The following is a 56,822-nucleotide window of genomic DNA, read 5'->3' on the forward strand; positions in this document are numbered from 1 at the left end:
CTCCCCCGTCACCCGCGCCCCCGGCGGCGCCGCCCACCTCCGCGCCCCCGGCACCCGCGCAGCCCGCGGAAGTCAGTCTGCGCAAGGGCGCCCCGGTGAGCTTGGCGAAAGGCCAGAAGGTCACCCTCCGCAAGGAGGGTGGCGTGGCACTCACCGACATCCAGATGGGACTCGGGTGGGATCCGGTGCGCGGCGGATTCGGGCGCGGGGGCTCGATCGACCTCGACGCCTCGGTGCTCATGTTCTCGGGCGGGAAGTGCGTCGAGACCGTCTACTACGGTCACCTCAACAGCAAGAACCGTTCGATCCTGCACTCCGGCGACAACCTCACCGGTGAAGGCGAGGGCGACGACGAGGTCATCCGCGTTGCGCTGCAGTCGGTCCCACCCCAGATCGACGCGTTGATGTTCATCGTCACGTCGTACCGGGGCCACACGTTCGAGAAGATCGAGAACGCCTACTGCCGGCTCGTCGACGAGACGACCTCCGCCGAGCTGGCCCGTTACACCCTCAAGGGCGGGATGCCGTTCACCGCGGTCGCGATGGCGGTCATCTCCCGCGACGGCGGCGAGTGGAAACTGCGTGCGATCGGCGACGGTTTCAACGCGAAGACCCCGAAGAAGGCCGTGCCGCTCGTCGGCCGCTACCTCTGACGCCGACGCCGGACGCCCCCGCGGTCAGATCACGCCGTGCAGGGGCGGCTCCTCGCCGCGCAGAACCCAGCGCCCGATGTGCTGGTACTTCCATCGCACGGGGTCGTGCAGCGTGTGCGTCCGGGCGTCGCGCCAGAAGCGATCCAGCCCCCCACCACCGGCGGCACTGCGGGTCCCGCTCACCTCGAACAGAGCCGACGCCACCGAGGGGGCCACCCGGTCGGCCACCACCTTCGCCGTCGCGACTGCGATCGAGGCCTCCGCGACCAACTCGCGCGAGGACGATTCCGGGGTACCTCCCACTGCCCCGTCGACTCTTCGACCGGCCTCGGCGAGGGTCGCCTCGGCGGTCGCGACCTCGACCTCCAACTCGCCGAAGCGCTGCACCAACAGCGGATCATCCACTGCTCGTTCGACATTCGCCTCGAACCACGGTCGTGACTTCGTACGCACGAACTCCGACGCCGCGCGCAGCGCACCGCGGGCGATACCGACGTCGATCGCCGCATGGAGCAGCTGGGCGAAGGCGCCGTAACCGGTGGGCGCAGATGTTGCCGGTGCGCGCGCCACCAGATCCGCGAGACCCAGGCCGACCCCGCTGAACCGGACGGTCCCCGAGCCGGTCGTGCGCTGTCCCACCGCATCCCAGTCGTCGACGATCTCCACGCCGTCGGCATCGGCCGGGACGAAAGCCACGTACTCCCCGGGTGCGAGGTCGCCGACGGCGACGTCCAGCCGCGCGAGGACGGCGAGGGTGTCCGCGAACAACGAACCGGTGCAATAGAACTTCTCACCGTCGAGGACGAAACGCGTCGATGCTCGATCGGCCACCGGACTCAACCGTGTCGAGATGTCGGCGATGGTCTTGCCGCCCCGCTCGGACTGCGCGTTGGCCACCCGTCCACCCGCGAGGACGTCGGCGAAGATTCGCTCCTGCAACACTTCTCCCGCGGACAGGCGGACGAGATTGAGGTAGACGAAGTGGCTGTGCGGGATCTGCGCGATGCTCGCGTCCGCGGCGGCCAGGATGGACACCACCTCGGCGAGCGCACTGGGACGCAGGTCGAGACCGCCGAACCGAGCCGGGACGGTGAGTGCCAGCAGCCCCGACTGCGACAGACGGTCGATCTCGGCATGGGGCAACCGACGTTCGCGGTCGCGCTCGGCCGCCCCGACCGCGAATTCGGCGGCCAATTCGCGCGCGATCGACAGCGCCTCGGCCTCGGACCCGATCCGCACGGCGGACCGAACCCGCGCCTGGCTCACTGCGGTCACGCCACTCCCGCAGGCGTCGGGGCGGTGTCGCTCTGGGCGCCCTCGATCTCGCGCACCAGAGGCAGCACCTTCTCACCGAAGTACTCGATCTCCTCCTGGAAGTGCAGGAAGCCGCCGAGGATCAGGTCGACGCCCAGACGCTTGTAGGCGACGATGCGTTCGGCCACCTGCTCCGGGGTGCCGATCAGCTGGGTCCGGAAGCCGTCGTTGTACTGGACGAGGTCCTCGAACGACGAGTCGGCCCACATGCCCTTCTTGTCGCCTGTCGAGTTCCCGGCCTGCTGGACGGCGTCCCGGAAGCCCTCCACCGCAGGGCGATTCGCCTTCTCGACGATCTCGCGCAGAGTGTCGCGGGCCTCTTTCTCGGTGTCCCGCGCGATGATGAAGCCGTTGAGCCCGAATTTCACCTCGCGCTCGTGGGCACGTGCGACGGCGCGGAGGTCGTCGAGCTGCTCGGTCACGCCGTCGAAGTCCTTGCCGTTGGAGAAGTACCAGTCCGCGTAGCGTCCGCCGTTGTTGCGGGCGGCCGAGGAGTTCCCGCCCTGGAACAGCTCGGGGTTCGGACGCTCGACGGTGTTGAGCGGCTTGGGCTTCAGCGTGAAGTCGTGGATGCGGTAGAAGTCGCCGCGGTAATCGACCTCGTCCTCGGTCCAGATCTTGCGGATCACCTCGAGGAACTCTCCGCTGCGCCGGTACCGCTCGTCGTGCTCGAGCCACGGCTCGCCGAGGTGGGTGAACTCGTCCTTGAACCAGCCGCTGACGACGTTGATCGCGAAGCGACCCTTGGACAGATGGTCGGCGGTGGCGCCGAGCTTGGCCAGGACGGCCGGATGCCAGAGCCCCGGGTGCACCGCCGCGATCACCTTCAGCCGCTGCGTGGCGAGCAGGAGTGCGAGGCTGAAACTGGTGGATTCGTGCTGGTATTCGGCTCCGTAGCTCGCCTCGTACCGCACCTGCGACAGCGCGTACTCGAAACCGTTGTTCTCGGCGGTCTGCGCGAGTTTGACGTTGTAGTCGTAGTCCCAGCCGGTGCGTTGCTCGATGGTGCTGGTGACCAGGCCACCGCTGACGTTGGGCACCCAGTAGGCGAACTTGATCTGGTCCGCGATGGACTCGGTGGACATGGCTACCTCCGCGAGGTGTCGGTTACATGGCGAGAAGGGACGTGGTGAAGGTGAAAAGTGTTGTCGATCAGGATGATGCGGCCTGCAGACGCGGCAGGAACGCGGTGCGCACGGCCACGGACGGGCCGGCCGACGCCGGGTCGAGCAGTCCGAGCCGGGCGAGAGCGGGCCGGACCCCGTCGCCGAAGTGGTACGCCTCTTCGAGATGCGGATAGCCCGACAGGATGAAGTGGTCGAGTCCGAGCGCGGCGTACTCGGCGATGAGTGCGGCCACTTCGTCGTAGGAGCCGACCAGCGCCGTACCCGCACCACCACGGACGAGTCCGACCCCGGCCCACACGCCGGGGTGGATCTCCAGCGAGTGCGGATCGTTGTGGTCGGCGAAACCGGCTCCACGACCGTGGAGTTCGGACATACGTCGCTGACCCTCGGACTCCGAGCGCGCCAGATTCTGCTGGGCGGTCGCGACCTGCGCCGGATCGAGCGCACCGAGCAGACGGGCCGCCTCGGCCCAGGCCTGCTCCGACGTCTCGCGGGCGATCACGTGAAAACGGATGCCGTGCGAGAGTTCCCGGCCCTGCGCGGCCGCGAGGCCGTTGACCCACGCGATCTTCTCGGCCACCGCGTCCGGACGTTCGCCCCAGGTGAGGTAGGTGTCGGCGTGCTTGGCGGCGACGTCACCGGCGGCCGGCGACGATCCGCCGAAGAAGATCTCCGGCGTCGGATCGGGGCGGCGTCCGAGCTGCGCACCCTCGACGCGCAGGTACTTCCCCACCACGTCGACGGGTTCTTCCTCGGTCCAGAGCCGCCGGATGATCTCCAGGTACTCGTCGCAACGCTCGTACCGCGCGTTCTTCGCCAGGAAGTCGCCGAAGGCGCGCTGTTCACTCGACTCGCCGCCGGTGACGACGTTGACCAGAAGGCGGCCCTGCGAATGCCACTGGAACGTGGCGGCCATCTGGGCGGCCAGCGTCGGCGAGATGAGCCCGGGGCGGAACGCCACCAGGAATTTGAGGCTCTCGGTGGCGTCGATCAGAGCGGCGGTGGTCAGCCAGGCGTCCTCGCACCAGAGACCTGCCGGGGTCAGGACGGCTTCGAAGCCGTTGGCCTCGGCGGCGCCGGCGAGCTGTTTGAGGTACCGCAGATCGGCCGGCCGGTCCCCTGTCATCTGGCTGCCGTGGCCGCCCGCGATCAGATTGCGCGAGTCGCCGTAGGTGGGCAGGAACCAGTGGAAATGCAGAGACACCGCGAGGGCACCTTTCGGTCGGGTCGGCACGTGACGAGCACGACACCGCCTCGACTCCCGCCTCGGGGCGAGTGGGCCGGCGCGGTGCCTCGGCCCAGTGTCCGGCACCATCGCGTCGGCGGACCACAGTTGAAATCGCCCTGAGGGCAAATCGACAACCGCGGGGCCCGGCCGCTAGGCGTCGGCGGGTACGACTGTTTCAGCAGTCGCAGACCACCGAGTCCAGTGGCACGGTGAGCGGGTCTTTGGACCGGATGATCCGGCTGTGATCATTCTCGACGGGGTAGCCCTCGCGCGCCCAGTATTCGTAACCGCCGATCATCTCCTTGACCCGGTAACCCAGCTTGGCGAACTCCAGCGCGGCCCGCGTCGAACCATTGCATCCGGGCCCCCAGCAGTACGTCACAACCGGTGTGCTCGTTGCTATCTCGTCGACGGCGCGTGCGGCGATCTGTGACGTCGGCATGTGCACGGCTCCGACGATGCGCCCCTGCGCCCACGCCGCCTCACCTCGTGAGTCGATCAAGACGAAGTTCACACCGCGTTCCTGATCGGCGTGCACGTCGGACGCATCGGTCTCGAAGCCGAGCTTGCGAGCGAAGTGGGATATCAAGAGGTCTGATGACGGCGAATCTGGCATGCCTCGACGCTATTCACGTCCGTTCGCCAACGGAAGGGCGACCTCCCGGCACCTTGTCGGAGTCGCCGGTACTTTCATGGCATTCTTGCTCGATGGCGAAGAATCTCACTTTCGAGTCCGACAGGGTCGACACGGCAATCCTGACGTCGCTTCAAGCGAACGGACGGCAGAGCATTGCAGAACTGGCCCGGCAGATCACGATGAGTCACAGCGCCACAGCCGAGCGCGTGCGCCGCCTCGAAGAATCCGGGGTGATCAGCGGCTACAGCGCCAGCGTCGACCCCGAGCGGCTCGGGTTCGCGATCCTGGCCTTCCTACGGCTGCGGTATCCCAGCAGCAGGTACGAGCCGTTGCACACCCTGCTCGCAGGCCTACCCGAAGTCATCGAGGCGCATCACGTCACCGGCGACGACTGTTTCATCATGAAGGTCGTCGCCACCGACATGAAGCACCTGGAACGGGTCAGCGGCATGGTCGGAACCCTCGGCAGCGTCACCACCAATGTGGTCTACTCCTCCCCGCTGCCACCTCGCCCGCTACTCCCGCCCAGCGGGTCGGGACTCACCGAGAGCGCCGACAAGCTGTAGGCCGGCAACTACCAGGACGTCCGATCCCCGCCGCTCAATCGGTCGACGGGCGCCATTGACCCATACCGAGGAAGACCATCACGAGTTGTCGCTCGGTGCGCTCGACGATCTCCTGCTCGGCGGAACGTCCGCGATACTCACCGTCGAGCAGATCGGCCACCGCGGTGAGCATGATGATGACGATCAGCTCCGCTGCCAGTTCGAGGTCGTCGGACTGCCACCGTGCCAGGTCCGGGATCCGGGCGAGATCGATCGCGAGTTCCTTGGAGAACAACCGGAGTTCGGTGTCGATCGCGCGACGGATCTCGGCGATGCCGCCCCGCTGCTCGCGCACCAGGAACCGGAATTGCGACTCGTTCTCGCGGACGTGCCGCAGCAGGATGGCCAGCGAGTTCTGTGCGGTGGGCAAGGCGTCACGCGCCGCCAGGTCGCGTCGTCCCTCACGCAGCGCCCGTCGCAGGACGCGCATCGAGTCCTCGACGACGGTGACCCCGAGATCCTCCATCGATGCGAAGTGGCGATAGAAGGCGGTCGGCACGATCCCGGCGCCACGGGCGACCTCACGGAGGCTGATGCTGCCGAAACTGCGCTCGCCGACCAGTGACCGCGTGGTGTCCAGCAACGCCTGTCGCGTCTGGTTCTTGCGGTCCGCACGGGTCTGCGCATCGCGCCGGCTCGGCTCTCGCGTGCGTGTCACGCACCCGAGTCTATGCGTCGGGTCAGCCGACGCGGCGGAGAGGCACAGGCGGTGTCGTGACGGCAGTCACATCAGCGAACACTTGACGATCGACCATCGCGCTGTGTCACACTTGTCGGCGTACACATGTACACCGAAACGGACCGAACGGAGCCCAGCCCATGAGCATCCGCACACCCCAGGACCAGACCCGCGCCGGCACCGGCGCCGAGCCCGGCCGGTGGAGCCGTCTGGTCGGTTCGATCGTGGAGGCAGCGCTGTCGCCGCATCCGGTCGACCGTTACCTCGAGTTGCTCGATCCGATGATCACCTGGCGCGATCTGCGCGGCGAGATCACCCATGTCGAGCGTCCCACGGCGCGCACCGTCCGCCTCACCATTCGTCCGACCCGTCAGTGGCGAGGCCACGAGGCCGGCCAGTTCGTGCAGCTCAAGGTCGTCATCGACGGCGTTCGGCACACCCGCTGCTTCTCGCCGGCCAACGCCGCCGCGGGCCCGCACGGCGAGATCGAGCTGACCATCACCGCACACGACGACGGCTTCGTGTCCACCCACCTTCGTGAGCACGCCCGCGCCGGGGACGTCGTCGGGCTGTCCGCCGCCGACGGCGAGTTCGTGCTTCCCGACACCGACCCGACGTCGGCGGTCTTCGTCAGCGGCGGCAGCGGGATTACACCTGTACTCTCAATGGCGCGAACACTCGTCGCCCGACAGTACGCGGGACCGATCACGTTCGTGCACTATGCGCGCACCCCGGCCGACGTCGCCTACCGCGACGAGTTGCGTCAGCTCGCGGACAGCCATCCCCGGTTCGACCTGCGCCTCTACCACACGCGCGACGACGGACACTTCAGCGCCGACCACCTCGAGGGAATCCCGGGATTGTCCGACGCCGACGTGTTCGTCTGCGGCCCCGCCGCCCTCATGGACGAGGTCGCACGGGTCCATGCCGAACTCGCCATCAGCCAGCCGTTGCACAGCGAGGCCTTCGCGCCGATCATCCCCGCCGTCGACCCCGACTCCGTCGAGGGCGAGGTCACGTTCTCCTCGTCGGGGACGTCGGCGGCCAACGACGGCCGTCCGATCCTGGACCAGGCCGAAACGGCCGGGCTCACGCCCGAATCCGGGTGCCGGATGGGGATCTGCTTCTCCTGCGTCGCGACGAAGAAGTCGGGGTGCACCCGCAACGTCCTGACCGGCGAGATCGACGACGAGTCCGACACCCAGATCCAGCTGTGCATCAGCGCGCCGGTCGGCTCGGTCGACATCGACATCTGATGCCCGCGAGCTGATCCCCCAGATCCACCCTTCCCAGCCACATCTCCTCTCCGAGAAGGAGGCAATGCCATGACCATCGACATCAGCCGTGACGTCGAGACCACCATCGACGACAACCTGCCCGCGCTGCACCGCGTCGGCGCCGACCAGAAGGTCGCGGACGACCCCAACACCGTCGTCATGTCCTACGCGCAGGTCGAGGCGCTCGGGCGGGACCTCGACGCCCTGCGGGCCCGGATCGTCGCCGACCTGGGCCAGAAGGACCGCGACTACCTCTACTCGGTGATCCGCGCCCAGCGCGGTTTCGAGATCGGCGGACGCGCACTCATGTACCTCGGGTTCTTCCCGCCCGCATGGATCGCCGCGGTAGGCGCCCTCTCGGTGTCGAAGATCCTCGACAACATGGAGATCGGCCACAACGTCATGCACGGTCAGTACGACTGGATGCGCGAGGACACCTACAACTCCCGCGAGTTCGAGTGGGACACCGTCTGTCCGGCCGATCAGTGGAAGCACAGCCACAACTACCTGCACCACACCTTCACCAACATCCTGGGTGAGGACCGCGACATCGGTTACGGCATCCTGCGAATGGACCGCGATCAGAAGTGGAACCCCTACTACCTGGGCAACCTCGGCTACGCGACCGCACTCATGCTGCTCTTCGAGTGGGGCGTCATGCTGCACGACCTCGAAGCCGAGAACGTCATCGCCGGCAAGCGCAAGTGGAGTGACATCAAGGGCCTGGTGAAAGGCATGTGGCGCAAGGCCGGTCGTCAGGTCCTCAAGGACTACGTCGTCTTCCCCGCGCTCACGGGCCCGCTCTTCGTTCCGACCCTCATCGGTAACGCGACCGCCAACCTGGTGCGCAACGTGTGGACCTACTCGATCATCTTCTGCGGCCACTTCCCCAGCGGTGCACAGACATTCACGTCCGAGGAATGCCAGAACGAGACGCGGGGCCAGTGGTACCTGCGGCAGATGCTCGGTTCGGCCAACATCACCGGCAGCCCGTTGTTCCATGTGATGAGCGGCAACCTCTCGCACCAGATCGAGCACCACCTCTTCCCCGACATCCCGGCCAGTCGCTACCCCGAGATGTCCGCGGAGGTCCGGGAGATCTGCGAACGCTACGGACTGCCGTACAACACCGGCTCGCTGAGCCACCAGCTCGCGTCGACCTGGAAGAAGATCGCGAAGCTGTCGTTGCCCAACTGGATGACGCGCGACGACAACGATCTGACCGTCATCGTCGAGCGCGAGAAGCCCGCCTCGGTCGCCTGACGCCGGTTTGATCGGTGTGCCCCGGGGGTAGGCTCTGGGCACACCGATCAGGCTCCAGCCGCAACCAACTGCAGGGGGATTCCCGAAGCGATGGTCGACAGCATCGAACGCAACAAGGATCTGTTCCAGGAATTGATCGAGTCCACGGCCACCCATGTCGGCCGGATAGCGACCATCATCACCGGAGCCGTCGCGGGCGTGACCCGCGAGATCGGTGAGATCGTGACCGACGGGTTCGAGATGCGCGAGGCCGCCCGCAAGGCCAAAGCCGACGCCCACCCGCGATACGACGCGAGCGGCATCATCGACGCCGAGTTCGCGGACGCATCGTCCGAGGTGGACACCTCGGCCCCGTACGCCGAATCCGAACAGGCCAGAGAGGCGACCGGAGTGGACATGGACGAACTGCCAGACCGCATCGACGTCGGTGAGCAGACCGGTATCGACCAGGAGGGCGAGGTCTCCCGCGAGGCTGAACTCGCCTCCGACGGCGGCGAGACCGACAAGGACGAACCGGACGTCGACGACCCGCGGGACATCGCCGCGTCCGAGCCGCGAATGGACCCGACCGCAGGGTCCTGACCGGCACCGATCGATTCACCCTGGGCGCAATCGTTGCCCGATGGGGCCGTCGCACGTACCTTGGTCGGCGATTGTCCCCGCTCTCCGGAGGTTGTTGCCCGATGTCGGTGCGCTCTGTCCTCACGTTCCCGAACCCGGTCAACGACTACGCCGCGCGCAGTACCGCCGGGTTGGTCGTCGTCCTCGCGATCATCGCGGTGTCGGTGAACACCCCCGTGCTCTACGGCATCCTCGCCCTGGGGTTTGCGCTGCGTGTGGCATCGGGACCGACCCTGTCGCCTTTCGGGCAACTCTCGGTGCGCTTCCTCGTGCCGAAGATCATCCGCAAGGAGAAGCTGGTCCCCGGGCCGCCCAAGCGGTTCGCCCAGACCATCGGCCTCGTCGTCAGCGGGACCGCCTTCGTGCTCACCCTGCTCGGCTACGGGCTCGCCGCCCAACTCGCCACGGGCGTGCTGATCGCCGCCGCTACGCTCGAGGCCGTCTTCGGCTTCTGCCTGGGCTGCACGATCTTCGGATTCCTGCAGCGCCGCGGTGTCATCCCCGAGTCGGTCTGCGAGGCGTGCAACAACATCTCGCTGCGCGATCCGGCTGCCGTCTGATCCGACGCCGCTCAGCCGTCGGACTTCACCGAACGGTCGGGAACGGTCATGGCCATCATCATGATCTCGGTCTCGCTGTAGTCGCGGCCGGGATGTTCGGCGGCGAGGTGGGCCTGGACCGACGGCACGAAGTCGGCTTCGAGGGCCGTGATGGACTCACCGCAGGGACAACGCAGGTTGTATGCCATGCGACGCATGGTAACTGGATCGAGCACCGCTCAGTCGAGTATTCCCAACGCGATCCCGTCGAGGATGTCGTGTTCGCTCACGACTAGTTCGTCGATACCGGCACTTTCCGACAGCACTCTCGCGAGCTCGAGGGTGATCAGTGATCCGCCGCCGATGACGTCGACGCGCCCGGGGTGCATCGGTCCGAGCGCCGCGCGGTCGGCGCGTGTCATACCGATCAGGTTTCGGCAGACCCGGTCGAGTTCGGGCAGCGAGATCGTCGACAGATGGATCGCGTCCGAGTCGTACTCGGGGAGGCCGGCACCGAGCGCGGCGAGCGTCGTCATCGTGCCGGCGACGCCCACCCAGGTGCGAGCGGACTGAACCGGCACCGCGGCGAACGCCTCAGCGAGACGTTCGCGCGCGAACTCGGTCGCCGCGGCCAGTTCGGCCGGCGTGGGCGGGTCGGACGGCAGAGCACGCTCGGTCAGCCGAACACACCCGATGTCGGCCGAGTACGCCGCGGTCACCCCGTCCGCATCGCCCAGGACGACTTCCGTCGAACCGCCGCCGAGGTCGGTGACCACGAACGGCCCATCCGCCGAATCCAATTCGCCGACTGCCCCGCGGAACGACAGCCGCGCCTCCTCGTCGCCGGTGATGACCTCGGCGATCGCGCCGGCGGACACGCACCCGAGCAGATCGGCGGTCATGGCGAAGAACTCGTCGCGATTCGACGCGTCACGGGTCGCGGAGGTGGCGACCATCCGCACTCTCTCGACGCCGAGCGCTTCCATCGTGTCGACATAGTCGCTGAGGGCGACGCGCGTCCGCCCGATCGATTCCGCGGCGAACATCCCGGTCGCGTCGACGCCGTAACCCAGTCGGACCACACGCATCTCACGATGGAGATCGACGAGTCGCCCGTCCGGGCCCGGCTTCGCCACGAGCAGGCGGATCGAGTTGGTGCCGCAGTCCACGGCTCCGACGACGGTCACTCGTCGGTCCCCGCGTCCGACGCCTCGGGCCAGTCCTCCGGAATCGCGGTGCCGCGCAACCCGTTCGCGGCCGCGAGCGCCACCGCCTCGTCACCGAGCGGATTGAGTCCCGGACCCTTGGCGAGGGAGTGCGCAATCAGGACGTGCAGGCACTTCACCCGGTCCGGCATACCGCCACCGGTGAAATCGGTGCCGAGGGGTTCGATCGCGTCGCGTTCGGCGAGATAGTCCTCGTGCGCACGGCGGTACGCCGCGGCGAGTTCGGCGTCGTCGTGCAGGCGCGCGGTCATGCCCTTCATGACGCCGGCCGACTCCTGGCGGCTCGCCTCGGCGGTCAGCCGCGGATCGGTCAGGTAGTACAACGTCGGGAACGGTGTGCCGTCGGGCAGCCGGGGCGCGGTCTTGACGACCGCGGGCTTCCCGTCAGGTGTGCGGTAGCTGATCTCGAGGACCCCGCGCGGTTCGCGTCCGAGCTGGGCGGCAACCGTGGCGAGATCCTCCGCGGAGACACCGTGGCCGGAGGAGGAGCTCACTGCACGCCGGGAGGGGTCGACAGCGTGTCCCAGAGATTTCCGTACCACGGTGCGCGGGCGCGCTCTTCGGCACGTTCGGCGGCCTCGCGCCGTGCCTCGTCGGCGGGGAACAACATCACGAGCGGGATCTCTCCTGGTTTGACGAACTGCAGACGCGTCCGCGCCTGGGCCTCGATGTAGGCGGGATCGTTCTGCTCGTTGACCTTCTGCTGATAGTCCGCGACCTCGCGTTGCAGCTGCTCGTTCGACGCGGTCAGCTGGCGGAATTCCGAACGCTGACTGAAGTACGTCCGCAGCGGCATCGCGAGGGTCAGTGCCACCACGCACACCACCACGACGGTGATGACGAGCGTCGCAAGGCCGGCCGGGGTCATCTCGACACCACGCAGGCGGGCGCCGATGCCGGCGCGGGCCGGACGTCGGCGGGTTCGAGGCACGCGCTCCGGCGCCACCCGACGAAACCCGGAATCCGAGGTGTCGTCGGCGACCGGTGCGTCGAGATCGGCGGGAAGCTCGTGCCCAGCCGCCTCGACCGCTTCCTCGGGCACCGTCGACGACGCAGGACGAGCGTGCCGCCGCGTGCGACGGGCGCGTTCGCGTGAGCGCGCGTCTACCCGACGATCGCGCCCACGCTGACGCCCGTCACCGCGGTGACGTCGCTGCGAAGCCATGCAGACAGCTAATCACGAACCAAACGAGAAACGCGGGAAGGCGAGGTCGCCCGCGTACCGTGCCGCGTCGCCGAGTCCTTCCTCGATCCGCAGCAGCTGGTTGTACTTGGCGACGCGCTCGGAGCGGGCCGGGGCGCCGGTCTTGATCTGTCCACAGCTGCAGGCGACGGCGAGGTCGGCGATGGTGGTGTCCTCGGTCTCACCGGACCGGTGACTCATCATCGTCTTGTAGCCGTTGTTGTGCGCGAGTGCGACGGCGTCGAGGGTCTCGGTCAGGGTGCCGATCTGGTTCACCTTCACGAGCAGTGCGTTGGCGATGCCCTTGGAGATCCCCTCCTCGAGACGCTCGGGGTTGGTGACGAACAGGTCGTCACCGACGAGCTGCACCCGATCGCCGATCGACTCGGTCAGCTTGGCCCAGCCGTCCCAGTCGTCCTCGGACAGACCGTCCTCGATCGAGACGATCGGGAAGTCGCTGATGAGCTTCTCGTAGAACGACACCATCTCGTCGGCGCCGAGTTCCTTGCCCTCGAGCTTGTAGGCACCGTTCGAGAAGAACTCGGTCGCTGCGGCGTCGAGCGCGATGACGACGTCGCGGCCGAAGTTGTAGCCGGCCTTGCCGACCGCCTCACCGATGACCGCGATGGCCGCCTCGGTGTTGGGCAGGTCGGGGGCGAAGCCACCCTCGTCGCCGAGTGCGGTGCTCATGCCCTGCTTGCTCAGGACGCCCTTGAGGGCGTGGTAGACCTCGGCACCGCACCGCAGCGCCTCCTTGAAGGTCGGCGCGCCGACCGGGGCGATCATGAATTCCTGGAAGTCGATGCCGTTGTCGGCGTGCTCGCCACCGTTGATGATGTTCATCATCGGCACCGGCAGGATGTGGGCGTTGGGTCCGCCGATGTAACGGAACAGCGGCAGCCCGGCCGATTCGGCCGCGCCCTTGGCGACCGCGAGCGAGACACCGAGCAGCGCGTTGGCGCCGATACGGCTCTTGTCGGGGGTGCCGTCGCAGTCGAGCAGTGCCTGGTCGACGAGGCGCTGTTCCTCGGCCTCGATCCCGATCACGGCCGGGGCCAGTTCCCCGAGGACACCCTCGACGGCCTTGGTGACGCCCTTGCCCAGGTACCGGTCGCCACCGTCGCGCAGTTCGACGGCCTCGTGTTCGCCGGTCGACGCCCCGGACGGCACGGCGGCCCGGGTGAAGGTGCCGTCATCCAGGACGACCTCGACCTCGACCGTCGGGTTGCCCCGCGAATCGAGAATCTCACGCGCACCTACCTGCTCGATGATTGCCACGGTTGCACCCCAATCTCGGTGGACGAGTTCGTCGGCGTGATCCCAGGAGATGTGTCCTCCGACGGGGCCGCCTACGCCGACGACGGCCGGTTCTGGTGCCGGCCGATAGGCAAGAGCCTAGTGGCTGCGCCGAAGCCGCACGTGACAAGGTCGACGCAAGCGCTGAAGCCCTTCCCGGCAGGGTTCAGAAGCGGACGTTGATCGAGTAGGCGTTGGCGTGATCGCGCACGTCGAGGACGTAGGCCATCGAGTTGTTGTAGGTCCGGACGGCCTTCTCCCACCCTTCCGGCGTCGTCATGTCGTTGCCGGCGGAGACACACAGATAGCGGGCCGCCGAGAGGGCGGCGTCGTCGATGTTGTCGGGGTCGGGGACGCCGTCACCGTTGGCGTCGACGCCGTAGCGCTTCCACGTCTCCGGGATGAACTGGAACGGCCCCATCGCTCGATCGTGGGTGGCGTCGCCGTCGAGTGCGCCGCCGTCGGTGTCGAGGATCTCCATGTTGCCGCGGGTGCCGTCGAGTTTGACGCCCCGGATGGGCGGGTTGACGTCGCCGTTGTCGGCCACGTCGGAGCCGCGGTAGTGGCCGTGTTTGCTCTCGACGCCGGCGATCCCCGCCAGCGTGGTCCAGTTCAGCCCGCACTCGGGGTGTTGCTGGCGCTGGATCTCGGCGGCGTTGCCGTAGGCCTGGAGCGAGACGACCGGGATACCGGTGGACTCCGCGATGGGCACGGCCCAGTCGTGCATCCTGTCCGCGGTACGCCCGGGTGCGTTGATGTCGATGTAGGGCTGGGGCACGCCTGCCCCCGGCGGGATGCCCTCCGGGATGTCCGGCCTGGTCAGCGACGGCAGGTCGATGCAGCCGGCCAGCAGCACCGACGACGCGACCGCCACGGCCGAGGCCATGAGGCCGTTCCTCCACGGGTTCGGCCGCCTCGACTCCCGACGCACCGCATCCCGGCCCTCCACACGCATTCCTGCCCTACTCCCCTCTCCGGTCCGACGACTTTCGGGCGGACACCGCCCGAGGGGAACCACGATCGCACAGCCGATCGGGTCTCCCGGAAATCGACACACAGTCTGCTGATCCAACTGACCACGGCGGAGTTCGGTTCCCGGGCGCCGGGAGCGCAGCGAGCGGGCCCTGTGTCCCGGGCGCCGGGAGCGCAGCGAGCGGGCCCTGTGTCCCGGGCGCCGGGAGCGCAGCGAGCGGGCCCTGTGTCCCGGGACGTGCAGGACGGGTTGTCGGCCGGATGGAAGTCAGCCGGCCGCGGGACCGACGGTCCGGAACCCGATGTTGCTCGCCGTCGACTCCGGCGTGTTGTGCGATCGCGCGGCGACCCGGTAGCGATGACAGTACGAGTCGTGGCAGAGATGGCTGCCGCCCCTCAGGACGCGAGCGCTTCCCCGGCCCGGCCCCAGCGGGTTGCTGCGGTCGGACACGCGGTAGTACCGGGCGCTGAACGTGTCGGCGCACCACTCCCAGACGTTGCCGGCGCACTGGTACAGGCCGAAGCCGTTGGGCTCGAAGTCCCGCACGGGCACGGTGCCGACCCGGGCGGTCGGCGCATCCGGGAACTCGCCGCGAAAGATGTTGCAGCGGGGCGCTTCTGCGGTGGGTGGTTCATTCCCCCAGGGGTATCGGGCCCCGCGCAACCCACCCCGCGCCGCGTTCTCCCACTGCGCTTCGGTGGGCAGGACACGTCCGGCCCAGGCGCAATAGGCCTGCGCGTCGCGGTGGCTGACGTGGACGACGGGGTGGTCGGCCAGATCGTCGACCCGGCTGCCGGGACCCGCCGGGTGGCGCCACGACGCACCTTCGACCGCGAGCCACCACGGTGTTCCCGGCACGGGTTCGCCCGGCGCGGTGGCGTAAGTGTGGAACACCGCGGAACCGCCGAATCGCTCGGCATCGGTCTGGTGTCCGGTCGCCGCGACGAACGTGGCGAACGCGGCGTTGGTCACCGTCGTCGCGTCGATCGAGTACGCACCGAGCTCGACCTCGTGCACCGGTCGCTCACCGTCGGTGCGGTACCCCTCGTCGAACGCATCCCCCATGGCGAAGCCCCCGGCCGGGATGTCCACCGTCTCGATCGGGTGCACTCCGGGACCGCCACCGGCGTGCTCGGCCGGCGGGAACGGCGCACCCGGGCCGCCGTGCGCGGGTCCCGGGGGATGACAGCAACTCACCCCGCCATGATGCCGCGATCCATCAGCGCACCGAGGATGAGCGACGCCAGCCGGTCGATGTCCGCGCCGGTGGTGTCGAATCGCAGATCGGGGCTCTCCGGACTCTCGTAGGGCGCATCGATGCCGGTCAGCCCGCGGAGTTCGCCGCGTCGCGCGCGTTCGTAGAGGCCCTTGGGGTCACGGCGTTCGCATTCGGTGACCGGCGTGGAGACGTGGACCTCGATGAAGTCGAGGTCGGCGGCGCGGTGCAGTTCACGCGCGATCTCCCGGTCGGAACGCAGCGGCGAGACCATCGACGCGATCGCGATGACCCCGGCGTCGGCGAAGAGTCGGGCCACGTGGCCGACACGGCGGATGTTCTCCGCGCGGTCACCGGCGGAGAAGCCGAGGTCGTCGGAGATCCCGTGCCGGATGTTGTCGCCGTCGAGGAGGTAGGCGACGCGCCCGCGGCTGACGACGGCCCGCTCGAGCGCGACGGCGACGGTGGACTTGCCCGACGCAGGTAGACCGGTGAGCCACACCGTCGCTCCGCGCTGCTGGGTGTGCGCCCACCGTTCCGCACGCGCCAGCGAACTCGGATGCCATTTGATGTCGTTGCGCGTCGCCTTACCCGGGACGACCTCGCGCGGCTCGAGGATCGTCCCCGCGCCGACCGTGTCGTTCGAGGCCTCGTCGATGAGGATGAACGCGCCGGTGTCGCGGTTGCTCGCATAGGGGTCGGCCGGCACCACCGACGACGTCCGCAGCGTGACGGTGCCGATGTCGTTGAGCACGAGCTCACCGGGAGCGACGTGCTCGATGAGGGTGTCCGGGTCGAGGCGCCGCTCGAGGGACTGGACGGTGGCGCGGACCGTCGACGGGCCGTGCTTGAGGGCGACGCGGTCACCGGCCCGCAGCGGCGAGTTCGACAACCAGCACACGTGCGCATCGATCTCGCGGGCCAGGACCGGTACATGCGCTCCGTCCGCACCGCTCACGATGACGTCGCCGCGACCGATGTCGATGTCGTCGGCGACCTGGATTCCCACCGAGAGAGGCGCCACCGCAACGTCTCTCGTGGGATCGAGGGTATCGAGCGCCGTGACGGTCGACCGGCTTCCCGACGGCAGCACGACGATCTCGTCACCGACGCGCAGTGTTCCGGAAGCGAGCCGGCCGGTGTAGGTACGCCGGTTCGACTCGCTGGGACGCGACACCCACTGGATCGGAAGGCGCAGTTCCTCGGTCACCGGCGCGGGCGCGTGGAGCTCGACGTCCTCGAGGTACTCCAACAGCGTTGTCCCGGAGTACCACGGGGTGTTCGACGAGCGGTGCACGACGTTGTCCCCGTGCTTGGCGGCCACCGGGATCGCCGGGATCTCCCCGATCCCGAGTTGCACCGCGAGTTCGGCGAGGTCGGCCCGGATCTCGTCGAAACGGTGCTCGGAGTAATCGACGAGGTCGATCTTGTTGACCGCCGCGATCACGTGCGGCACGCCCACGAGAGTTGCGATCCGGGCGTGGCGTCGGGTCTGCCGCAGCAGGCCGTGCCGGGCGTCGACGAGCAGGATCGCCACGTGCGCGTTCGACGCCCCGGTGAACATGTTGCGGGTGTACCGCTCGTGTCCGGGGGTGTCGGCGAGGACGTAACTCCGTGTGGGCGTGGAGAAGAAGCGATAGGCGACATCGATCGTGATGCCCTGTTCGCGTTCGGCGCGCAAGCCGTCGGAGAGGGCGGCCAGGTCGACATCACCGTCGCCGTCGGTGACCGCGGCGAGATGATCGGTCGGCAGACTGCCGGTGTCGTGCAGAATCCGGCCGATGAGCGTGGACTTGCCGTCGTCGACACTGCCCGCGGTCGCGATCCGCAGGAATTGCCTTGCGGACGTGCTTGTTTCGTCACCGGCGGGGACGACCGGCTGTGGCGAGGTGAGAGTCATCAGAAGTATCCTTCGCGCTTGCGGTCTTCCATGGCGGCGCTCGACGTGCGGTCGTCGGCGCGGCTCTCCCCGCGTTCGGAGACGGTGGATTCGCTGATCTCGGCGATGATCTCGGCGATCGTGGTGGCCCGCGAGCGAACCGCCCCGGTGATGGTCAGGTCACCGACGGTGCGGTAGCGCACCCACTCGGTCCGTACCTCCTCACCGTCGCGGGGCCGTGAGTACTCCGAGACCGAGAGCAGGATGCCGTCCCGGTCGAAGACCTCCCGCTCGGCGGCGAAATAGATGGAGGGCAGCTCGAGGCCCTCGAGCTCGATGTAGCGCCAGATGTCGGTCTCGGTCCAGTTCGAGAGCGGGAACACACGCACCGACTCCCCACGACGGATCCGCCCGTTGTACAGCGACCACGGTTCGGGTCGCTGGGCGCGGGGATCCCATTGCCCGAACTCGTCGCGGAAGCTGAAGATGCGCTCCTTGGCGCGGGCACGCTCCTCGTCGCGGCGGGCGCCGCCGAACGCGGCGTCGAATCCGCCCTCCTCCAGCGCATCGAGCAGGGTGCGGGTCTGCAGGCGGTTCCGCGAACCCGACGGGTCGGTGGACTCGGCGACTCGTCCGGAGTCGATGGACTCCTGGACCGAGGCCACGATGAGTTCGATGCCCTCGGGATTCTCGGCGGTCGGCGCGACCCGTCGGTCACGGAATTCGATCACCTCGTCGAAATTGTGGCCGGTGTCGACGTGCATGATCGGGAAGGGCAGGGGCGCGGGCCGAAATGCCTTCTCGGCCAACCGGAGCAGGACGATGGAGTCCTTGCCGCCGGAGAACAGCAGCACCGGCCGCTCCAGTTCCGCCACCACCTCGCGGATGATGTGCACCGCCTCGGCCTCCAACACCCGGACGGCGGTCACATGGTCGAAGTCGCCCGCGTCCCCGGGCCGGGCCCGGTCGCCGGTCGCCCGGTCGAGCGAGGTCTCGTCTACAGCGGTCACAGTGGGTATCCGTTTCGTTCGGCGTCTTCTCGATAGCGTCGGGCCCACTCCTTGGACCGCGAATTGGACTGTGGCTTCAGCGGTGGCGGCGGCGCCAGCTCCGGGTCCTGCCCGATCTTCTCCAGCACCAGTGCGGTCGCCTTCGTGGGATCGGTGACCAGGTCCCGGAACCCGATCTCGAGCGGTTCGATCCCCTCGGCGGCGAACCAATTGCGCCACTGTCGTTCCTGGTCGCTCAAGATGCCGGCGAGATGGGCGATACCGCCGGCGTGATACACCGCCTCGTCGTGCTCGTCGGTGTCCGAGCCGTCGTGCCGCCACACGCGGGTCTGCACCGCGCGCCACATCGACACCGCTTGCGGCACAACATCTTCTCGATGGACGTGCACGTAGAGCGGATCGGCTCCGTCGAACAGCCAGCGGACGGCGCCGCGCAACGAACCCGACGCGACCCGGCTGCGCGAGATCAGCAGCGGCGTCTGGTTCCACATGAGCTTGCCGCCCCACACCCCGTTCGGCGTGCGACCCGCCGCCCGCACATCCGAGCGCCAGGTGGCCGAATCGCGGGTGTCCACCACCCCGGGATCGAGTGGCTCCAGGAGCTCGAGGATGGTGGGATCGCTGACACCGGCGAACCATTCACGCGGCTGCGGAGCCGCCGAGGAATCCGAGAAGTACTGGAAGAACTCCTCCGGACGACCCGCGACGCCGGTCGCGGCGAGCGACTCCACCAGCAGCGTGCTGCCGCTGCGCTGGCTGGCACACACCAGATAATTTGCCGGTCCCGACGAGGACTTCGCTGACATGAAAGACGAGTCTAGCGAGCGGGAAAAGCACCGCAAGCTGGCCTTTTACGCGCAGCCGGGTCGAAACCATTGACACCGAAACCGCGCTGTGGGTGGCGTGAGATCGCGTGTCCGAGATGACGCTTTCGCGCCGACGCCCCTCAGCGCTCGCCCGACGTGAGGTCCCCGGCCAACTCGCGACGGGCACCCAGCGGACGCCGGGACGGCAATGCCTCCTCCTCGGCCTCGACCTGCGCCGCCTTGGCGTGGAATGCGTCCATGAAGGCCTCCGCCGTCGCCGTGCCGGCCGCTTCATCGGGCAAGTCGTCATGGGTGCGCTCGCGCCAGTCGGCCAACGCCCGCGCGAGCTCGTCCCGGACGTGCGCATACGACGGGTCGTCGGCGAGGTTGTTGCGCTCATGCGGATCGGAACGCAGGTCGTAGAGCTCGACCCGCGACCGATCCTGTTGCACCTCTTGCCGATCCAGCGACCGCGCCGACAAACTGTCGGCGATGTCGAGCGGGAGCAACAACGCCGGCCGCGCCGCGTAGTTCTCGATGTAGCTGAAGTCCTTGGTGCGCACGGCCCGGATCGGATCGAAGGCATCGTGGTAGGTCTTCTCGGTGAACACCTCGGTGCGAACGGCCGTGGATTCGGTTCCCACCAGCGCGGGGGCGTGCGAGTCACCGTCGACCGTGTCCGGGATGTCGACGCCCACCAGGTCGAGCAGCGTCGGCGTGAGATCGACCCCCGAGAACAGATCGTCGTAGACCGTCGGCGTGATCCCCAGCCGCGACGGCGGGCGCATGATCAATGCGATCCCGGTGCCCTCGGCGTACAGCGTCGATTTCGCCCGTGGGAACGCCAGACCGTGATCGGTGACGAACACGATCCAGGTGGAGTCGTCGAGACCGAGTTCGGCGACGGTGTCGAGGAGCCGGCCCACGGCCGAGTCGGCCTTCGTGATCGAGCCGTGCAGACCCGCCAGATCGTCGCGCACGTCGTCGGTGTCCGGAAGGAACCCGGGCACCGCGATCGTGCTGGTGTCCGCCGGCTTGTACTCGTCGGCCGGGTAAGGCCGATGCGTTTCGAAGAAGCCCGCTGTCAGGAAGAACGGCCGATCGTCGTGCGCATGTCGTCGCAACCAGTCCTGGGACCGGTCCACCACGTAGTCACAGCGCGAGTCGGACACATCCACCGAGTCGAATCCGAGCCGGCCGGGGTCCGCGCTCTCGTGCTGCATCCCGAAGAGTGCCGAGCGGTAGCCCGCACCCGCGAGGAGAGCCGGCAGGGTCTGCACGTCCGGGAAGTACTCGAACCCGTGGTGGGCCAGGCCGACGAGCCCGTTGCCGTGCGGATAGCGCCCGGTGAACAGGGAACCGCGGGCCGGTGAGCACAGCGGCGCCGTCGCGTGTGCGTCGGCGAACCGGATGCCGGCGGCCGCGAGGTCGTCGAGGACGGGACTCTCGACGCCATCGGCGCCGTAACACCGCAGATGGCGACCGAGATCGTGCCAGTGCACCAGGATCACGTTGTCACGGCGCGCGGCATCGGGTGAAGAGACCATCCACCCATGATGGCGCAGACGATTCCCCTGCCGGGGCCCACCCGGGGCGGCGGATGCGCTCTCTCCCGCCGCCGCACCGCCTGACGAGATCAAATCAGCGTGGGCGAAAGTCCGGTGGCCGGGGTCACGGCGATCGCGCACCGGATCAGGTACGGAGCAGCCGGACGAGGACGCCGGCGGCGTGGGCGCGCGCGGCCCGGTCCGCTTCGTCGGCGTCACCGACCTCCAGTGCCGCGACGATCCGGCGGTGCTCGGTCACGGCGTGCCGACGGTTGTCCTCGTGCGACCACATGTCGGATCGGTAGAGATGTGACTGGGTGTCGAGCTTCAGCAGTGCGTCGCACAGCGGGGCGTTTCCCGACAGCGACCGGACCGCGGTGTGGAAGTCGAGATCGAGTTCGGCGTCGCGTCGGTGATCGGGCTCGGTCTCCAGCAGACGCTCCTGCTCACGCACCCGATCCCAGAGCCCGGTCAGCTCGGCACGGGTCACCCGGATGGTGGCCTGGCGCGCGGCGAGTCCGTCGAGGACCTCACGAACCTCGAAGACGTGCCGCAGCATCTCGTCGTCGAGGACGGCCACCTTCGCACCGACACGAGGCGTGTAGACCGCCAGCCCGTCCATGACGAGTTGTTGGACCGCCTCGCGCACCGGGCTGCGGGACACGTCCAGTCGGGCGGCCAGACCCGGAACCGAGAGCGACGCACCGGGTTCGAGCGTGCCGTCGAAGATCTCGTCTCGTATCCGGCGCAGGACCGACTGCATGAGCAGCGCGCCGTCGTCTCCGTTTCCCGTCATGATCGTCCCAGCGTAGAAGGCCGATGCCCCGGCCTCATCCCGCGGCCATCACGCGCTGCGCCTCGCGCTCGGCGCCGACGGGTGCGATTCCGCTCTTCATCCCGGCGAGTTTCGCATCGATGTTCTCGGCGACGGTGATCGGCGGATATCCCGGGTGGTCGGTACGCGCGCACCCGGGCAGCGTCTCGATGACGGCATCGGCGTTGCCGTCGAAGAAGAACGCTGCCGACCGACGACGCAGGATCCGGCCGTCGACGACGGGCGGGTCGACGCGGTGGACAGTCGAGCGCCACCGGTCGTTCGTCCACCGCGCCATGGCGTCGCCGAGGTTGACCAGCAGCGCGTCGTCGGCGGGTGCCACGTCGTGCCACCGCCCCTCGTGATCGAGCACCTGGAGCCCGGGCACCTGGTCGGCCCACAGCACGGTGAGGATGCCGAAGTCGGTGTGCGCACCCATCCCGGTCAGCTCCCCGGCGAGTTCGATCTCGCCTTCGGGGAGGGTGTAGTTGTTGAGCTTCAGCGCGTCGATGGAGTGATCGGTCATGCCGTCGAAGTAACCGGGCGGCAGACCGAGCGCATCGGTGAAGGCGGTGAGCAGAACTCGCGAGAGGCCCCGCGCCGCGTCGAACCAGGATTCGACCGCCGGGCGGAATCCCGGCGCCGCGTCCGGCCACGTGTTCGTCGGGTAGCTGGACTCCGGCAGGTCGAGGCCCGGGAACCAGGAACCCTCCGAGCCGACGGTGAACGCCTCGTAGAAGTCGTTCATCTGATTCGCCGCGGCCACACCCAGACTCATGCTCAGCGACTCACTCTTCGGCGGGCTGTAGCCACGATTCTGCCCCGGCCGGGCGTATTGCTTCTTCACCTCGAGGGGCAGCGCGTAGAACTCGTCGAGCGCCGCGGTCAGTCCGTCGATGACGCCGGGTGCGATCCCATGACCGACGACCTGGACGAAACCGACGCCGCCACAGGCGTCGTCGAGGGCGCGCGCCACGCCGTCCCGGGCCGCGGCCGAGCTGTCCGGGTCGAGGTAGGGCGAGATGTCGATGGTGGGAACGGTGAACATGAATCCTCCGGATGGGTTCGGGTCGAGGTGGTTGCGAGCGCGGAGATGTCCTCAGCGACGACGGTTCACGGCGGCGTTGAGAATGCTGAAGGCGCCGAAGACGAGGATGCCGAACACCGAGGCCAGGACGATCGCCGCGATGAGGTCGTCGGACTGCAGGCGAGCCCGGTAGATGTCGAGCAGGGTCCCGATACCGGGTTCGCCCTTCGCGAAGAACATGTCACCGATGATGGCGCCCACCACGACCAGCCCCGAGGCCGTCCGGAAGCCGGTCATCATCGACGGGAGAGCCGACGGGAACTCGAGCATCAGCAGGCGTTGCACCGGTGAAGCTTTCGACAGGGTGAACAGCTCGTGTGAGGACTTGTCGACCGAGACGAGGCCGAAATGCGTGTTGGCGATGATGGGGAAGATCCCGATGATCACGCACACGATCGTGCGGGCGACCATCCCGTAGCCGAACCAGAGCCCGATCAGCGGAACGATCGCGAGCACCGGGATCACCTGCAGCACAACGGCCCAGGGGTAGATCGCGCGTTCGAGGAAGGACCCCCGGCTCATCAGGACGCCGATGGCGACCCCGATCAGCGCGGCGAAGGCGAAGCCCACGAGACAGACCTTCGCGGTGACCCATAGCGCGTCGAGCATGGGGCCGACGCTGTCCGGGTCCAGCAGCGACTCGGTCAGCACGGTGTGCGGCGGCGGGAGCAGGAAACGCCGCTCCGGAGTGAGGATGAGATAGCTGACCGCGTACCAGGCGGCGATCCCCACGGCGAGGGAGAGGACCGGGGGTGCTCCGTACCTCAGCACGGCTGCCGTGACACGGCGGGCGCCACTCTTCCGCGACGACCGTTCGCCCCGTGTGGGTTCGGGCTGCGGCGCGGAGACGGGTCCGTGGTACTCGCCGGCGGCGGGACGAGATCGGGCGGCGGTGGTCATCGTGCACCTCGGAGGGTCTCGGAGATCTCGGCGACGTGGTCGGTGAAACGGCTGTCGTAGCGCAGATCCGGGTGGCGTGGGTGAGCGAAGTCGATGCCGATGTCGGCGACGATCCGCCCCGGGCGTGCGGACATCACGATCACCCGGTTGGCGAGGAAGACCGCTTCGGACACCGAATGCGTGATGAACATCGCGGTGAACCGGCGTTCGGCGTAGAGCCGTTGCAGCTCGGATTGCATGTCGAGCCGGGTCATCTCGTCGAGAGCGCCGAAAGGCTCGTCGAGGAGCAACAATTCGGGCTCGGAGGTCAACGCGCGGGCCAGCGAGGCACGCATCTTCATGCCACCGGACAGCATGCGCGGCAATTGCGACTCGAACCCGGTGAGACCGACCGCGTCGATGGCGGCCTGCGCCCGGCGTCGTCGTTCACCCCGCGGCAGCCGGGCGATCTCGGCGCAGAGTTCGACATTGCCCCGCACACTGCGCCAGGCGAGGAGGGTCGGTTCCTGGAAGATGAACCCGACCGACTCCGTGGACAGTGCCACGCTTCCCTCTGTGGGCTTCTCGAGACCGGCGGCCATCCGGAGCAGGGTCGACTTACCACAACCCGACGGTCCGACGACGGCCACGAAGTCGCCGGCGCGCACGTCGAGGTCCACCCGGTCCAGCGCCTGGGTCCCGGACTCGAATCGCTTCGTCACCCCGGAGACGGACGCGACCACATCTTTGGTGAGATGACGCGCATCCACATCCCTCACCGTGTCGTAGAGTTTCATCCGGCCTTCCCGCCCTGTGCATGTCTACATGTAACTGTTGCAGTCTTTCTGCTATTAGATGACCCGCCTCCGCACGTCGCGTCTGGCCGTGGCCGCCACGGCGGCGATCTGCGCAGCGGTTCTCGCCGGCTGCTCGAGTTCCGGGTCCGACGACACCGCGTCGTCGAGCCTCCCCTCGGCGCCGGCCGAATCCACCCTCGCCGGAACCTGCCCCGACAACGTGGTGGTTCAACTGCAGTGGCAACCGCAGTCGGACATGGCCGGGGTCATCGGACTTCTCGGACCCGGGTACACCGTCGACACCGACAACAAGTCGGTCTCCGGACCGCTCGTCTTCGACGGCATGGACACCGGCGTCGACATCACGCTGCGCGCCGGCGGCCCGGCCATCGGATTCCAGTCGGTGCCCTCGGCCATGTACTCCGACGACTCCATCCACCTCGGTCTCGTCCACGGCGACCAGATGATCTCCGCCGCCAAGGACCAACGCGTGGTCGGTGTGACGCCCCTCCTGCAGTACAACCCCTCGATCATCATGTGGGACCCCGCAACCCACCCGGACGTGAAGACGATCGCCGACATCGGCCGATCCGACGCCAGCGTGGTGGTGTCGAAGGATCAGATCTTCCCGCAGTGGCTGGTCGCGAAGGGGCTGCTGCAGCAGGATCAGCTCGACACCAGTTACGACGGCGCCCCGGCACGTTTCGTCGGCGACCCGTCGATCACCCAGCAGGGGTTCGCCAACTCCGAGCCCTACACCTACGAGAACGAGACCCCGTCGTGGAACAAGCCGGTCGCCTACGCGATGGTCAAGGACGCCGGGTACGACGTCTACGCGTCGAACGTCTCGGTCCGCGCCGGTGACGTCGAGGAGATGTCGCCGTGTCTGGAGAAGCTGGTCCCGATGATCCAGCAGACCGGTAAGGACTACGTGGCCTCGCCCGACGCGGTCAACGCCACCATCGTCGACTGGGTGTCCCAGGACGTGTCCTTCACCCCGTATTCAGCCGGCGAGGCGGCGTACTCGGCGGGCTTGCTGAAGGATCGCGCGGTCATCGCCCCGGGCGCGGACGGTGTCTACGGCAGCTACGACATGGTGAAGGCGCAGAACGTGATCAACGACCTCGTGCCGATCCTGAACGGCGGAGGCGCCGACCTGCCGGCCGCATTGCCCGCCGACCAGCTGTTCACGACCCAGTTCATCGATGAGCAGATCCGCTGACCCGACGCCCACGTCATCCCCGACCACAGAGAGACACACGATGACCGAGACCACCACACCCCCATCGCCGGCCGCCTCGGCCGGCCTGGCCGAGCTCGACCGGGAACGCCGGATGGGCGGGCTGGGAACCGAGACCACCGACCGCGAGATCCGCCGGATCAGTCTGGCCGATCTGGACAACCGCCGCGACGAGATCGCCGACCAACTCTGGTCGGCCGCAACCGACATCGGCTTCTTCCAGGTGATCGACCACGGCATCGACCTGGCCGCGGTGGACCACGCGTTCGAGATGTCCGCCCGGTTCTTCGCGCTCCCCCGTTCGATCAAGGAGCAGTATCCGCTCAAGAAGGGCCAGAACGCGGGCTGGGAGTACCGCACCCAGGTACGCCCGTCGATCGGCACACCGGACCAGAAGGAGTCCTACCAGTTCACCCGGCCCCGCATGGACGGACTGTGGCCGAGTGAGCGCGAGCTCGCCGGATTCCGCTCCACCATCGAGGATTTCGAGCACCGGTGCTGGTCGGTGGCCATGACCTTGCTCAGCTGTTTCGCCGAGCGTCTGGGTCTCGACCGCGACTTCTTCACTCGGGCGCACGACCCGACGGCGGACACCTACCAGAGCACCCTGCGGTTGCTGCACTACTACGCGTTCCCCGACGAACTGATCGACTCCGAGAACAGTTGGCGCGCCGGCGCACACACGGACTTCGACGCACTGACCCTGCTGTTCCAGCGGTCCGGTCAGGGAGGTCTGCAGGTGCTACCGGGAGCCGAGGCCGACGGCGAGGCCTGGACGTCGGTCGAGCCGTCCGACGACGCCATCACCTGCAACATCGGCGACATGCTGATGCGCTGGTCCGACGACCGACTGCCGTCGAACTTCCATCGGGTCCGGGCTCCCCGCCGAGGCGAGTACACCGGTCCGCGCTACACGCTCGCGTATTTCGCCCAAGCGAACTCCGACGTGCTGATCGAGAGCGCGGGCGGCACCTACCCGCCGATCACCGCCGCCGACTACCTCGCCCAGCGCATCGCCGCGAACTTCGCGAAGTGACCGACACATCATTGCCCGGGGCCGCCGTCACCGCGGCGGCCCCGGCCTTTCGCGACGTCACCGTCTACACGGCCGGCCAGTGGAAAGCCCATCACGACGTCCATGTCGTCGACGGGATCGTCACCGCGATCGCACCCACCGCCCGTCCGGGCGGTGGAACCGGTAACGGTTACGTCATCCCCGGGTTCGTCAACACCCACACGCACCTCCAGCAGTCGCTCATGCGGGGAATCGCCGAATGCACACCGTTGCTCGAATGGTTGCTGGCCGTGGGCGAGGAATCGGTGGCGATCACACCCGAGCGGGCCTACCTCGCCGCTGTCTCGGCCTGCCTCGAACTGTTGCGATCGGGCACGACGACCGTGGTCGAACACATGTGGCCGCACCCGTCGCACGAGATCCATGACGCCGTCGTGCGGGCACTGCGCGACACCGGAATCCGGGCGATCCTCGGCCGCGGGGTCGCCGACCGCACCGACCCGAGCCGCAAGTGGGGGTTCGAACCGCGGCTGATGCAACCCCTCGGCGAGGTCCTCGACCACGTCGACCATCTCCGCAACGAGGTTGCCGGGTCAGCGATCTCGATGGCCCTGGCGGTACCCAATCCGCGCTCGGTCACCGACGCCGGGATGCGGACGATCCGCGACTTCGCGCAGGAAAGTGGACTGCCGGTCTCCATCCACCTGCTCGAGACCGGCACCGACGAGCAGATGTGTCGGCAGCACACCGGCTTCGGGGCCGTCGACCACCTCGACCGCAACGGCTTCCTGTGGGACCGCGTGCTCGCCGTCCATTGCGTCGAGCTCGACGACGCCGGCCAGCGCACCCTCGCCGCCCGGAAGGTGGCGGTGTCGCACAATCCGTTGTCGAACATGCGGCTCGGCAGCGGGGTGGCCCCGATCCCGGCGATGCTGGAGCGCGGCCTGGCGGTCGGGCTGGGCGTGGACGGCGCCGCCAGCAACGACACCCAGGACATGCTGGCGACGCTGCGCATCGCCGCTTACCTGCAACGTGCCGTCCACCGGCGTGCGGACCTGCTCGGGTTCCCCCAGATGCTCGACATCGCCTGCGGCGGCGCCAACTCCGCGCTCGGTCTGTCGCCGGTGACCGGCGGCGTGACGGTCGGGTCGCCCGCGGACCTCACCCTGGTGCGGTTCGACCTCGACTACGCCACCCTCCCCGTCCGCGATCCCGGCGCGTCGCTGCTCACCACCGGATCACGGTCCATCGTCGACACGGTGATGGTCGGCGGCGAGATCGTCGTCGAGGACGGACGCCACACGCGAATCGACGAGGGGGAGTTCACGAAACAGCTGGCCGCACTGTCCGTCTGAGCCTCGATCCGGTTCACTCCCCCAAACCCCGCGACAGTGCTCGCGTGATGGTCGGATCAGGCCGGGTTCTCGCCCAGTACGGCCGACCACGCCTCGGGCGAGTCGAGGGTGACGCCTCGCTCGGCCGCACGCGCTTCTGCCGCGCGCACGTCGGCCATCAACGCGAGCGCTCGGTCCCGGGCCTGCGCCTCGACGCTGTCGCCGCCGGCGACGACCGTCACGGTCAGGGTCTCCGCGGGGATGGTGTCGACGGGATAACCGGCCGCGGTGAGCCGTTCGAGGACCTTCTGCAACAGGGCGAGAGCGGGCTGGGTCGTGGCGACGCCGTCGAACACCGAGCCGCGGCGCTTCTCGGCCGCCTTGCGTTCCTCCCATTCCCGGATCTGGGTCTCCAGATCCGAGTGGGCGCCGGACAGCACGCCCGGAGTCCGGCCGGTCACCTTCGACGTGAAACTCCGTGCGACGTCGTCGATGTCGAACGGCGACTCCGGGTCGTCGGCGGCGATGCGCGCGTGGAACAGCACCTGCAGCAGGAGGTCGCCGAGTTCTTCACGGAGCTCCACGGGGTCACCGGCCTCGATGGCGTCGAGCAACTCGTAGACCTCTTCGAGCAGGTAACGCCGCAACGAGTGGTGCGTCTGGGTGCTCTCCCACGGGCCGTTCCGACGCAATGTGTCCATCAACGCCACGGACTCGAGAAGCGCCATGCCGGAGACCGTCTGCGCCGCGATGACGTCTTCCCCGCGCGCGATTCGCGCCTGCACCAGCGGATGTTCGGGATCGGTACTGACGAGCACCGATCCCGGATCGACGGGTGCGTCGTCGAAGACGGGTTCGACGTGGTCGAACTCCCACAGCATCGCCGCGGGCACGTCCTCGGTGACCTGCACCGGCCCGGCGAGACATGAGCGTGCCCGAATGGAGGATCAGATCCGGCCGTGCCGGGTCCAGCAGCACCACCGTCATTCGTCGTACGCCCTTCCCTGAGGAGCGCCCGGAGCCTGCGGAGGGCGCGCTACCCCCGCTCCCTGAGGAGCGCCCGTAGCCTGCGGAGGGCGCGCTACCCCCGCTCCCTGAGGAGCGCCCGGAGCTTGCGGAGGGCGCGTCACGAAGGGTCCGGCCGGAGTTGGGTGAGGAAGGTCGTCAGATACTCGATCAGCTCGTCGTCGCGCAGGCGCGCCGACCCCACGCCTCCGGTGCGCGGGATGGGCAGCGTGACCACCGACGTCGTCGCCCGGTAGGTGGCCGACGAGTACAGGCGACGAAGACGCACCTGCTCGCTGTCGAGCAGCGACAGCGGCGAGATCTTCATTCCCTGTCCGGCGAGACCGATCTCGGTGATCCCCCGCTCCCGGCATCGCAGGCGCAGCCGGGCGATGGACGCCAGCCGCGTGGTCTCCACCGGTGGTGGGCCGTAGCGGTCGTTGAGTTCGACGAGGACCGAGTCGACCGCGGCGTCGTCGGTCGCCGACGCGAGCTTGCGGTACGCCTCGAGACGCAGGCGGTCGGAATCGACGTATTCGACCGGGATGTGTGCGTCGACGGGGAGGTCGATGCGCACCTCGCCCGTCTCCCGGGATTCGACGGGCTTCCCATCCGCGGCGGCACGGTAAGCCTCCACCGCCTCGCCGACCAGCCGGACGTAGAGATCGAAGCCGACGCCCGCGACGTGCCCGGACTGCTCGGCGCCCAACACGTTTCCGGCGCCGCGCAACTCGAGATCCTTCAGCGCCACCGCCATTCCCGCGCCGAGCTCGTTGTTCTGCGCGATCGTCGCCAGGCGGTCGTAGGCGGTCTCGGTCAGCGGCCGGTCCGGGCTGTAGAGCAGGTAGGCGTATCCACGTTCGCGGCTGCGACCGACGCGACCACGCAGCTGATGTAGCTGCGAGAGGCCGAGGTTCTCGGCGCGGTCGACGATCAGGGTGTTGGCGTTCGAGATGTCCAGACCGGTCTCGATGATCGTCGTACAGACCAGCACGTCGTACTCACGGTTCCAGAATCCCGACACCGTGCGCTCGAGCTGATCCTCGCCCATCTGCCCATGTGCGACAACAACTCTCGCCTCCGGGACCATCGCCGCGATGTCCTTGGCCATCTTGTCGATGGTCGACACCCGGTTGTGCACGTAGAAGACCTGGCCGTCACGCAACAGCTCGCGGCGGATGGCGGCGGCGACCTGCTTGGGCGCGTAGGCACCGACGTAGGTGAGCACCGGGTGCCGTTCCTCGGGCGGGGTCAGGATCGTCGACATCTCGCGGATCCCGGCCATCGACATCTCCAGCGTGCGCGGGATCGGGGTGGCCGACATCGTCAGCACGTCGACATGGGTGCGCAGCGACTTGATGTGTTCCTTGTGTTCCACACCGAACCGCTGCTCCTCGTCGACGATCACGAGTCCGAGGTCTTTCCAGACGATCCCGGTCTGCAACAGTCGGTGGGTACCGATGACGACGTCGACCTCGCCCTTCGACATCGCCTCGGCGATCTCGCGTGACTCCTTGGCATCGGTGAAGCGCGACAGGCCGCGCACGCGCACCGGGAAGCCGCTCATCCGTTCGGTGAAGGTCTGCAGATGTTGTTGCGCGAGAATCGTCGTCGGGACCAGGACCGCGACCTGCTTGCCGTCCTGGACGGCCTTGAAGGCGGCACGGACGGCGATCTCGGTCTTGCCGTAACCGACGTCGCCGACGACGACGCGGTCCATCGGCACCGCACGTTCCATGTCGGCCTTGACCTCGGCGATGACCGTGAGCTGATCCACGGTCTCGGTGAAGTCGAAGGCGTCTTCCATTTCCTGCTGCCACGGGGTGTCGGGACCGAATGCGTGTCCGGGCGCGGCGTGGCGGGCGGCATAGAGCTGTACGAGCTCGCCGGCGATCTCGCGAACAGCCTTGCGCGCCTTGCGCTTCGTGTTCTGCCAGTCCGACCCGCCGAGTTTCGACAGCGACGGCTGTTCGCCGCCGACGTACCGCGAGAGCTGGTCGAGTGCGTCCATCGGGACATACAACCGATCGGCCGGCTGGCCGCGTTTGCTCGAGGCGTACTCCAGGACGAGGTACTCGCGCCGGGCACCCGAGACGGTCCGCTCGATCATCTCGACGAACCGGCCGATGCCGTGCTGGTCGTGCACCACCAGGTCGCCGGCGGCCAGGGCGAGCGGGTCGACCTGGTTGCGCCGCTTCGCCGGCAGCCGGCGGCCGTCCCGGACGTTCGCGACCCGTGTACCGGTGAGGTCGGCCTCGGCGACCACCACGAGACCCGCGTCGGGACAGACGATCCCGGCACGCAGCGGCGCGCAGAAGACGGTCACCTCGCCGGGCTGCGGCCGATGCCCGGGTTCGGCGATCACGTAGGGCACCTCGGCGTCGGACAGTCGTTCGCCGACACGCTGCGCGGTGCCCTTGCCCGCCACCACGATCGCCGCCGTCTTGCCGTCGGAGACGTGGGCGCGCAACTGCGCGAACGTCGCCGCGATCTCGCGGTCGTCGCCCCGTGGCGCCGGGCCGGGAGCCAGGTCCAGTTCGAGTTCGTCACCGCTGCCGGTCGCGAGTGGACTCAGGGTCCACCAGGGCCGGCCGGCGGCGAGCGTCGCCTTCCGCACCTCGTCGAGAGAGCGGTACGCGCTGGCCTGCAGGTCGATGCCGAGGCTCTCCGACGACCGGCCGTCGATCGGCGCCGAGGCGCCCATGGCGGCGGCGGTCCACGACGCCTCGAGGAATTCCGCACCCGTCTTCGACAGATCCGAGGCCCGGGTCCGCACCTTCTCCGGGTCGAGGATGAGGACCCGTGTGCCGTCGGGGATCACCTCGGTCAGCAACTGCATGTCGCCGTCGACGAGCGCGGGGATCAGCGCCTCCATCCCCTCCACCGGGATGCCCTCGGCGAGTTTGCCCAACATCTCGGTCATGGTCGTGTCGCCCGGATCGGCGGCCGCGAGATCGGCGGCCCGCGCACGGACCTTCTCGGTCAGGAGCAGTTCACGGCACGGGTGAATCCGCACCTCGCTGGTCTCGACCTCGGGCTGGCTGCGCTGGTCGGCCACCGAGAACGCACGCATCTCGGTGATCTCGTCGCCCCAGAACTCCACGCGCACCGGATGATCGGCGGTCGTCGGAAAGACGTCGAGGATGCCGCCGCGTACCGCGAACTCGCCGCGTCGGCCGACCATGTCGACGCGCTCGTAGGCCATCTCGACCAACTGGGACAGCAGTGCGTCGAAGTCGACCTCGATGCCCTCACGCAGGGTCACCGTGGCGACGTCGGCGAGGCCCGGTGCCATCGGCTGGACGAGCGAGCGAACAGTGGTCACGACGACCCGCAGTGGGGTGTCGCCGGGGTTCGCCAGGCGGTGCAGCACGGCCAGTCGCTGTCCGACGGTGTCTGCACTCGGGGAGAGCCGCTCGTGCGGCAGCGTCTCCCAGGACGGGAACTGTGCGACGGCCCCGGCGTCGTCGAGGAGTTCGCCCAGCTCCGCCGTCAGATCGTCGGCCTCGCGGCCGTTGGCCGACACGACCAACAGCGGCGCCTGCGCATCGGTGACCAGGCACGAGACGAGGAAGGGGCGCGCGGCATCCGGCGCGGTGATGTCCAGTCGGCGCTCGTCGCGGTGCTTGTGCACCTCGCGGAAGGACTTGTCCGCACACGCGAGTGTGGCCAGACCGGACAGGGCAGACAGCGTCGACACTCCGTCGATTGTATGGGTCGCCGATCGGCCCGCCCTGCCCGGTCGGCGGACTCGTCCCGACGGAGTTCTCGCCGTCGGCGCCCCTGCCCTACCCTCATCGGCATGAGCGACCGCACCTCCGGCGCGACCTCGCCCCCGATCCGCGTGTCAGACGCGACGATCGACGATTGCGAGGCCGTCGCGGACATCTACGCGCACTACGTGCAGCACACCGTCGCGACCTTCGACTACCTGGTTCCGTCGGTCTCGCAGTGGCATGCCAAGCACGCCGCGATCACCGCTGCGGGCCGGCCGTTCGTGGTGGCCCGCGCGGTCGACGACGGGGTCGAGCACGTCGTCGGATACGCCTACCTGGGGACGTTCCGGACGATGCCCGCGTACGACCTGTCGACCGAGGACTCGATCTACGTGCGGCCCGGTCACGGGGGACGCGGGATCGGCACCGCGTTGATGTCCGCGCTGCTCGCCCGCGCCGACCCGGACAACGTCCGCCAGATCGTCGCGGTCATCGCCGCGACCGGAGGTGAGGGCTCGATCGCACTGCACCGGCGGTTCGGATTCGACGAGGTGGGTCGCCTGCGCGCCATCGGTCACAAGGCCGAGCAGTGGATCGACTGCGTCTACATGCAGAAGGACCTCTGGAGCGGCGACGACGCTTCCGGCGCGGGCAGCTGACCGGCCTGGCCACCGGGTCGGGGTGAACCGTCGCTCAGCGTTCCAGACCTGCGGCCTCGGCGGCCGCGTCGGCCAGTCCGACGCCGGTGCCCTCGTAGATGTGGAACGCCACGTCGGCCCCTCGCTGGAGTAACTCGTCGCGTTCGTCGTCGTACTGCGCGACGACGGCGATGGTCCCGGTGACGCCGAGCTCCTCGATCCGTTCGAGAGCCACGAGATTCGAGCCGTGGAAGGGCATGGCCAGGACGAGCAGTTCGAGCTCGCCGACGCCGACGGCCCGGTCCCAGAAGTCGGTCTCGGTGGCGTCGGCGTCGAGTACCCGGACACCCTGCTCGGCCAGTTCGCTCGCCTTGAGCGGGTCGTTCTCCACGCCGATCACGGGTAGGCCGTATTCGTCGACCAGCCGGTCGTAGACCGAGTGGCCGACGCGACCCATCCCGAGGACGAGAACGCGCGCCGGTGCCAGGACGATCGGCGCGTCGTCGGGGTGCGCCCGGGCGGCGGCCGTGGTCGGGACGAACGCCGACAGCCGGGTCACCAGGCCCGTGCCGCGTCGATTGACGAGGGTGGAGAACACGAAGCTTCCCGCCACCGCGACCGATGTCACCACCAGCCAGTCCTCGCCGATGATGCCTGCCCCCACACCGGTCGCGATCACGATGAGCCCGAACTCCGAGAAGTTGGCCAAGGCGAGTCCGGTGAGGATCGACGTCCGGCGACGCAGGCCGAACAGCGAGAGGACCAGCGTGTACACCGCTCCCTCGAGCGGTAGCAGGATGAGCAGGAGCAGGCCGAGCAGCACGGTCTCAGTCGTCGGCGTGACGTGCAGGCCGATCGACACGAAGAAACCGACCAGCAGCAGCTCACGCAAACCGAACAACGTCCGCGACAGCTCCCCCGCACGCGGGTGCGAAGCGAGCAGGACGCCGATGATCATCGCGCCGAAATCGCCCTTGACACCGACGGATTCGAAGAGCCAGTAACCGGGTACGAGCGCCATGACGATCCCGAACAACGTCTGCAACTCGCCGTGGCCGAGGGTGTTCCACAACCGGCGGACGATCCACGCGCCGGGGATCAACAACACCAGGGCCAGCGCCCAGGGGCTCGGCGGCTCGCCCTGCATGGCGGTCAGATAGACGACGGCGACGATGTCCTGCAGCACGAGGACGCCGATGGCGATGCGGCCGTAGAGGGAATGCGACTCCGACCGCTCGTCGAGTACCTGGACGACGAACACCGTGCTCGAGAAGGACAGCGCAAATCCCAACAGCGCCACCGTCTCCCAGCCCTCGCCGGCGAGCAACCGGACGCCGATGGCACCCAGGACGCCGAGGAAACCCATCGTGAGACCGAGGATGACGAGCAGGTTCACCGCCGTGGTGATGACGACCTCACGCCGGAGCAGCATCCGCACGTCGAGCTTGAGCCCGATCGTGAACAGCAGGATCGTGACGCCCAGTTCGGCCATCGTGTCGATGATCGGCAGTTCGTCGATTCCCGGTGCGTGCAAGATGAACCCGGCGGCGAGGTAGCCGACGAGGGTGGGCAGGCGGGCCACACGCGCGAGGAATCCACATCCGAAGATGACGACCAGGTAGATGCCGACGGTCTCCACGCGCTACGCCTCAGCGGGATGCGATGGCCGGCCGGCCGGCGCCGTGCGGGGTCGACATCGGTTGATCCTTCCGGCCGGGGCACGCAGAGTGAATCAACAATAGACGCGGTTGGGGCACACTGCCGTGCACCTCGGGTCGGGTGGCGGCACCGCGGTGGGCCGGTGCGTGAGCGGCCCCCGGTCAGGCGTCGTCGACGGTGGTCCGCTTGCGCGATTCGACGTAGTCGGGCCCGACGAGTTCGGGATCGGGTTCGAGTCGGGTGAGCCCGTTCCAGCACAGGTTGACCAGGTGCGCCGCCACGACCTCCTTCGACGGTTCGCGGACGTCGAGCCACCACTGCGCCGTCACCGACACCATCCCGACGAGCGCCTGGGCGTAGAGCGGTGCGAGGGCGGGATCGAAGCCGCGTCGTTCGAAGTCCCCGGCCAGGATGTGCTCGACCTGACTGATCGCGTCGTTCAGGAGACTCGAGTAGGTCGCCGTCTCGTCCGTGCTCGCGGTGCTGTCGCCGCGGACCAGGATGCGGAAGCCGTCGGTGCGCTCCTCCATGTACGTCAGCAGCGCGAGTGCGACCTGCTGGATGCGATAGAGCGAGCGGTTCTTCGACAGCGACGAGGTCACCATCTCCAGCAGGGTTTCCATCTCACGGTCGACGACCACCGCGTACAGACCTTCTTTGCCGCCGAAGTGCTCGTAGACGATAGGTTTCGAGACTCCGGCGCGCTGCGCGATCTCTTCGATCGACGTGCCCTCGAAACCCCGTTCGGCGAACAGTCCGCGCGCCACCTCGATGAGCTGCAATCGCCGTTGCGCGCCGGTCATCCGCGCCCGCGGCGCGCGCTGCACCTCCGCCGAACCCTCCGATGGACGCCCGATAGCCATGGGCCCAGCGTAGTGGTGCATCTCGGGAGATTCCGAGCGGTCGCGCGAGGTCGGGTTCAGTACAGGCTGGACCAGTACGACCAGAATCGCACCGCGATCAGCACGATCACGAGGCCGACCGCCGCGACGAGGATGGGGGCGTGATTGCGGGCCAGGGCGAGCGCGACACGGGACCGCGAGGTGAGACCGCTCGCGTGCGCGTTGCGCACGCTGACCAGGACGAAGATCGGCAGTGTGACCGCCCAGACGACCATGCAGTAGGGACACAGCGCCCCGATCGAGTAGAGGCTCGAATAGATCAGCCACCCGATGAAGACCATCGCCGCGGTGACCCCGACCTGTAGCCCCGCCCAGTACCAGCCGGCGAGGCGCGCCCCGGCCAGCAAGGCCATCCCGGTGGTGATCGCGACCGCGAAACCGGCGATCCCGAGCAGCGGATTGGGGAACCCGAAGAGCGCCGCCTGCGGCTGCGCCATCACCGAACCACAGCTCAGCACCGGATTGAAGTTGCAGGACGGCACGTAGTCGGGGTCGGCCGCTAGTTCGAATCGTTCCACGGTCAGCACGAACGCCGCGACGAAGCCGATGGCCCCGCCGACACTCAGCACCCAGGCGACGATGCGCGTCCAGGAACGCACGGCCTCGGCCAGGTGGGCCCGATCGTCGTCGGGTCCGACCTCCGAGCTGGTCAGCGCAGTCTCACTCACCCATCCAGGATGGCACCGAGTCGAGCGGAGATCGACCCACGCCGCGTGAAAGTCACACTGGATCGGTCCAAATGTCGGCAGTCTCGTTCAACTCTGCGTAATGTCGACGCAGACACCGGGGGTGGGACATCGGGGATGGGACACCGGGGATGGGACACCGACAGTGCAATTGTGGGATTACCTCAGCGAGAACGCCCGATCACTCACTTTTCTGACCTATCAACACGCGTCTCTGTCATTTCAGACAGTGCTCGTGGGTACGGCCGTGGCGATCCTCATCGCCGCCGTGGTCTATCGCCTCCCGCTCGCCAGCGCGCTGACGCTGACGTCGAGCCGTGTGGCGCTGACCATTCCGTCGCTTGCCCTCCTGGCCCTGTTGATCGTGCCGTTCGGACTCGGTGTGACGCCGTCGTTTCTGATGCTGGCCTTCTTCGCCACGCTGCCGGTGATCGGCAACGCGGTCGTCGGTCTACGGTCCGTGCCGCCGGCCGTGGTCGAATCCGCCCGCGGCATCGGGCTTTCGAGATGGCGCATCCTGCTCACCGTCGAGTTGCCGATCGCCTGGCCGGTGATCCTGACCGGCATCCGCGTGTCGACCCAGATGATCGTCGGTGTCGCCGCGATCGTCGCCTACGTCCTCGGCCCCGGCCTGGGATCGCTGATCTTCAACGGGCTTTCCCGCCTCGGTGGTGCCAATGCACTCGAAATGGCGCTCGCCGGAACGATCCTGATCGTCATCATCGCCCTCGTCTTCGACGCTCTCCTGGTTCTGCTCGGCCGACTCACCATCTCCAAGGGACTCTCATGACCGACTCCGCCACCTCGTCCGCGCCGAACGGCAACAACCGCAACGTCACCGGCGAGTCCATCCGGCTCGACGGCGTGGCCAAACGTTACCGAGGAGCCACCACGCCGGCCGTCGCCCGTCTCGACCTGGAGATCGACGCCGGCGACATCGTCGCCTTCGTCGGCCCGTCCGGATGTGGCAAGACGACGACGCTGAAGATGATCAACCGCCTCATCGAACCCACCGAGGGTCGCATCTACATCGGCGGACGCGATGTCACCGCCGAGAACCCGGACAAGCTGAGGCAGTCCATCGGTTACGTCATCCAGTCCGGCGGCCTCTTCCCGCACTGGTCGGTGAGCAAGAACATCGGCGCCATCCCGCGAATCCTGAACTGGGACAAGAAACGTATCGCCGAGCGCACCGAGTACCTGCTCGACCTCGTCGGACTCGACGCCGCGACCTTCGCCGACCGGCTCCCCAAGGACATGTCCGGCGGCCAGCAGCAGCGGGTCGGCGTCGCACGCGCCCTCGCCGCCGATCCCCCGGTGCTGCTGATGGACGAGCCGTTCGGCGCCGTCGATCCGATCACCCGAGCACGCCTGCAGGACAAGCTGATCGCGATCCAGCACGAGCTGGCCAAGACCATCGTCATCGTCACCCACGACTTCGAGGAGGCGACCAAACTCGGCGACAAGGTGTTGATCCTCTCCGAGGGCGGGCACATCGAACAGTTCGCGCCGCCGGAGGAGATCCTGGCCAATCCGGCGAGCCCGTTCGTCGAGGAGTTCGTGGGATCGGGTGCGACTCTCGCCCACCTGACCCTCACCCGCGTCCGCGATGTCGACTTCAAAGAGGTGATCACCGCCCGGGTCGGAGAACCGTCCGGTGCCGTGGTGACCCGCGCGAAGGCGGCCGGCGAGGACTGGGTCGCCGTCGTCGACCAACACGGCCGCCCACGCGCATGGCCGTCGGTCGAGGAGATCCGCGCCAAGCCGGAGGTCTCCGACTACCTCGACCATCGCCTCCCGGTCGTCGCCAAGTCCTCGACGCTGAACGACGCCCTCGACTCGATGCTCGCGACGAGCCAGGGCGGCGTGCTCGTCACCGACGGACGCGGCGCGGTCGTCGGTGCGCTGAACATCGCCTCGGTGATGGAGGCGATCCGCGGCCAACTCGCGACGGTGCGGGAAGACGACGACCACGGCGGCTATCTCGACCACGCCGAGGGTTCGGCTCCCGTCGAGACCCCGGTCGTCGCGGCCGACGACGAGCCCGGCCCGGAACCGGCCGCAGGCGCCGGTTCCGCGACAGCGCCGGTGGGCACACCCGAGACGAGCGCCGAGCGGTGACGGGTTTCATCGCCGAAGAGGCGAGGATCACCGAGACCGCGAAACCGCCTGCCCCGGAGACGGTCCCGAGCGGCTTTCGACGACGGCTCTCCCGCATCCCCATCGACGTGTGGTTCGAACCGCTCGTGATCGTGGTCGTCGGCGTGGGTTTCGCCATCTGGTACGCGAACACCACGTTCACCACCACCGAGAGCGCGTCGATGTCGTGGGCCGCGCTGCGCGCCACCATCCTCGATCACATCCAACTGACTCTCGTCGCCACCATCATCGTCGTCGTGATCGCGATCCCACTGGGTATCGCGCTCACCCGACCGTCGCTCCGGTGGCTCAACCCGATCGCGGTCAACATCGCCAACATCGGGCAGGCGGCGCCGGCGATCGGTCTGCTGGTGCTGTTCACCTTCTGGCTCGGCACCGGTTTCAACACCGCCGTCGTCGGCCTGGTCGTCTACGCGGTGCTCCCGATCCTGCAGAACACCATCGTCGGATTGCGTCAGGTCGATCAACGGACCGTCGAGGCATCCCGGGGCATCGGCCTGTCCGCCGTCCGCACCCTCGTCCAGGTCGAACTCCCGCTCGCCGTACCCGTCATCCTCAACGGGGTGCGGACCGCACTGGTGATCCTGGTCGGCACCGCCACCCTCAGCACGTTCATCGGCGCGAACAGCCTAGGCACACTCATCACCACCGGCATCACGCTGTTCCTGCCCAAGCTGCTGGTCTCGGGCGCGATCCTGGTCGCCCTGCTCGCCATGACGATCGACTGGCTCGGGCGCCTCGTCGAACTCGTCGCGACACCACGGGGGATCGCATGATGACACGGTCGCAGTCGGCCCGCTCGCTGCGCTCCCGGCGCCGCTCACATTCGGCCCGCACGCTGCGCTCCCGGGCACTCGCAATCCTGGCCGCGTCGGCGGCCCTCGTGATGACGCTGTCGGCGTGTGGTCTGGTGAGTTCGTCCGGAACCTTCCGTCCCGCTTCCCTTCCCGGCGGTGAACGCCCGCTGGAGGGTACGTCGGTCGCCGTGACGTCGAAGAACTTCACCGAACAGGTCCTGCTCGGCAAGATCACCGCGACGTATCTGGCGGCGGCCGGGGCCGACGTCGACGACCTCACCAACGCGCCGGGTTCGATGTCCTCGCGGCAAGCGGTTCTCAACGGTGACGCCGACATCGTGTGGGAGTACACAGGCACCGCCTGGCAGACCTATCTCGGTGAGACGGAGACCATCGCGGATCCGCAGCAGCTGTACGAGCGCGTCCGTGACGCCGAACGCGCCAACGGTGTCGAGTGGCTCCCGCCTTCGTCGTTCAACAACACCTACGCATTCGCCGCCTCGGCGCCGACGGCCGAGCGGTTGAACGTCACCAAGATGTCCGACATCGCGAAGCTGCCAGAATCCGAGCGGACGTTCTGCATCAACGATGAGTTCCTCTCGCGCGCGGACGGTTTCATCCCCATGCTGGAGGCATACGACATCCCGCTCGACGCCCCCGGCGGCGTGCCCAAGAGCAACGTGACGACCATGGACTCCGGCGTCGTCTACACCTCGACCGCACGGAGCGAACCCTGCAACTTCGGCATGGTCTACTCCACCGACGGCAGGATCAAGAACCTCGACCTCGTCGTCCTGGAAGACGACAAGAAGTTCTTCCTGCCCTACAGCGGCTGCCTCGTGGTGAGCACCGGCGTCAACGACGCGAACCCGGAAATCGCCGAACTCATGGCTCCCGTGTCGGCGAAACTCACCGACGAGCTCATGCAGGAACTCAACGGACTCATCGACATCGACGGCGCCGACCCCTCCGACGTCGCCTACGACTGGCTCGTGAAAGAAGGCTTCATCGTCCCGGTCGACTGACCGTCGACTCACAGTCAATGAGACTGGTTCGGTGCGTAGACCGTCATCCAATGCGGGTGCAGGCGAAAGTAGATGACCTCGACGTCCCAGTCGAACGCATCGTCGCCGTAGATCGTCTTGAAGTGGGCCACCAACTCGGGCCAGTCATCGGCGCGGTCGCCGTCGAGCGGGTTGAGGATCTCGACCGTCCCGTGGGTGAACACCCCGAGCTCCTCGCCCTGGATGTGAGCCGCGCTGGCGGCCGGACGGGCGGCGAGGTGCCGAGCCTTCGCAGCCATGCGCGCCGTGCCGAAGATCCACTTCCCGTGGAGGAAATGCCCGTCGACGGCGCTGATTCTCGGCTCGCCCGCCGCGGTCACGGTCGAGAGCGCGAGAACACGCATGCCCGTCAGGATCTCGACCAATTGCGGTGCGCCGACCGTGTTCTCGCTGCTGATGATGGACCGCAGATGATCAGTCGATCGGGACAGGGACGCGTCGAGAAGGGTCTGCAGTTCGTGTAGTTCATCCGGGGTCTCGTACATGGTGGGCGTCCTCGTGGCTGCTCGTCGGCGACGACCGTCGTCACCGGAGAACCTCATGGTGCCACCGGGACCCGGTTATGAGACCTTTCCGCGGCCGACCGTTCTTGCTGACTCCAGCGGGAGACCCAGGTGCGGTGCCTCCGGATGCAGCGCCGCACACACGGCGAGTAAATCCACGTCGACGCGACGCCGGATGCCGGTGAACAGCACCCTCAACGACGACCGCACACCGGCGCGTCGTCCGAAACCCTCTGCCGCGTAGCCGGTCATCTCACTTCCCTCGCAATCCCCATGCGGCCGCCAGCAACTCATGCGACGCCAGCCGGTGGTCGAAGTCGTGGGTGACGCTGGTGACGAGCAGTTCGTCGGCGCCGGTCACCCGCACGAGGGTGCGCAGCCCGTCCACCACGGTGTCGGGGTCGCCGACGAACTGGGTGCGCACGCGATCGTCGACCAGTGGGAGCGCGTCATCGTCGAGCGGCCGTGCCGTGTCAGGGTCCGGGTACGGTTGCGCGCCGGCTCCGCTGCGGATGCCGTACACCCAGTGTCCGTAGGTGGATGCACGGTGCCGTGCGGTCGATTCATCCTCGGCGACAACGACATCCGCGGAGACGACCACATACGGCTCGGCCAGGACCGGCGACGGCCGGAACGCACTTCGGTAGGCCTCTACGGCCTCCAGGACCGTGCTCGGGCTGACGTGATAATTCGCGACGAACGGTAACCCGCGCGCACCTGCGGTCTGGGCGCTCTGCCCCTTGCTGCTCCCGAAGATCCAGACCGCCACGTCGGCGCCCTGCCCCGGCACCGCGGTCAGTTCGACGTCGCGGTGACTGAACCCGCCCGTCAGGAGCGCCAGGACATCACCGACGGCATCGTCGAAGTCCGGCGGCGACGCACCGTCGAACTGCGAGGCCTCGAACGCGGCGACGACCCGCGGCGCGTTGAGGATCGACTCGACGGGGAACGGCGACGGTATGAGCAGGCCGTCGACGACCTCGTCGGGCTGTCGGGGTGCGGGCTCGCGGGGTGCGGATCTCCGGTCGGCGGTCGCCAACTCGGTGCGACGCTGCGCGGAACGACCGAGACCCAGGTCCAGTCGGCCAGGGTGGAGCGCGTCGATGGTCCCGAAGGCCTCCACGATCGACACCGGGGTGTGCAGGCCGCTCTGGACCGCCGCAGATCCCACGCGGATGGACTCGGTCGCGCCGGCGATGAGTCCGATGAGCGTGGTCGTCGACGAGCTGGCCACTGCCACGAAGTGATGCTCGGCGAGCCAGAAGCGGTGATATCCGAGACGTTCGGCGTGCCGGGCCAAGGCAACGCTGCGACGCACCGCCGTCGCCGCGTCACTCCCCTCGGTGACCGGCGCGAGGTCGAGCACCGACAGCGGTATAGGTTCATGTCCCGTCATACCGCTCCCCGACCGTCTCGAGTCCTGTGCCGAACACACCTCATCCTGATCACCGAAGCGGCATCGGCGGGACATCGGAAGGGTTAGGCCCACGCCGATCCGATGACCGGGCCCTGGAATCCCGTGTCATTCCGCCACTGTTCGAGACGGAGACACACATCGACGACACGACTCGAGGGGAGACTCGATGACCGAACACGTACGCGTCGCCGTGGCGCTGAACGGTTGCGGGTCGCATCCGGGTGCGTGGCGTGCGCCCGGGGCCCGGGCAAACGCGCTCACGACAGCCGCGCACTGGCAGCAACTGGTCGGCGAGGCCGAAGCCGGGCTCCTGGACTTCGTCACCCTCGCGGATACCTTCGCCCTGCATCGCGGGCATCCCCGCACCGACCGGGCGACGGGAGGACTCGATTCGGTACTACTCGCCTCCCGTCTCGCTCCCACGACCCGTTCGATCGGGCTGATCCCGACGGCGACCGCCACCCACACCGAGCCGTTCCACGTCTCCAAGGCGATCGCGACCCTCGACTATGTGAGTCGGGGTCGCGCCGGGGTCCTGCTGCGTACGACCGCGGACCCGGACGAGGCCGCGCTGTTCGGCCGACGACGATTTCCCGACGATCCGGCGGTGCTCGCCGATCTCGCGTCCGAGGCCCTCGACTTCGCGACCGTGCTCGGTCTGCTCTGGGATTCGTGGGAGGACGACGCCGAGATCCGCGACGTCGCAACCGGTCGCTTCGTCGACCGGGACAAGCTGCACTACATCGACTTCGCCGGGGATCAGTTCTCGGTGCGCGGCCCCGCCATCACGCCGCGCCCGCCGCAGGGCCGGCCGGTCATCGCCGCGACCGGCGCCCATCCCACCGATCTGCGGCTGATCGGTCGGGGCGCCGACCTCGGGTTCATCAGCCCGCGCGACGTCGACGACGCCGTACGCGCGGTGGACGCCGTGGGCACCGCACACTCCGACGCCGGTCGCGAGATCACCGATCCAGCACTCCTGTTCGTCGACCTGTTCGTCGTGCTCGCCGCATCGGAGGCGGAGGCCGACGACCGTCGGGCGCAGCTCGACGACTGGACAGGTGGCCCGTTCACGCCCGACAGCGCGGTCTTCACCGGCACACCGGTCGGGCTCGCGGACGAGATCGAGCGCTGGGCCGCGGTGGCAGGAATCAGCGGAATACGACTACACCCGGCCGCCTTGCCCGAGGACCTGCGCGCGATCACCCGAGAGCTCGTACCGGAACTCCGGCGCCGCAACCTGTTCCGCGATGAGTACAGCCATTCGACGCTGCGTGGGCACCTCGGCCTGGCGCGCCCGTCCAATCATTTCGCCACTGGAAAGGCCGGTGTCGCATGACCAAACAGGTCCATCTCGCCGCCCACTTCCCCGGGGTCAACAACACCACGGTGTGGAGCGACCCGGCGTCGGGCAGCCAGATCGAGTTCGACTCGTTCGTCCACCTCGCGCAGACCGCCGAGCGCGGGAAGTTCGACTTCTTCTTCCTCGCCGAAGGACTGCGGCTCCGCGAGCAGAACGGGCTGATCTACGACCTCGACGTGGTCGGTCGACCGGACACCTTCACCGTGCTGTCCGCGTTGGCGGCGGTCACCACCCACCTCGGCCTGACCGGCACCATCAATTCGACCTTCAACGAACCCGTCGACGTCGCAAGGCAATTCGCCACCCTCGATCATCTGTCCGCCGGACGCGCGGCCTGGAATGTGGTGACCTCGTGGGACGAGTTCACCGGCGAGAACTTCCGTCGTGGCGGCTATCTGCCCGAGGACCAGCGATACGCACGCGCGAAGGAATTCCTCACCGCCGCAGCGACTCTCTGGGACTCATGGCGCGACGATGACGTCGTCGCCGATGCCGAGAACGGCCGGTTCCTGGCACGCCTCGAGGCGGGTGAATTCGACTTCACCAGTTCACAGTTCGACATCCGCGGGCACTTCCCGACCCCTCGTCCGCCACAGGGGCGACCGGTCATCTTCCAGGCCGGGGACTCCGACGAGGGCCGGGAGTTCGCGGCCGCGACCGCCGACGCCATCTTCTCCCGGCACGCCACCTACGACGCCGGCCAGGCGTTCTACACCGACGTCAAACGGCGACTCGCCACGTACGACCGACGCCCCGAACAGCTCCTGGTACTGCCCGCCGCCACCTTCGTCGTCGGCGACACCGACGCGCAGGCAGCCGAACTCGCCCACGAGGTGCGCCTGCAACAGGTCAGCGGGCAGACGGCGATCAAGTTCCTGGAACAGCTGTGGAACCGGGATCTGTCCGATCACGACCCCGACGGTCCGCTGCCACAGGTGGATCCGATCCCGGGCGAGAACACGGTCGCGAAGGGACGCGCGAGCGTGCGCATGCACCGTGACCCGGTCGCCGTGGCGCGCGAATGGCGCGACCTGGCCGAGGCGAAGAACCTGACGACGCGTGAACTCATCATCGAGGTCACCGGCCGCCAGTCGTTCGTCGGCTCGCCGCAGACGATCGCGCACACGATCAACGATTTCGTGCAGGCCGACGTTGCCGACGGTTTCATCCTGGTGCCCCACATCGTGCCCGGCGGGCTCGACCGGTTCGTCGACGAGGTGGTGCCGGTGCTGCAGGAGCTGGGCGTATATCGCTCCGACTACGAGGGATCGACGCTGCGGGACAATCTGGGACTGGCGCGCCCGGGGGGTTGAGCCTCGCCGGGGACCCGCTGCTCGTCGTGAGCCTCTCCGGAGGCCGCGGCTGCGCCGCGACTCATGAGCTCCGCCACCAGGACTCGAACCTAGAATGCCTGAACCAAAATCAGGAGTGTTGCCGATTACACCATGGCGGATCACTGCGCTGACGATTGTGCCACAGCCTGCGGGCACTCACGCCAGGTGACCACTCGCTGTCAACTCGACTCACAGACTTCGATCGAGATCTGGGAGTCGAGTCGACGTCTGGGAGTGATCAGTCCTTGGGGCCGCCGGCCACGTAGACGACCTGCCCCGACACGAAGCCGGCACCCTCGCTGATGAAGAACGACGCGGTGTGGGCGATGTCCTCGGGCACGCCGACGCGGTTGACCGGGATCTGGCCGGCGGCGGCGCGCTTGAAGTCCTCGAAGGGCACGCCGACGCGTTCGGCGGTGGCGGCGGTCATCTCGGTCTCGATGAACCCGGGCGCGATGGCGTTCGCGGTCACGCCGAACCGGCCGAGCTCGATCGCCAGGGTCTTGGTGAAGCCCTGCATGCCGGCCTTGGCCGCCGAATAGTTGACCTGTCCCCGGTTGCCGAGTGCCGAGGTGCTCGACAGGTTCACGATGCGTCCCCACTCCGCCTCGACCATGTACTTCTGGGCGGCCTTGGTGACGTTGAACGCGCCGCGCAGGTGCACGGCCATGACGGCATCCCAGTCATCGACGGTCATCTTGAACAGCAGGTTGTCGCGGGTGATGCCCGCGTTGTTCACGACGACCGTCGGCTTTCCCAGTTCGGCGACGACCTTGTCCACCGCGGCGTTCACCGAGGCCTCGTCGGCGACGTCGGCACCCACCGCGATCGCCTTGCCACCCGCGTCGGTGATCGCCTTGACGGTGTCGGCACAGGCGTCGGCGTCGAGGTCCAGGACGGCCACCGCGAGCCCGTCGTCGGCCAGGCGCTTGGCCACGGCCGCACCGATCCCCCGTGCGGCCCCGGTGACGATCGCCGTCTTCTGCGTGCTCATTCACTACCTCCGTGTGGTCGTTTCGCGAGCCGGACAACTCCGGCGCGCATGGTTGGTTCCCCCGCACCCACCCTGTTCCGTCAGCGACAACGGCAATGATCTACCGATTGATCGCTCGGCGTTGCGGTCCCTATGTGTTCTATCAGGCCCGGTCGCGAGGTTTCGCCACAAACAGCGCGCTGCATTTCTGCCATCGGGTACCGATGCGTAGGATCGCACCCGACGTGCGACCGCGAACCCGGTCAGCGACCCCCGCCGGCGCCGTCGGACAGACATGATCGTGGCAGTCACCGATCAGGAAGAGGGTGGGCATTCGATGACGGGAACGTCGCCGTCCGTGGCCGTGATCGTCCTGGCCGCGGGTGCCGGTACCCGTATGAAGTCCAAGACCCCGAAGATCCTGCACACCATCGGCGGCCGCTCGCTCGTCGGCCACGCGCTCCACGGGACCGCGGGCATCGACCCCGAGCATCTCATCGCCGTCGTCAGCCACGAACGCGAACGGGTCTCGGCTGCCATCGGCGAGATCGGGGCAGGCCTCGGCGTCGTGATCGGGATCGCCGAACAGGACGCGCCTCGCGGGACCGGTGATGCCGCCCGGGTGGGCCTCGGCGGACTCCCCGACGACTTCGACGGCACCGTCGTCGTCACCGCTGCCGACGTCCCCCTCCTCGACGCCGACACCCTCCGCGCGCTCATCGACACCCATCTCGCCGACGGCGGGGCCGCGGTCACGCTGACGAGCTTCGTCGCCGACGACCCGACCGGATACGGACGCATCATCCGCGACGGGGACGCCGTCACCGCGATCGTCGAACACAAGGACGCCTCCCCGGAGCAGCGCGCGATCACCGAGGTCAACGCCGGCGTGTACGCCTTCGACGCCGCTGCGCTGCGCGACGGGTTGTCGAAGCTGTCGACGGACAACGTGCAGGGCGAGTACTACCTCACCGACATCGTCGAGATCGCCCGCGGCGAGGGGCGGGCCGTCCGCGGACACACCGTCGCCGATCCGGTGCTCGTGGCCGGCTGCAACGACCGTGCCCAACTCGCCGCCCTGGGCGCCGAACTCAACCGCCGCATCATCCGTCGTCATCAGCTCGACGGGGTGACCGTCGTCGACCCCGCCACCACCTGGATCGACACCGACGTCACCATCGAGCCCGACGCGCACATCGCGCCCGGCACACAGCTGCACGGGCGCACGCACATCGCCGCCGACGCCGTGATCGGACCCGACACCACTCTCACCGACGTCACCGTCGGACGCGGCGCGCAGGTCATCCGCACGCACGGCAGTGACGCGGTCATCGGCGCCGAGGCCACCGTCGGACCCTTCGCCTACCTGCGACCGGGCACGGCCCTCGGAGACGCGGGCAAGATCGGCACCTTCGTCGAGACCAAGAACGCGACCATCGGTGCCGGGTCCAAGATCCCGCACCTCACCTACGTCGGCGACGCCACCATCGGCGAGCACTCCAACATCGGCGCGTCGAGCGTCTTCGTCAACTACGACGGGGTTGCCAAGCACCGCACCGTGATCGGCGACCACTGCCGCACCGGCTCGGACAACATGTTCGTCGCGCCGGTCAGCGTCGGCGACGGGGCATACACCGGCGCCGGAACCGTGGTGCGGCAAGATGTACCGCCGGGAGCCCTCGCGGTCTCGGCGGGCGAACAACGCGTCATCGAGGACTGGGTCGTGCGCAAGCGGCCCGACACCGCGGCGGCGCGCGCGGCCCTCGAGGCACGCGACAACGACTCCGGGACGGCCTGACACCCCGACCCGCGCTCGACCCTGCAGATCCGAAACGACACGAACAGAAGAGTTTTCATGACCTGGACCACTGACAACCAGAAGAACCTGATGCTGTTCTCTGGTCGTGCCCATCCCGAACTCGCCGAAGCAGTCGCCGATGAACTGGGCATCAAGGTCACCCCGCAGACCGCCCGCGACTTCGCCAACGGCGAACTGTTCGTTCGTTTCGAGGACTCGGTCCGCGGTTCGGACGCCTTCGTCCTGCAGAGCTGCCCGTACCCGCTGAACCAGTGGGTCATGGAGGCGCTCATCATGATCGACGCCCTCAAGCGCGGCTCGGCGAAGCGCATCAGCGTGATCCTGCCGTTCTACCCCTACGCCCGCCAGGACAAGAAGCACCGTGGGCGTGAGCCGATCTCCGCCCGCCTCATCGCCGATCTGCTCAAGACCGCGGGCGCCGACCGGATCATCACCGTCGACCTGCACACCGACCAGATCCAGGGCTTCTTCGACGGCCCGGTCGATCACATGCACGCTCAGGGACAGCTCGCCGAGTACATCCGGGGCAAGTACGGCACCGACAACATCGCCGTCGTCTCCCCCGACTCCGGTCGCGTGCGCGTCGCCGAGAAGTGGGCCGACACCCTCGGTGGCGCGCCGCTGGCGTTCATCCACAAGACGCGTGACCCGCTCGTGCCCAACCAGGTCAAGTCCAATCGCGTGGTGGGCGAGGTCGAGGGACGCACCTGCATCCTCATCGACGACATGATCGACACCGGCGGCACCATCGCCGGCGCCGTGCGGGTCCTCAAGGACGCCGGCGCAGGCGACGTCATCATCGCCACCACCCACGGCGTGTTCTCCGATCCCGCGGCCGAGCGTCTCGCGTCCTGCGGCGCCAAGGAGGTCATCGCCACCGACACCCTGCCGATCCCGGCCGAGAAGCGCTTCGAGAACCTCACCGTCCTCTCGATCGCACCGCTGCTCGCCCAGACGATCCGCGAGGTCTTCGAGAACGGTTCCGTCACAAGCCTGTTCGACGGCATCGCCTGACCCCCCCGCTCCCTGAGGTGCGAGCGAAGCGAGCCTCGAAGGGCTCCGTAGCACGAGTTGCCAGCCCTTCGAGGCTCGTCGCTTGCGCTCCTCACACCTCAGGGAGCAGAGGGATTGGCGCTCCTCAGGGAGCAAGCTGCGGCTCCCCGCACCTCAGCCAACAAGCGGCGCCCCACCGAGTACCGTGTCACCCGTGGACGCGACGATCTATCACAACCCCAAGTGCTCGACCTCGCGGAAGGCGTTGCAGGCCCTGCGCGACGCCGGGATCGAGCCGACAGTCGTGAAGTATCTCGACGAGCCGTACAGCCGCGAACAACTCGTCGAACTGTTCGCCGACGCCGGGATCACACCTGCGCAGGCCGTCCGCAAACGCGAGGCCCTCTACAAGGAGCTCGATCTCGCATCGGCCACCGACGAGCAGATCCTCGACGCCATGGTCGAGCACCCGATCCTCGTCGAACGTCCGATCGTGGTGACCGACAAGGGCACTCGCATCCCCCGGCCCATCGAGAAGCTCGACGAGATCCTCTGACTCCGGGGCGCGGCAGCGCCCAGGTCAGGCCGACACGGCCGGCGCGGGCAGCGGCCGCTGCACCGACGGCACGGCCAGTGCCGCGACGCCCCGCGCGAGCGCCTTGGTCATGTCGAAGTAGTCGAAGTAGTCGCGCCACACCGTGATCCGGCCCTCCCGTACCTCGAACCGGCCGCAGACCCAGAACTGGAGATGCAGCCGCCCGAACCGGAGTTCGTCGACGCGCTCGGTCAGCACCACGCCGGTGTCGTCGGCGGACACGTTGATCATCCGGTAGTTGAAGCCCACCGACTCCTTGCGCGCCACCCCGCCCAGGACACCGGCCACCTTCCGCTTCCCGCGGATCGTCGGCAGCGAGACGTTCGTGTAGGCGATGTCGTCGTCGATGGTCTCCAGCGCGGCGGGCACGTCGCCCCGCGCGAACTCGTCCAGCAGGGTCGTCACGATCTCGATCGGCGTCTGTGAGGTCATGGCAGACCAGTATCCCCCAGCGCGGCGAACCGAGCGGGCGATGTGACATCCCGGCAGGTCATCGACTACTCTGATCGCCGTTGTCTCGGCGAGGGTGACCCAGTCACCGTGATCGGCGCGGCCATCGCAGGTCTTCCTCACGCCCTCCGGGCGAATGGAACGCCCGCGGTCGGAACTCGTGCCCGGTGTTGCTCGTCGCGACGCCGACAGAACGTACCCACCGATCGCGAGGAGACCGTCATGGCCACCCAGACCAGCAAGCTGTCCGTCAGCACCCGTACCGAGAAGGGCAAGGGCGCAGCCCGCCGCGCGCGTCGCGAGGGCAAGGTCCCCGCCGTGCTGTACGGCCACGGCACCGACCCCCAGCACCTGCACCTCCCGGCCCGTGAGTTCGCCGCCATCCTGCGTAACAGCGGCCTCAACGCCGTCATCGACCTCGACATCGAGGGCTCCAGCCAGCTCGCGCTCACCAAGCAGGTCGACGTCCACCCGATCCGCAACTACATCGAGCACGCCGATCTGCTGATCGTCCGTCGTGGCGAGAAGGTCACCGTCGAGATCGCGATCATCGTCGAGGGCGACGCCGCCCCGGGCACCCTCGTCGTCCAGGACGCCAGCGTCGTCGAGGTCGAGGCCGACGCCCTGTCGATCCCCGAGCAGATCGTCGTCAGCGTGGAGGGCGCCGAGATCGGCCTGTCCGTGCACGCCTCTGATCTGGACCTGCCCGAGGGTGTGACCCTCACCGCCGATCCCGAGACCCTCATCGTGTCGGTCACCGAGGCGCAGCTCGCCGCCACCGAGTCCGACGCCGACGGCTCGGCAGACGCCGCAGCCGAGGGCGACGCCGAGGGCGAGGCGACCGAGGAAGCCGCTGCGGAGTCGGAGTAATCCGACCACCGACTGCCCGGTTCGGGTGGTGAAACTGCGTAAGTGGTGAAACTCATTGTCGGACTCGGCAACCCAGGGTCCAAGTACGAGAAGACGAGGCACAACGTCGGCGCGATGGTCGCCGACGGCCTCGTCGCCTCGGCCGGCGAGCGCTGGAAGGTGCACAAGAAGTCCGGTGCCGAGGTCGCCGAGGTACGCCTCGGCGGCCAGTCGGTACTCGTGGCCAAACCCCGCACCTACATGAACGAGTCCGGCCGTCAGATCGGCCCGCTCGCCAAGTTCTACTCGGTCACGACTGACGACCTGATCGTCGTCCACGACGAACTCGACATCGACTTCGGCGCCGTCCGTCTCAAACGGGGCGGCGGCGAGGGCGGCCACAACGGGCTGCGGTCGCTCAGTCAGGTACTCGGTACGCGCGACTATTTGCGCGTGCGCATCGGCATCGGCCGGCCACCCGGCCGGCAGGATCCCGCCGATTTCGTGTTGAAACCGTTTCCGTCCTCGGCTCGCAGCGAGGTCGAACTCCTCATCGCCAACGGTTGCGACGCCGTCGAACTATTGCTCGGACAGGATCTGGAGTCCGCGCAGAACACCGTGCACGCCTGGTGAGGACACCGAATTCGGCGGCCGCGCGGCCGTAGAATCGCTGCGGCGGGCAATGAAGGGATCGGCAACAGTGGTCAACCTCTCGGTGAAGACCGGACACCAGAACGTCTCGATGCTCGGCATCGGCGCCTACCGTCCGCGACGCCTGGTCAGCAACGACGAGGTCTGCCAGGTCCTCGATTCGTCCGACGAGTGGATCTTCGAGCGGAGCGGTATCCGCAACCGCCGATGGATCAGCGGCGACGAGTCGGCGCGTTCGATGGCCGCCGCGGCCGCCGAGCGGGCCATCGCGAACTCCGGGGTGGCGAAGGAGAAGATCGGTGCGCTGATCCTCGCCACCAACAGTTGGAAGACCAAGATCCCGCACGGTGGCCCGATCGTCGCCTCCGACATCGGGCTCAACGGCATCCCCGCCTACGACGTCGCCGCCGGGTGCGGCGGCTTCGGCTACGGCCTCGGGGTCGCTGCCGACACCGTCCGTGCCGGCAGCGCTGAGTATGTCCTGCTCGTCGGTGTCGAGACCATGTCGGTGGTCATGGACCCCACCGACCGCAACACCGCATTCATCTTCGGCGACGGCGCCGGTGCGGTCGTCGTCGGTCCGAGCGAGGAGAACGGCATCTCCCCGACCGTCTGGGGCAGCGACGGCGAGAACGCCGAGGCGATCGGGCAGAACTGGGACATCCCCGAATACATGGACCGCGCACAGGCCTACCAGGACAAAGACCCCGAGACCGACCCGGTCGGTCGCATGGTGGTGACGATGGCGGGACCCAAGGTGTTTCGCTGGGCGGCCGTCACCCTGCCCCGGGCCCTCGCCACCGTGCTGGAGACCTCGGGCGTCGGCGTGGAGGACATCGAGGTCTTCGTGCCCCACCAGGCCAACGCCCGCATCAACGACCTGATGAAGAAGAACCTCGGCTTCCCCGACGACCTGCCGATGGCGAACGACATCGAGAACACCGGGAACACCTCGGCGGCCTCCATCCCGCTCGCCATGGAGGAGATGCTCGCCACCGGCAAGGCGAGGGGCGGACAGACCGCGCTGCTCCTCGGCTTCGGCGCCGGCCTGAGCTACGCGGGCGCGGTCGTCAGCCTTCCCCCGGCCCCGGCGATCACCAGTTTCGACTGACCCCCGCCCCCTTAATCCGAAGGAACGACATAGCCATTGCTCCCTGAGGTGCGAGGAGCGTTAGCGACGAGCCACGAAGGGCTTGGCGACGAATCTCACCAGGACCCTTCGTGACGCTCGCAAGCTCGCTCCTCAGGGAGCAGGGGGCGGGCTCGCGCCTCAGGCATTCTCCTTGCGGAACACCGAAGTGCCCCACAGGGTTCCGAGTCCGGCCAGGATGAGCGACGCGAGGACGCCCCAGAGGACCTGAGCACTGGCGAGGTCGCCGGAGAAGGTGTCGCGCACCGCGTCGACGATCCACCGGAACGGCATGAAGTCGCTGAGGCTCTGAAGCCACGACGGCCCGAGGGTCATCGGGAGCAGGATGCCCGACAGCAACAGGACCGGCATCATGACCATGTTGATGAGCGGCGCCATCACATCTTCACTCTTCGTGGTCAGCGCCAGGGCGTTCGACGCCGCGGCGCACGCGCCACCGATCAGCATCGTGATGATGATGCCGAGGATCACGCCGATCACCGAACCCCGCATGCCCATCAGATAGCCCAGCACCACCAGGATCAGCGCCTGCACGAGAAGTTGCAGCATGTCGCGCATGAGTCGACCGGTGAGCAGGGCGGTGCGGCTGGCCGGGGTCACCCGTTCGGCCTCGATCACACCCTCGCGCCATTCCCCGATCAGGCTGAATCCGGCGAACAACGCGCCGAACAGACCGAGCTGCACGAGCAGACCGGGGACCAGGAACGTGTACGGATTGTCGGCGCCGCCCGGGAACTGCGCGACGAGCGGCTTCAGCAGCGGCCCGAAGAGGACGAGGTAGAGGACCGGTTGCATCACCCCGATGAGGACCCAGGCCGGGTTGCGCAGGTTCATGCGGATCTGTCGACGGAACACGATGGTGCTCTCGCGGAGGAACGTGGTCATCGGCTGGCTCCCTGCTGGTTGAGTTCGGCCGACTGGGCGTCGGCGTTCGTCGAATCGGTTGTTTCCGAATGGATCTCGTTGCCCCGCTCGGTCTCGGCGTCACGCAGCGACCGACCGGTGAGGGTGAGGAAGACGTCGTCGAGGGTCGGGCGGATGACCTCGATGGAGTCGAGGGTGATGCCCGCGGCGTCGAGGTCACGCAGCAGTCCGGGGACGGCCCGGCCCGCCCGCGGCACCCGGCTCCGGACGTGCCGGCCGTCGATCTCGATCCGGCCGTCCGCGCGGCCACCGGTGACCGAGGCCAGTTTCTCCGCGGCGGTGGACACGGCCGCGGAGTCGGCGACCTCGAGTGCCACCAGGTCGCCGGACACCTGCGCCTTGAGGTTGTCGGCGGTGTCCGCGGCGACGATCCGGCCGTTGTCGATGATGATGATCCGATCGGACAGTTCGTCGGCCTCGTCGAGGTAGTGCGTCGTCAAGAAGACCGTCGCGCCGCGTTCGGTGCGCAACCGCCGGATGTGGTCCCAGAGATTGGCCCTCGCCTGCGGGTCGAGGCCGGTGGTCGGCTCGTCGAGAAAGACCAGGGACGGTTCGTGGACCAATCCCATCACGATGTCGAGTCGGCGTTTCTGCCCGCCGGACATGTTCTTGGGCTGGCGTTCCCACAGGCCGTCGAGTTGGAGCTGGGAGAACAGGGCGTGGCCGCGGCGGGTCGCCTCGGCCCGGGACAGCCCGTAGAGCATGCCGTGATCGACGATCTCGTCGCCCGCCTGCGCCTGGCTGAAGGTGCCGCCGGCCTGCGAGACGTAACCGATGCTGCGGCGGACCGAGACCGGGTCGGCCACGACGTCGTAACCGTTGACGGTCGCGGTTCCCGCCGTCGGCCGCAGGAGGGTCGTCAGCATGCGCAGCGTGGTGGTCTTGCCCGCGCCGTTGGGCCCGAGGAACCCGACCACCTCCCCCTCGGCGATGTCGAGGTCGACGCCGTCGACGGCCCTCACCTCGCGCTTCTTCTTTCCCTTCCCGGTGCTGAACACCTGGACCAACCCGCGTGCGTGGATCATGCGGACTCCCCTTCTCGATGTCGTCGAATGGTGTACTGACTCGTGCGTTCGGCGCTGCGCGCACGTCATCGTGTGCTGATCGTCGTGACCGCGGGCCGCTTTCCGACGCCCCGGCGGTGGTCGACCGACCTGCGGACCAGCATTCCCCTCATCGAGGACGACTTCGGTCCGCGTTTCGCGACTCCGTAACGATTGCGGGCGGGGTCCCGCTACTTCCCAGTAAGAGGCGGTGTGAGTACCGTCGTATGTCGGGTCACATATTCGCCGGGCACGTTTTGGGAAGGGTTCACCATGGCGGTCATCGCAGACACCACTGGCATCAACAACATCGGCATGCTCGGCATCGGCGCGTACCGCCCCGAACGCGTCGTCACCAACGAGGAGATCTGCCAGCACATCGACTCCTCCGACGAGTGGATCTACACCCGTACGGGAATCAAGACGCGCCGGTTCGCGCGTCGCGACGAGAGCGTCATGGAGATGTCGGTCAACGCCGGCCGCAAGGCGATCGCCAATGCGCTGCTCCAGGGCTCGGACATCGACGCCGTCATCCTCGCCACCAACACCCACCTGCTGCTGACCCCGGCCGGCGCCACCAAGGTCGCGACCGAACTCGGCTGCAACGGCGTGCCCGCCTTCGACGTCACCGTCGGCTGCGCCGGCTTCGGCTACGGCATGGCACTCGCGTCCGACATGATCCGCGGCGGCAGCGCCACCCACGTGCTGGTCATCGGCGCCGAGCAACTCTCGGTGACCATGGACATGACCGACCGCACCAACTGTTTCATCTTCGGCGACGGGGCCGGCGCGGTCGTCGTCGGACCCACCGAACAGCAACAGCTCGGCCCGGTGATCTGGGGCTCGGACGGCTCCCAGTTCAACGCGATCCGCCAGGACTTCGACTGGGTCACCTTCCTCGACAGCGACCGCACCCAGCGCCCCTACCTGCGCATGGAGGGCACCGCGGTGTTCCGCTGGGCCGCCTTCGAGATGGGCAAGGTCGCCCACCGCGCCCTCGAGGCCGCGAAGCTCGGTTCCGAGGACCTCGACGTCTTCGTGCCGCACCAGGCGAACGCCCGTATCAACGAACTCCTCGCCAAAAACCTCAAACTCCGCGACGACGCGGTCGTCGCCAAGGACATCGAGTACACCGGCAACACCAGCGCCGCCTCGATCCCGCTCGCCATGGAAGACCTGCTGTCCACCGGCAAGGCACAGCCTGGCCAGACCGCACTACTCCTCGGCTTCGGCGCCGGACTCTCCTACGCCGCGCAGGTCGTCACCATGCCGCCGGTTCCGTTCGAGTAGGGCGCCGTATCGAGTCCGGGGGCAATCTGATCCGCTCAGCGGCTCATGATGCCCCCGGATTTGTCATGCCGGCCGGTCGTGCTGCAAGCCGAGCGCCTGGCGGACACGCGCCACGACGTCGTCGGGCCGCTCCCGCAGATCACTCCACGTGAAGTTGAGGACGGTCCAACCCAAAGCGATGAGGTCGTTTCGGCGTCGGCGGTCTCGCTGGAACGTCTCCGCGTCGCGGTGGAACGCCATCCCGTCGATCTCCACCGCCAACAGCCGATCCGGGAACGCGAGGTCGATGAAGTACCCGCCGGCCGGGTGACCGCACGACCAACCGCTCACACCTCCGGCGCTCAACACGTCGACAGCCAGCCGCTCCGCCACCGAGCGCGCGCCGGATTCGACGCCGTCGACGAGGGCCGCGATCGCGGGTCCATCCTCCTTGCCACGTCGACGATCAGCGGCGACGCGCAGCTGGCGCAGCGAGACCTTGCGAACGAGCAGCGCGTTGTCGAGGACTCCACTGTCGCGCTCGAGTGCGGCTTCCAGCACGGACAGCGGCAAGGCTGTCACGAGCAAGTCCTTGCGGGTCACCACCTCCGCGTCCG

General features: G+C 68.1%; 56 protein-coding genes, 1 tRNA gene and 1 pseudogene (1 of these 58 running past the window's edge). 24 read left to right on the forward strand and 34 right to left on the reverse strand.

What is annotated here, in order from left to right; genetic code table 11:
• Nucleotides 1-653: TerD family protein (locus JW364_RS08175; RefSeq protein ID WP_205334514.1), on the forward strand; the 653-nt coding region annotated here is incomplete at its 5' end.
• 24 nt (nt 654-677) lie between these two features.
• On the opposite strand, the gene JW364_RS08180 is transcribed toward JW364_RS08175, so the two are convergent.
• From JW364_RS08180 to JW364_RS08195, 4 genes are all read right to left on the reverse strand, one after another.
• Nucleotides 678-1,928 (reverse strand): SfnB family sulfur acquisition oxidoreductase, encoded by a 1,251-nt coding sequence (locus tag JW364_RS08180; protein WP_078112117.1) that lies wholly within the window; start codon nt 1,926-1,928, stop codon nt 678-680.
• The gene (gene sfnG, locus JW364_RS08185; RefSeq protein ID WP_058250796.1) at nt 1,925-3,052 is read right to left on the reverse strand and encodes a dimethylsulfone monooxygenase SfnG; all 1,128 of its coding nucleotides are present in this window, start codon (nt 3,050-3,052) and stop codon (nt 1,925-1,927) included. The genes JW364_RS08180 and sfnG overlap by 4 nt, the downstream gene beginning before the upstream one ends.
• Nucleotides 3,053-3,119: 67 nt before the next feature.
• Entirely contained in the window at nt 3,120-4,298 is a 1,179-nt protein-coding gene (locus JW364_RS08190; protein ID WP_078112211.1) for an LLM class flavin-dependent oxidoreductase, read from the reverse strand.
• 199 nt (nt 4,299-4,497) lie between these two features.
• A complete protein-coding gene (locus JW364_RS08195; protein WP_065632001.1) occupies nt 4,498-4,938 on the reverse strand; it encodes a rhodanese-like domain-containing protein in 441 nt (146 codons plus the stop codon).
• Nucleotides 4,939-5,030: 92 nt separating this feature from the next.
• On the opposite strand from JW364_RS08195, the gene JW364_RS08200 reads away from it, so the two are divergent.
• Nucleotides 5,031-5,525, forward strand: a complete 495-nt coding sequence (locus JW364_RS08200) for an Lrp/AsnC family transcriptional regulator (protein WP_205333106.1) — start codon at nt 5,031-5,033, stop codon at nt 5,523-5,525.
• A gap of 34 nt (nt 5,526-5,559) precedes the next feature.
• On the opposite strand, the gene JW364_RS08205 is transcribed toward JW364_RS08200, so the two are convergent.
• Nucleotides 5,560-6,222: a TetR family transcriptional regulator gene (locus JW364_RS08205; RefSeq protein ID WP_058250799.1), complete on the reverse strand. Its 663-nt coding sequence runs from the start codon at nt 6,220-6,222 to the stop codon at nt 5,560-5,562.
• Nucleotides 6,223-6,383: 161 nt separating this feature from the next.
• On the opposite strand from JW364_RS08205, the gene JW364_RS08210 reads away from it, so the two are divergent.
• The 4 genes from JW364_RS08210 to JW364_RS08225 all read left to right on the forward strand — a co-directional run bounded on the left by JW364_RS08210 (nt 6,384) and on the right by JW364_RS08225 (nt 9,964).
• Nucleotides 6,384-7,499 (forward strand): ferredoxin reductase, encoded by a 1,116-nt coding sequence (locus tag JW364_RS08210; protein WP_205333105.1) that lies wholly within the window; start codon nt 6,384-6,386, stop codon nt 7,497-7,499.
• A gap of 69 nt (nt 7,500-7,568) precedes the next feature.
• A complete protein-coding gene (locus JW364_RS08215; RefSeq protein WP_205333104.1) occupies nt 7,569-8,783 on the forward strand; it encodes an acyl-CoA desaturase in 1,215 nt (404 codons plus the stop codon).
• A 90-nt stretch (nt 8,784-8,873) separates the two neighbouring features.
• Nucleotides 8,874-9,365, forward strand: coding sequence for a hypothetical protein (locus JW364_RS08220; protein ID WP_205333103.1), 492 nt, complete (start codon nt 8,874-8,876; stop codon nt 9,363-9,365).
• A 101-nt stretch (nt 9,366-9,466) separates the two neighbouring features.
• Nucleotides 9,467-9,964, forward strand: a complete 498-nt coding sequence (locus JW364_RS08225) for a DUF4395 domain-containing protein (protein ID WP_205333102.1) — start codon at nt 9,467-9,469, stop codon at nt 9,962-9,964.
• An 11-nt stretch (nt 9,965-9,975) separates the two neighbouring features.
• Here the strand turns inward: JW364_RS08225 and JW364_RS08230 are convergent, their stop codons facing one another.
• The 15 genes from JW364_RS08230 to JW364_RS08300 form a co-directional block, all read right to left on the reverse strand.
• Complete coding sequence (locus JW364_RS08230) at nt 9,976-10,152, reverse strand: hypothetical protein (protein WP_171011688.1); 177 nt, start codon at nt 10,150-10,152, stop codon at nt 9,976-9,978.
• 30 nt (nt 10,153-10,182) lie between these two features.
• Nucleotides 10,183-11,130 (reverse strand): Ppx/GppA phosphatase family protein, encoded by a 948-nt coding sequence (locus JW364_RS08235; RefSeq protein ID WP_165630282.1) that lies wholly within the window; start codon nt 11,128-11,130, stop codon nt 10,183-10,185.
• The gene (locus JW364_RS08240; protein WP_165630283.1) at nt 11,127-11,663 is read right to left on the reverse strand and encodes a DUF501 domain-containing protein; all 537 of its coding nucleotides are present in this window, start codon (nt 11,661-11,663) and stop codon (nt 11,127-11,129) included. Before JW364_RS08240 ends, JW364_RS08235 begins: the two co-directional genes overlap by 4 nt.
• Entirely contained in the window at nt 11,660-12,334 is a 675-nt protein-coding gene (locus JW364_RS08245) for a septum formation initiator family protein (protein ID WP_165630284.1), read from the reverse strand. Before JW364_RS08245 ends, JW364_RS08240 begins: the two co-directional genes overlap by 4 nt.
• A gap of 12 nt (nt 12,335-12,346) precedes the next feature.
• Nucleotides 12,347-13,630, reverse strand: a complete 1,284-nt coding sequence (eno, locus tag JW364_RS08250; RefSeq protein WP_058250807.1) for a phosphopyruvate hydratase — start codon at nt 13,628-13,630, stop codon at nt 12,347-12,349.
• A 184-nt stretch (nt 13,631-13,814) separates the two neighbouring features.
• Nucleotides 13,815-14,603, reverse strand: a complete 789-nt coding sequence (locus tag JW364_RS08255; protein WP_065631991.1) for a lytic transglycosylase domain-containing protein — start codon at nt 14,601-14,603, stop codon at nt 13,815-13,817.
• A gap of 285 nt (nt 14,604-14,888) precedes the next feature.
• Complete coding sequence (locus tag JW364_RS08260; protein ID WP_374100802.1) at nt 14,889-15,818, reverse strand: formylglycine-generating enzyme family protein; 930 nt, start codon at nt 15,816-15,818, stop codon at nt 14,889-14,891.
• Complete coding sequence (cysC, locus tag JW364_RS08265) at nt 15,815-17,737, reverse strand: adenylyl-sulfate kinase (RefSeq protein WP_165630285.1); 1,923 nt, start codon at nt 17,735-17,737, stop codon at nt 15,815-15,817. The genes JW364_RS08260 and cysC overlap by 4 nt, the downstream gene beginning before the upstream one ends.
• A complete protein-coding gene (gene cysD, locus JW364_RS08270; protein ID WP_374100803.1) occupies nt 17,737-18,726 on the reverse strand; it encodes a sulfate adenylyltransferase subunit CysD in 990 nt (329 codons plus the stop codon). The genes cysC and cysD overlap by 1 nt, the downstream gene beginning before the upstream one ends.
• Nucleotides 18,723-19,532, reverse strand: coding sequence for a Stf0 family sulfotransferase (locus tag JW364_RS08275; RefSeq protein WP_058250810.1), 810 nt, complete (start codon nt 19,530-19,532; stop codon nt 18,723-18,725). The genes cysD and JW364_RS08275 overlap by 4 nt, the downstream gene beginning before the upstream one ends.
• 140 nt (nt 19,533-19,672) lie before the next feature.
• Nucleotides 19,673-21,079 (reverse strand): sulfatase, encoded by a 1,407-nt coding sequence (locus tag JW364_RS08280; protein ID WP_205333101.1) that lies wholly within the window; start codon nt 21,077-21,079, stop codon nt 19,673-19,675.
• 145 nt (nt 21,080-21,224) lie between these two features.
• On the reverse strand, nt 21,225-21,875 hold the full coding sequence (locus JW364_RS08285; protein ID WP_058250812.1) for a GntR family transcriptional regulator: 651 nt from the start codon (nt 21,873-21,875) through the stop codon (nt 21,225-21,227).
• 34 nt (nt 21,876-21,909) lie between these two features.
• Nucleotides 21,910-22,941 (reverse strand): isopenicillin N synthase family oxygenase, encoded by a 1,032-nt coding sequence (locus JW364_RS08290; protein ID WP_205333100.1) that lies wholly within the window; start codon nt 22,939-22,941, stop codon nt 21,910-21,912.
• A 51-nt stretch (nt 22,942-22,992) separates the two neighbouring features.
• On the reverse strand, nt 22,993-23,880 hold the full coding sequence (locus JW364_RS08295; protein WP_240198835.1) for an ABC transporter permease: 888 nt from the start codon (nt 23,878-23,880) through the stop codon (nt 22,993-22,995).
• Nucleotides 23,877-24,656, reverse strand: coding sequence for an ABC transporter ATP-binding protein (locus JW364_RS08300; RefSeq protein WP_065630925.1), 780 nt, complete (start codon nt 24,654-24,656; stop codon nt 23,877-23,879). Before JW364_RS08300 ends, JW364_RS08295 begins: the two co-directional genes overlap by 4 nt.
• A gap of 58 nt (nt 24,657-24,714) precedes the next feature.
• Between JW364_RS08300 and JW364_RS08305 the strand changes: the two genes are divergently transcribed.
• From JW364_RS08305 to JW364_RS08315, 3 genes are read left to right on the forward strand one after another with little or no spacing between them, the layout of a single operon-like run.
• A complete protein-coding gene (locus tag JW364_RS08305) occupies nt 24,715-25,878 on the forward strand; it encodes a nitrate ABC transporter substrate-binding protein (RefSeq protein WP_205333099.1) in 1,164 nt (387 codons plus the stop codon).
• A gap of 40 nt (nt 25,879-25,918) precedes the next feature.
• Nucleotides 25,919-26,932, forward strand: coding sequence for an isopenicillin N synthase family oxygenase (locus tag JW364_RS08310; protein WP_065630923.1), 1,014 nt, complete (start codon nt 25,919-25,921; stop codon nt 26,930-26,932).
• Nucleotides 26,929-28,266 carry an amidohydrolase family protein gene (locus JW364_RS08315; RefSeq protein ID WP_307814760.1) on the forward strand — a complete coding sequence of 446 codons (1,338 nt, stop codon included), beginning with the start codon at nt 26,929-26,931 and terminating at the stop codon, nt 28,264-28,266. Before JW364_RS08310 ends, JW364_RS08315 begins: the two co-directional genes overlap by 4 nt.
• Nucleotides 28,267-28,322: 56 nt before the next feature.
• Here JW364_RS08315 and JW364_RS08320 read toward each other — a convergent pair.
• Together JW364_RS08320 and mfd are read right to left on the reverse strand one after the other, a co-directional pair.
• Nucleotides 28,323-29,232, reverse strand: a pseudogene (locus JW364_RS08320) (MazG family protein).
• A gap of 139 nt (nt 29,233-29,371) precedes the next feature.
• Nucleotides 29,372-32,950 carry a transcription-repair coupling factor gene (gene mfd, locus JW364_RS08325; protein WP_205333098.1) on the reverse strand — a complete coding sequence of 1,193 codons (3,579 nt, stop codon included), beginning with the start codon at nt 32,948-32,950 and terminating at the stop codon, nt 29,372-29,374.
• A 102-nt stretch (nt 32,951-33,052) separates the two neighbouring features.
• On the opposite strand from mfd, the gene JW364_RS08330 reads away from it, so the two are divergent.
• Nucleotides 33,053-33,625, forward strand: a complete 573-nt coding sequence (locus tag JW364_RS08330; protein WP_159370415.1) for a GNAT family N-acetyltransferase — start codon at nt 33,053-33,055, stop codon at nt 33,623-33,625.
• Between the two features lie 34 nt (nt 33,626-33,659).
• Here JW364_RS08330 and JW364_RS08335 read toward each other — a convergent pair whose 3' ends face one another.
• From JW364_RS08335 to JW364_RS08345, 3 genes are all read right to left on the reverse strand, one after another.
• Nucleotides 33,660-35,243, reverse strand: a complete 1,584-nt coding sequence (locus JW364_RS08335; RefSeq protein ID WP_205333097.1) for a cation:proton antiporter family protein — start codon at nt 35,241-35,243, stop codon at nt 33,660-33,662.
• Between the two features lie 181 nt (nt 35,244-35,424).
• Nucleotides 35,425-36,126, reverse strand: a complete 702-nt coding sequence (locus JW364_RS08340; RefSeq protein ID WP_068971913.1) for a TetR/AcrR family transcriptional regulator — start codon at nt 36,124-36,126, stop codon at nt 35,425-35,427.
• Between the two features lie 56 nt (nt 36,127-36,182).
• Nucleotides 36,183-36,833: a vitamin K epoxide reductase family protein gene (locus JW364_RS08345; RefSeq protein ID WP_078112131.1), complete on the reverse strand. Its 651-nt coding sequence runs from the start codon at nt 36,831-36,833 to the stop codon at nt 36,183-36,185.
• Nucleotides 36,834-36,933: 100 nt separating this feature from the next.
• Between JW364_RS08345 and JW364_RS08350 the strand changes: the two genes are divergently transcribed.
• The 4 genes from JW364_RS08350 (at nt 36,934) to JW364_RS08365 (ending at nt 40,833) form a co-directional block, all read left to right on the forward strand.
• Nucleotides 36,934-37,641 (forward strand): ABC transporter permease, encoded by a 708-nt coding sequence (locus JW364_RS08350; RefSeq protein WP_240198836.1) that lies wholly within the window; start codon nt 36,934-36,936, stop codon nt 37,639-37,641.
• A complete protein-coding gene (locus JW364_RS08355) occupies nt 37,638-38,972 on the forward strand; it encodes an ATP-binding cassette domain-containing protein (protein ID WP_205333096.1) in 1,335 nt (444 codons plus the stop codon). The genes JW364_RS08350 and JW364_RS08355 overlap by 4 nt, the downstream gene beginning before the upstream one ends.
• Nucleotides 38,969-39,787 (forward strand): ABC transporter permease, encoded by an 819-nt coding sequence (locus tag JW364_RS08360; RefSeq protein WP_205333095.1) that lies wholly within the window; start codon nt 38,969-38,971, stop codon nt 39,785-39,787. The genes JW364_RS08355 and JW364_RS08360 overlap by 4 nt, the downstream gene beginning before the upstream one ends.
• Nucleotides 39,788-39,897: 110 nt before the next feature.
• Complete coding sequence (locus tag JW364_RS08365; protein WP_078112134.1) at nt 39,898-40,833, forward strand: glycine betaine ABC transporter substrate-binding protein; 936 nt, start codon at nt 39,898-39,900, stop codon at nt 40,831-40,833.
• Nucleotides 40,834-40,847: 14 nt separating this feature from the next.
• Here JW364_RS08365 and JW364_RS08370 read toward each other — a convergent pair whose 3' ends face one another.
• The 3 genes from JW364_RS08370 to JW364_RS08380 form a co-directional block, all read right to left on the reverse strand.
• Entirely contained in the window at nt 40,848-41,357 is a 510-nt protein-coding gene (locus tag JW364_RS08370; protein ID WP_205333094.1) for a pyridoxamine 5'-phosphate oxidase family protein, read from the reverse strand.
• A gap of 75 nt (nt 41,358-41,432) precedes the next feature.
• Entirely contained in the window at nt 41,433-41,627 is a 195-nt protein-coding gene (locus JW364_RS08375) for a hypothetical protein (RefSeq protein WP_058250829.1), read from the reverse strand.
• A 1-nt stretch (nt 41,628) separates the two neighbouring features.
• Complete coding sequence (locus JW364_RS08380; protein WP_205333093.1) at nt 41,629-42,771, reverse strand: LLM class flavin-dependent oxidoreductase; 1,143 nt, start codon at nt 42,769-42,771, stop codon at nt 41,629-41,631.
• Between the two features lie 187 nt (nt 42,772-42,958).
• Here JW364_RS08380 and JW364_RS08385 point away from each other — a divergent pair, with 187 nt between their 5' ends.
• Both JW364_RS08385 and JW364_RS08390 read left to right on the forward strand, forming a co-directional pair.
• Nucleotides 42,959-44,131, forward strand: coding sequence for an LLM class flavin-dependent oxidoreductase (locus JW364_RS08385; RefSeq protein WP_205333092.1), 1,173 nt, complete (start codon nt 42,959-42,961; stop codon nt 44,129-44,131).
• On the forward strand, nt 44,128-45,468 hold the full coding sequence (locus JW364_RS08390; RefSeq protein ID WP_205333091.1) for an NtaA/DmoA family FMN-dependent monooxygenase: 1,341 nt from the start codon (nt 44,128-44,130) through the stop codon (nt 45,466-45,468). Before JW364_RS08385 ends, JW364_RS08390 begins: the two co-directional genes overlap by 4 nt.
• 68 nt (nt 45,469-45,536) lie before the next feature.
• Here the strand turns inward: JW364_RS08390 and JW364_RS08395 are convergent.
• Nucleotides 45,537-45,608: transfer RNA gene (locus tag JW364_RS08395), tRNA-Gln, on the reverse strand.
• 119 nt (nt 45,609-45,727) lie between these two features.
• A complete protein-coding gene (fabG, locus tag JW364_RS08400; protein WP_058250845.1) occupies nt 45,728-46,483 on the reverse strand; it encodes a 3-oxoacyl-ACP reductase FabG in 756 nt (251 codons plus the stop codon).
• Nucleotides 46,484-46,799: 316 nt separating this feature from the next.
• On the opposite strand from fabG, the gene glmU reads away from it, so the two are divergent.
• The 3 genes from glmU (at nt 46,800) to arsC (ending at nt 49,830) form a co-directional block, all read left to right on the forward strand.
• Nucleotides 46,800-48,260 (forward strand): bifunctional UDP-N-acetylglucosamine diphosphorylase/glucosamine-1-phosphate N-acetyltransferase GlmU, encoded by a 1,461-nt coding sequence (gene glmU / locus JW364_RS08405; protein ID WP_065630938.1) that lies wholly within the window; start codon nt 46,800-46,802, stop codon nt 48,258-48,260.
• Between the two features lie 57 nt (nt 48,261-48,317).
• The gene (locus JW364_RS08410) at nt 48,318-49,295 is read left to right on the forward strand and encodes a ribose-phosphate diphosphokinase (RefSeq protein WP_004022643.1); all 978 of its coding nucleotides are present in this window, start codon (nt 48,318-48,320) and stop codon (nt 49,293-49,295) included.
• Nucleotides 49,296-49,488: 193 nt separating this feature from the next.
• Nucleotides 49,489-49,830: an arsenate reductase (glutaredoxin) gene (gene arsC, locus JW364_RS08415; protein WP_065630911.1), complete on the forward strand. Its 342-nt coding sequence runs from the start codon at nt 49,489-49,491 to the stop codon at nt 49,828-49,830.
• Between the two features lie 24 nt (nt 49,831-49,854).
• Here arsC and JW364_RS08420 read toward each other — a convergent pair whose 3' ends face one another.
• Nucleotides 49,855-50,301, reverse strand: coding sequence for a limonene-1,2-epoxide hydrolase family protein (locus tag JW364_RS08420; RefSeq protein ID WP_065630910.1), 447 nt, complete (start codon nt 50,299-50,301; stop codon nt 49,855-49,857).
• 240 nt (nt 50,302-50,541) lie between these two features.
• On the opposite strand from JW364_RS08420, the gene JW364_RS08425 reads away from it, so the two are divergent.
• From JW364_RS08425 to JW364_RS08435, 3 genes are read left to right on the forward strand one after another with little or no spacing between them, the layout of a single operon-like run.
• A complete protein-coding gene (locus tag JW364_RS08425) occupies nt 50,542-51,189 on the forward strand; it encodes a 50S ribosomal protein L25/general stress protein Ctc (protein ID WP_065630909.1) in 648 nt (215 codons plus the stop codon).
• 45 nt (nt 51,190-51,234) lie between these two features.
• Nucleotides 51,235-51,801 (forward strand): aminoacyl-tRNA hydrolase, encoded by a 567-nt coding sequence (gene pth, locus JW364_RS08430; protein WP_065630937.1) that lies wholly within the window; start codon nt 51,235-51,237, stop codon nt 51,799-51,801.
• A gap of 49 nt (nt 51,802-51,850) precedes the next feature.
• Complete coding sequence (locus JW364_RS08435) at nt 51,851-52,930, forward strand: beta-ketoacyl-ACP synthase 3 (protein ID WP_165630291.1); 1,080 nt, start codon at nt 51,851-51,853, stop codon at nt 52,928-52,930.
• Between the two features lie 159 nt (nt 52,931-53,089).
• Here JW364_RS08435 and JW364_RS08440 read toward each other — a convergent pair whose 3' ends face one another.
• Nucleotides 53,090-53,854 carry an ABC transporter permease gene (locus JW364_RS08440; RefSeq protein ID WP_058250851.1) on the reverse strand — a complete coding sequence of 255 codons (765 nt, stop codon included), beginning with the start codon at nt 53,852-53,854 and terminating at the stop codon, nt 53,090-53,092.
• Nucleotides 53,851-54,918 (reverse strand): ATP-binding cassette domain-containing protein, encoded by a 1,068-nt coding sequence (locus JW364_RS08445; protein WP_065630906.1) that lies wholly within the window; start codon nt 54,916-54,918, stop codon nt 53,851-53,853. The genes JW364_RS08440 and JW364_RS08445 overlap by 4 nt, the downstream gene beginning before the upstream one ends.
• A 42-nt stretch (nt 54,919-54,960) precedes the next feature.
• Between JW364_RS08445 and JW364_RS08450 the strand changes: the two genes are divergently transcribed.
• Nucleotides 54,961-55,107 carry a hypothetical protein gene (locus JW364_RS08450; RefSeq protein WP_165630292.1) on the forward strand — a complete coding sequence of 49 codons (147 nt, stop codon included), beginning with the start codon at nt 54,961-54,963 and terminating at the stop codon, nt 55,105-55,107.
• A gap of 102 nt (nt 55,108-55,209) precedes the next feature.
• The gene (locus JW364_RS08455) at nt 55,210-56,226 is read left to right on the forward strand and encodes a beta-ketoacyl-ACP synthase III (RefSeq protein WP_004022635.1); all 1,017 of its coding nucleotides are present in this window, start codon (nt 55,210-55,212) and stop codon (nt 56,224-56,226) included.
• A 63-nt stretch (nt 56,227-56,289) separates the two neighbouring features.
• Here JW364_RS08455 and JW364_RS08460 read toward each other — a convergent pair whose 3' ends face one another.
• Nucleotides 56,290-56,822: the 3' portion of a DUF559 domain-containing protein gene (locus JW364_RS08460; RefSeq protein WP_165630880.1), read on the reverse strand. 355 nt of this gene lie beyond the right edge of the window; 533 of the gene's 888 nt are visible here — the last part of the coding sequence; the start codon falls outside the window, past its right edge; it ends in the stop codon at nt 56,290-56,292.

Origin of the sequence: Gordonia sp. BP-119 (assembly GCF_016924115.1) — a bacterium.
In the GTDB taxonomy this organism is placed as follows: Bacteria; Actinomycetota; Actinomycetes; order Mycobacteriales; family Mycobacteriaceae; genus Gordonia; species Gordonia hongkongensis.

Coding starts and splice junctions, on each gene's coding strand:
- sfnG (WP_058250796.1), bottom strand. CDS start 3,052: ATGTCCACCGAGTCCATCGCGGACCAGATCAAGTTCGCCTACTGGGTG.
- JW364_RS08195 (WP_065632001.1), bottom strand. CDS start 4,938: ATGCCAGATTCGCCGTCATCAGACCTCTTGATATCCCACTTCGCTCGC.
- JW364_RS08200 (WP_205333106.1), top strand. CDS start 5,031: ATGGCGAAGAATCTCACTTTCGAGTCCGACAGGGTCGACACGGCAATC.
- JW364_RS08210 (WP_205333105.1), top strand. CDS start 6,384: ATGAGCATCCGCACACCCCAGGACCAGACCCGCGCCGGCACCGGCGCC.
- JW364_RS08215 (WP_205333104.1), top strand. CDS start 7,569: ATGACCATCGACATCAGCCGTGACGTCGAGACCACCATCGACGACAAC.
- JW364_RS08220 (WP_205333103.1), top strand. CDS start 8,874: ATGGTCGACAGCATCGAACGCAACAAGGATCTGTTCCAGGAATTGATC.
- JW364_RS08225 (WP_205333102.1), top strand. CDS start 9,467: ATGTCGGTGCGCTCTGTCCTCACGTTCCCGAACCCGGTCAACGACTAC.
- JW364_RS08230 (WP_171011688.1), bottom strand. CDS start 10,152: ATGGCATACAACCTGCGTTGTCCCTGCGGTGAGTCCATCACGGCCCTC.
- JW364_RS08245 (WP_165630284.1), bottom strand. CDS start 12,334: ATGGCTTCGCAGCGACGTCACCGCGGTGACGGGCGTCAGCGTGGGCGC.
- JW364_RS08255 (WP_065631991.1), bottom strand. CDS start 14,603: ATGCGTGTGGAGGGCCGGGATGCGGTGCGTCGGGAGTCGAGGCGGCCG.
- cysC (WP_165630285.1), bottom strand. CDS start 17,737: ATGACTCTCACCTCGCCACAGCCGGTCGTCCCCGCCGGTGACGAAACA.
- JW364_RS08275 (WP_058250810.1), bottom strand. CDS start 19,532: ATGTCAGCGAAGTCCTCGTCGGGACCGGCAAATTATCTGGTGTGTGCC.
- JW364_RS08280 (WP_205333101.1), bottom strand. CDS start 21,079: ATGGTCTCTTCACCCGATGCCGCGCGCCGTGACAACGTGATCCTGGTG.
- JW364_RS08285 (WP_058250812.1), bottom strand. CDS start 21,875: ATGACGGGAAACGGAGACGACGGCGCGCTGCTCATGCAGTCGGTCCTG.
- JW364_RS08290 (WP_205333100.1), bottom strand. CDS start 22,941: ATGTTCACCGTTCCCACCATCGACATCTCGCCCTACCTCGACCCGGAC.
- JW364_RS08295 (WP_240198835.1), bottom strand. CDS start 23,880: ATGACCACCGCCGCCCGATCTCGTCCCGCCGCCGGCGAGTACCACGGA.
- JW364_RS08300 (WP_065630925.1), bottom strand. CDS start 24,656: ATGAAACTCTACGACACGGTGAGGGATGTGGATGCGCGTCATCTCACC.
- JW364_RS08305 (WP_205333099.1), top strand. CDS start 24,715: ATGACCCGCCTCCGCACGTCGCGTCTGGCCGTGGCCGCCACGGCGGCG.
- JW364_RS08310 (WP_065630923.1), top strand. CDS start 25,919: ATGACCGAGACCACCACACCCCCATCGCCGGCCGCCTCGGCCGGCCTG.
- JW364_RS08330 (WP_159370415.1), top strand. CDS start 33,053: ATGAGCGACCGCACCTCCGGCGCGACCTCGCCCCCGATCCGCGTGTCA.
- JW364_RS08340 (WP_068971913.1), bottom strand. CDS start 36,126: ATGGCTATCGGGCGTCCATCGGAGGGTTCGGCGGAGGTGCAGCGCGCG.
- JW364_RS08350 (WP_240198836.1), top strand. CDS start 36,934: ATGTCGACGCAGACACCGGGGGTGGGACATCGGGGATGGGACACCGGG.
- JW364_RS08355 (WP_205333096.1), top strand. CDS start 37,638: ATGACCGACTCCGCCACCTCGTCCGCGCCGAACGGCAACAACCGCAAC.
- JW364_RS08365 (WP_078112134.1), top strand. CDS start 39,898: ATGACGCTGTCGGCGTGTGGTCTGGTGAGTTCGTCCGGAACCTTCCGT.
- JW364_RS08370 (WP_205333094.1), bottom strand. CDS start 41,357: ATGTACGAGACCCCGGATGAACTACACGAACTGCAGACCCTTCTCGAC.
- JW364_RS08375 (WP_058250829.1), bottom strand. CDS start 41,627: ATGACCGGCTACGCGGCAGAGGGTTTCGGACGACGCGCCGGTGTGCGG.
- JW364_RS08380 (WP_205333093.1), bottom strand. CDS start 42,771: ATGACGGGACATGAACCTATACCGCTGTCGGTGCTCGACCTCGCGCCG.
- JW364_RS08385 (WP_205333092.1), top strand. CDS start 42,959: ATGACCGAACACGTACGCGTCGCCGTGGCGCTGAACGGTTGCGGGTCG.
- JW364_RS08390 (WP_205333091.1), top strand. CDS start 44,128: ATGACCAAACAGGTCCATCTCGCCGCCCACTTCCCCGGGGTCAACAAC.
- fabG (WP_058250845.1), bottom strand. CDS start 46,483: ATGAGCACGCAGAAGACGGCGATCGTCACCGGGGCCGCACGGGGGATC.
- glmU (WP_065630938.1), top strand. CDS start 46,800: ATGACGGGAACGTCGCCGTCCGTGGCCGTGATCGTCCTGGCCGCGGGT.
- JW364_RS08410 (WP_004022643.1), top strand. CDS start 48,318: ATGACCTGGACCACTGACAACCAGAAGAACCTGATGCTGTTCTCTGGT.
- JW364_RS08420 (WP_065630910.1), bottom strand. CDS start 50,301: ATGACCTCACAGACGCCGATCGAGATCGTGACGACCCTGCTGGACGAG.
- JW364_RS08425 (WP_065630909.1), top strand. CDS start 50,542: ATGGCCACCCAGACCAGCAAGCTGTCCGTCAGCACCCGTACCGAGAAG.
- JW364_RS08435 (WP_165630291.1), top strand. CDS start 51,851: ATGAAGGGATCGGCAACAGTGGTCAACCTCTCGGTGAAGACCGGACAC.
- JW364_RS08440 (WP_058250851.1), bottom strand. CDS start 53,854: ATGACCACGTTCCTCCGCGAGAGCACCATCGTGTTCCGTCGACAGATC.
- JW364_RS08445 (WP_065630906.1), bottom strand. CDS start 54,918: ATGATCCACGCACGCGGGTTGGTCCAGGTGTTCAGCACCGGGAAGGGA.
- JW364_RS08455 (WP_004022635.1), top strand. CDS start 55,210: ATGGCGGTCATCGCAGACACCACTGGCATCAACAACATCGGCATGCTC.